Origin of the sequence: Dyadobacter beijingensis DSM 21582, from assembly GCF_000382205.1 — a bacterium.
Classification (GTDB): Bacteria; Bacteroidota; Bacteroidia; order Cytophagales; family Spirosomataceae; genus Dyadobacter; species Dyadobacter beijingensis.
Genome location: NZ_KB907787.1, coordinates 633,204 through 690,874, shown reverse-complemented (window position 1 = coordinate 690,874; position 57,671 = coordinate 633,204). Strand labels below are relative to the sequence as shown.

General features: G+C 51.8%; 48 protein-coding genes (2 of these 48 cut by a window edge). 21 read left to right on the top strand and 27 right to left on the bottom strand.

Annotated elements, in window-relative coordinates:
• Both H144_RS0110135 and H144_RS0110130 read left to right on the top strand, forming a co-directional pair.
• Positions 1-1,382: the 3' portion of an IlvD/Edd family dehydratase gene (locus H144_RS0110135; RefSeq protein ID WP_019941946.1), read on the top strand. It extends 337 nt beyond the left edge of the window; the window shows 1,382 of its 1,719 coding nt (coding positions 338-1,719); its start codon lies beyond the left edge, outside the window; its stop codon occupies positions 1,380-1,382.
• A 57-nt stretch (positions 1,383-1,439) separates the two neighbouring features.
• Positions 1,440-2,237: an SDR family NAD(P)-dependent oxidoreductase gene (locus tag H144_RS0110130; protein WP_033402563.1), complete on the top strand. Its 798-nt coding sequence runs from the start codon at positions 1,440-1,442 to the stop codon at positions 2,235-2,237.
• A gap of 2 nt (positions 2,238-2,239) precedes the next feature.
• On the opposite strand, the gene H144_RS0110125 is transcribed toward H144_RS0110130, so the two are convergent.
• From H144_RS0110125 to H144_RS0110110, 4 genes are all read right to left on the bottom strand, one after another.
• A complete protein-coding gene (locus tag H144_RS0110125) occupies positions 2,240-2,947 on the bottom strand; it encodes a hypothetical protein (RefSeq protein WP_019941944.1) in 708 nt (235 codons plus the stop codon).
• 75 nt (positions 2,948-3,022) lie between these two features.
• Complete coding sequence (gene gldD / locus H144_RS0110120; RefSeq protein WP_019941943.1) at positions 3,023-3,613, bottom strand: gliding motility lipoprotein GldD; 591 nt, start codon at positions 3,611-3,613, stop codon at positions 3,023-3,025.
• Between the two features lie 129 nt (positions 3,614-3,742).
• Positions 3,743-5,584 carry a glutamine--fructose-6-phosphate transaminase (isomerizing) gene (gene glmS, locus H144_RS0110115; protein WP_019941942.1) on the bottom strand — a complete coding sequence of 614 codons (1,842 nt, stop codon included), beginning with the start codon at positions 5,582-5,584 and terminating at the stop codon, positions 3,743-3,745.
• A gap of 208 nt (positions 5,585-5,792) precedes the next feature.
• On the bottom strand, positions 5,793-6,599 hold the full coding sequence (locus H144_RS0110110) for a glycogen/starch synthase (protein ID WP_019941941.1): 807 nt from the start codon (positions 6,597-6,599) through the stop codon (positions 5,793-5,795).
• A 206-nt stretch (positions 6,600-6,805) separates the two neighbouring features.
• On the opposite strand from H144_RS0110110, the gene panC reads away from it, so the two are divergent.
• A complete protein-coding gene (panC, locus tag H144_RS0110105) occupies positions 6,806-7,648 on the top strand; it encodes a pantoate--beta-alanine ligase (RefSeq protein WP_019941940.1) in 843 nt (280 codons plus the stop codon).
• 73 nt (positions 7,649-7,721) lie between these two features.
• Here panC and H144_RS0110100 read toward each other — a convergent pair whose 3' ends face one another.
• The gene (locus H144_RS0110100) at positions 7,722-9,200 is read right to left on the bottom strand and encodes a Gfo/Idh/MocA family protein (protein WP_019941939.1); all 1,479 of its coding nucleotides are present in this window, start codon (positions 9,198-9,200) and stop codon (positions 7,722-7,724) included.
• Between the two features lie 238 nt (positions 9,201-9,438).
• Between H144_RS0110100 and panD the strand changes: the two genes are divergently transcribed.
• The 4 genes from panD to H144_RS0110080 all read left to right on the top strand — a co-directional run bounded on the left by panD (position 9,439) and on the right by H144_RS0110080 (position 12,119).
• The gene (gene panD / locus H144_RS0110095) at positions 9,439-9,789 is read left to right on the top strand and encodes an aspartate 1-decarboxylase (RefSeq protein WP_019941938.1); all 351 of its coding nucleotides are present in this window, start codon (positions 9,439-9,441) and stop codon (positions 9,787-9,789) included.
• Between the two features lie 37 nt (positions 9,790-9,826).
• Entirely contained in the window at positions 9,827-10,864 is a 1,038-nt protein-coding gene (locus tag H144_RS0110090) for a lysylphosphatidylglycerol synthase transmembrane domain-containing protein (protein WP_019941937.1), read from the top strand.
• Positions 10,865-10,943: 79 nt separating this feature from the next.
• Complete coding sequence (rfaE2, locus tag H144_RS0110085) at positions 10,944-11,432, top strand: D-glycero-beta-D-manno-heptose 1-phosphate adenylyltransferase (protein WP_019941936.1); 489 nt, start codon at positions 10,944-10,946, stop codon at positions 11,430-11,432.
• Between the two features lie 12 nt (positions 11,433-11,444).
• Positions 11,445-12,119: a zinc metallopeptidase gene (locus tag H144_RS0110080; RefSeq protein WP_026350570.1), complete on the top strand. Its 675-nt coding sequence runs from the start codon at positions 11,445-11,447 to the stop codon at positions 12,117-12,119.
• Positions 12,120-12,124: 5 nt separating this feature from the next.
• Here the strand turns inward: H144_RS0110080 and H144_RS0110075 are convergent, their stop codons facing one another.
• Positions 12,125-13,294, bottom strand: coding sequence for an FG-GAP repeat domain-containing protein (locus tag H144_RS0110075; RefSeq protein WP_026350569.1), 1,170 nt, complete (start codon positions 13,292-13,294; stop codon positions 12,125-12,127).
• 160 nt (positions 13,295-13,454) lie between these two features.
• Between H144_RS0110075 and gcvT the strand changes: the two genes are divergently transcribed.
• The 8 genes from gcvT (at position 13,455) to H144_RS0110040 (ending at position 22,861) form a co-directional block, all read left to right on the top strand.
• Positions 13,455-14,537, top strand: a complete 1,083-nt coding sequence (gene gcvT / locus H144_RS0110070) for a glycine cleavage system aminomethyltransferase GcvT (RefSeq protein ID WP_019941933.1) — start codon at positions 13,455-13,457, stop codon at positions 14,535-14,537.
• A 29-nt stretch (positions 14,538-14,566) separates the two neighbouring features.
• The gene (locus tag H144_RS0110065) at positions 14,567-15,277 is read left to right on the top strand and encodes a 2-phosphosulfolactate phosphatase (RefSeq protein ID WP_026350568.1); all 711 of its coding nucleotides are present in this window, start codon (positions 14,567-14,569) and stop codon (positions 15,275-15,277) included.
• A 21-nt stretch (positions 15,278-15,298) separates the two neighbouring features.
• A complete protein-coding gene (locus H144_RS0110060; protein WP_019941931.1) occupies positions 15,299-17,305 on the top strand; it encodes a hypothetical protein in 2,007 nt (668 codons plus the stop codon).
• A gap of 9 nt (positions 17,306-17,314) precedes the next feature.
• Complete coding sequence (locus H144_RS0110055) at positions 17,315-19,144, top strand: PorZ beta-propeller-like domain-containing protein (RefSeq protein ID WP_019941930.1); 1,830 nt, start codon at positions 17,315-17,317, stop codon at positions 19,142-19,144.
• A 49-nt stretch (positions 19,145-19,193) separates the two neighbouring features.
• The gene (locus H144_RS0110050) at positions 19,194-19,847 is read left to right on the top strand and encodes a uridine kinase family protein (RefSeq protein WP_019941929.1); all 654 of its coding nucleotides are present in this window, start codon (positions 19,194-19,196) and stop codon (positions 19,845-19,847) included.
• 24 nt (positions 19,848-19,871) lie between these two features.
• Positions 19,872-20,591: a hypothetical protein gene (locus tag H144_RS0110045; protein WP_019941928.1), complete on the top strand. Its 720-nt coding sequence runs from the start codon at positions 19,872-19,874 to the stop codon at positions 20,589-20,591.
• 135 nt (positions 20,592-20,726) lie between these two features.
• Entirely contained in the window at positions 20,727-20,882 is a 156-nt protein-coding gene (locus tag H144_RS35085) for a lasso RiPP family leader peptide-containing protein (RefSeq protein WP_157504607.1), read from the top strand.
• Positions 20,883-20,926: 44 nt separating this feature from the next.
• The gene (locus H144_RS0110040) at positions 20,927-22,861 is read left to right on the top strand and encodes an asparagine synthase-related protein (protein WP_019941927.1); all 1,935 of its coding nucleotides are present in this window, start codon (positions 20,927-20,929) and stop codon (positions 22,859-22,861) included.
• A gap of 22 nt (positions 22,862-22,883) precedes the next feature.
• Here H144_RS0110040 and porU2 (H144_RS0110035) read toward each other — a convergent pair whose 3' ends face one another.
• Both porU2 (H144_RS0110035) and porU2 (H144_RS0110030) read right to left on the bottom strand, forming a co-directional pair.
• A complete protein-coding gene (gene porU2 / locus H144_RS0110035) occupies positions 22,884-26,192 on the bottom strand; it encodes a putative type IX secretion system sortase PorU2 (protein WP_019941926.1) in 3,309 nt (1,102 codons plus the stop codon).
• 54 nt (positions 26,193-26,246) lie between these two features.
• Positions 26,247-29,198, bottom strand: a complete 2,952-nt coding sequence (gene porU2 / locus H144_RS0110030) for a putative type IX secretion system sortase PorU2 (protein WP_084599939.1) — start codon at positions 29,196-29,198, stop codon at positions 26,247-26,249.
• A gap of 95 nt (positions 29,199-29,293) precedes the next feature.
• Between porU2 (H144_RS0110030) and H144_RS34705 the strand changes: the two genes are divergently transcribed.
• Positions 29,294-30,085 carry a hypothetical protein gene (locus H144_RS34705; RefSeq protein ID WP_019941924.1) on the top strand — a complete coding sequence of 264 codons (792 nt, stop codon included), beginning with the start codon at positions 29,294-29,296 and terminating at the stop codon, positions 30,083-30,085.
• A 240-nt stretch (positions 30,086-30,325) separates the two neighbouring features.
• Positions 30,326-31,852, top strand: a complete 1,527-nt coding sequence (locus tag H144_RS0110020; protein ID WP_019941923.1) for a malate:quinone oxidoreductase — start codon at positions 30,326-30,328, stop codon at positions 31,850-31,852.
• Positions 31,853-31,910: 58 nt separating this feature from the next.
• Here the strand turns inward: H144_RS0110020 and H144_RS32985 are convergent, their stop codons facing one another.
• From H144_RS32985 to H144_RS0109965, 11 genes are all read right to left on the bottom strand, one after another.
• Positions 31,911-32,306 carry a Uma2 family endonuclease gene (locus tag H144_RS32985; RefSeq protein WP_019941922.1) on the bottom strand — a complete coding sequence of 132 codons (396 nt, stop codon included), beginning with the start codon at positions 32,304-32,306 and terminating at the stop codon, positions 31,911-31,913.
• 217 nt (positions 32,307-32,523) lie between these two features.
• The gene (locus H144_RS0110010) at positions 32,524-33,369 is read right to left on the bottom strand and encodes a sugar phosphate isomerase/epimerase family protein (protein ID WP_019941921.1); all 846 of its coding nucleotides are present in this window, start codon (positions 33,367-33,369) and stop codon (positions 32,524-32,526) included.
• 5 nt (positions 33,370-33,374) lie between these two features.
• A complete protein-coding gene (locus tag H144_RS0110005) occupies positions 33,375-34,583 on the bottom strand; it encodes an FG-GAP repeat domain-containing protein (protein ID WP_019941920.1) in 1,209 nt (402 codons plus the stop codon).
• A 32-nt stretch (positions 34,584-34,615) separates the two neighbouring features.
• A complete protein-coding gene (locus H144_RS0110000) occupies positions 34,616-37,717 on the bottom strand; it encodes a PVC-type heme-binding CxxCH protein (protein ID WP_019941919.1) in 3,102 nt (1,033 codons plus the stop codon).
• A gap of 144 nt (positions 37,718-37,861) precedes the next feature.
• The gene (locus tag H144_RS0109995; protein ID WP_033402490.1) at positions 37,862-38,857 is read right to left on the bottom strand and encodes a T9SS type A sorting domain-containing protein; all 996 of its coding nucleotides are present in this window, start codon (positions 38,855-38,857) and stop codon (positions 37,862-37,864) included.
• A gap of 31 nt (positions 38,858-38,888) precedes the next feature.
• Positions 38,889-39,974 (bottom strand): tail fiber domain-containing protein, encoded by a 1,086-nt coding sequence (locus H144_RS0109990; protein WP_169409384.1) that lies wholly within the window; start codon positions 39,972-39,974, stop codon positions 38,889-38,891.
• Positions 39,975-40,004: 30 nt separating this feature from the next.
• Positions 40,005-41,060, bottom strand: coding sequence for a tail fiber domain-containing protein (locus H144_RS31665; RefSeq protein WP_084599938.1), 1,056 nt, complete (start codon positions 41,058-41,060; stop codon positions 40,005-40,007).
• A 22-nt stretch (positions 41,061-41,082) separates the two neighbouring features.
• A complete protein-coding gene (locus H144_RS0109980) occupies positions 41,083-42,258 on the bottom strand; it encodes a tail fiber domain-containing protein (RefSeq protein WP_019941915.1) in 1,176 nt (391 codons plus the stop codon).
• A gap of 162 nt (positions 42,259-42,420) precedes the next feature.
• A complete protein-coding gene (locus tag H144_RS0109975) occupies positions 42,421-43,656 on the bottom strand; it encodes a DUF6786 family protein (protein ID WP_019941914.1) in 1,236 nt (411 codons plus the stop codon).
• A 2-nt stretch (positions 43,657-43,658) separates the two neighbouring features.
• Entirely contained in the window at positions 43,659-44,741 is a 1,083-nt protein-coding gene (gene rhaT, locus H144_RS0109970; RefSeq protein ID WP_019941913.1) for an L-rhamnose/proton symporter RhaT, read from the bottom strand.
• 85 nt (positions 44,742-44,826) lie between these two features.
• Positions 44,827-47,094: a T9SS type A sorting domain-containing protein gene (locus H144_RS0109965; RefSeq protein ID WP_019941912.1), complete on the bottom strand. Its 2,268-nt coding sequence runs from the start codon at positions 47,092-47,094 to the stop codon at positions 44,827-44,829.
• Between the two features lie 111 nt (positions 47,095-47,205).
• On the opposite strand from H144_RS0109965, the gene H144_RS0109960 reads away from it, so the two are divergent.
• The 3 genes from H144_RS0109960 (at position 47,206) to H144_RS0109950 (ending at position 49,981) form a co-directional block, all read left to right on the top strand.
• Positions 47,206-48,513, top strand: coding sequence for a UDP-N-acetylmuramoyl-tripeptide--D-alanyl-D-alanine ligase (locus tag H144_RS0109960; protein WP_019941911.1), 1,308 nt, complete (start codon positions 47,206-47,208; stop codon positions 48,511-48,513).
• Positions 48,514-48,729: 216 nt separating this feature from the next.
• Complete coding sequence (locus H144_RS0109955; RefSeq protein ID WP_019941910.1) at positions 48,730-49,281, top strand: peroxiredoxin; 552 nt, start codon at positions 48,730-48,732, stop codon at positions 49,279-49,281.
• A gap of 109 nt (positions 49,282-49,390) precedes the next feature.
• Positions 49,391-49,981 (top strand): carboxymuconolactone decarboxylase family protein, encoded by a 591-nt coding sequence (locus H144_RS0109950; RefSeq protein WP_019941909.1) that lies wholly within the window; start codon positions 49,391-49,393, stop codon positions 49,979-49,981.
• Between the two features lie 92 nt (positions 49,982-50,073).
• Here the strand turns inward: H144_RS0109950 and H144_RS0109945 are convergent, their stop codons facing one another.
• The 7 genes from H144_RS0109945 to H144_RS0109915 all read right to left on the bottom strand — a co-directional run bounded on the left by H144_RS0109945 (position 50,074) and on the right by H144_RS0109915 (position 55,599).
• Positions 50,074-50,805, bottom strand: coding sequence for a carboxypeptidase-like regulatory domain-containing protein (locus H144_RS0109945; RefSeq protein WP_019941908.1), 732 nt, complete (start codon positions 50,803-50,805; stop codon positions 50,074-50,076).
• The gene (locus H144_RS0109940; protein ID WP_019941907.1) at positions 50,805-51,632 is read right to left on the bottom strand and encodes a TapB family protein; all 828 of its coding nucleotides are present in this window, start codon (positions 51,630-51,632) and stop codon (positions 50,805-50,807) included. The genes H144_RS0109945 and H144_RS0109940 overlap by 1 nt, the downstream gene beginning before the upstream one ends.
• 53 nt (positions 51,633-51,685) lie before the next feature.
• Positions 51,686-52,216 (bottom strand): hypothetical protein, encoded by a 531-nt coding sequence (locus H144_RS0109935; RefSeq protein WP_169409383.1) that lies wholly within the window; start codon positions 52,214-52,216, stop codon positions 51,686-51,688.
• Positions 52,143-52,466, bottom strand: coding sequence for a hypothetical protein (locus H144_RS0109930; protein WP_019941905.1), 324 nt, complete (start codon positions 52,464-52,466; stop codon positions 52,143-52,145). Before H144_RS0109930 ends, H144_RS0109935 begins: the two co-directional genes overlap by 74 nt.
• Positions 52,467-52,473: 7 nt before the next feature.
• Positions 52,474-53,652 carry a right-handed parallel beta-helix repeat-containing protein gene (locus H144_RS0109925; protein ID WP_229207874.1) on the bottom strand — a complete coding sequence of 393 codons (1,179 nt, stop codon included), beginning with the start codon at positions 53,650-53,652 and terminating at the stop codon, positions 52,474-52,476.
• A gap of 181 nt (positions 53,653-53,833) precedes the next feature.
• Positions 53,834-54,559, bottom strand: coding sequence for a LytR/AlgR family response regulator transcription factor (locus tag H144_RS0109920; protein ID WP_019941903.1), 726 nt, complete (start codon positions 54,557-54,559; stop codon positions 53,834-53,836).
• A gap of 2 nt (positions 54,560-54,561) precedes the next feature.
• The gene (locus H144_RS0109915) at positions 54,562-55,599 is read right to left on the bottom strand and encodes a sensor histidine kinase (protein ID WP_019941902.1); all 1,038 of its coding nucleotides are present in this window, start codon (positions 55,597-55,599) and stop codon (positions 54,562-54,564) included.
• A 360-nt stretch (positions 55,600-55,959) separates the two neighbouring features.
• On the opposite strand from H144_RS0109915, the gene ahcY reads away from it, so the two are divergent.
• Positions 55,960-57,276 carry an adenosylhomocysteinase gene (gene ahcY, locus H144_RS0109910; RefSeq protein ID WP_019941901.1) on the top strand — a complete coding sequence of 439 codons (1,317 nt, stop codon included), beginning with the start codon at positions 55,960-55,962 and terminating at the stop codon, positions 57,274-57,276.
• 60 nt (positions 57,277-57,336) lie between these two features.
• On the opposite strand, the gene H144_RS0109905 is transcribed toward ahcY, so the two are convergent.
• Positions 57,337-57,671 carry the 3' end of a mechanosensitive ion channel family protein gene (locus H144_RS0109905; protein ID WP_019941900.1) on the bottom strand. 541 nt of this gene lie beyond the right edge of the window, so only the last 335 of its 876 coding nucleotides appear in the window; its start codon lies beyond the right edge, outside the window — the gene reads right to left on this strand; its stop codon occupies positions 57,337-57,339.

Below are 57,671 nucleotides of genomic sequence, written 5' to 3'. Positions count from 1 at the left end.
TCGACGGCGTGGTACTACTCTGCGGCTGCGACAAAACCACGCCGTCGCTCGTGATGGGCGCAGCGAGCGTGAACATCCCGACCATCGTCGTGTCCGGCGGGCCAATGCTCACCGGTCGCTACCGGGGCAAAACCATCGGCACCAGCGACGTCTGGCGTTTCAGCGAGCTTCACCGCAAGGGCGAGCTCACGCAGGAAGAGCTCTACACCGCCGAAGCCTGTATGTGCCGTTCCGACGGCCACTGCGCGGTCATGGGCACGGCATCTACGATGGCTTGTATGGTGGAATCGCTCGGATTGACATTGCCCGAGAATGCAGCCATCCCGGCGGCGGATTCGCGGCGGAAAGTCCTCGCGCATTTGTCGGGCCGGCGCATTGTGGATATGGTGAAGGAAGACCTGCGCCTGTCGCAAATCCTGACCCGCGAAGCATTCGAGAATGCGATCATGATCAATGCGGCCATTGGCGGCTCCACCAACTTTGTGATCCACCTGCTCGCGATCGCGGGCCGCATCGGCGTGGACCTCAACCTGGATGATTTCAATGATTTGTGTAAAAAAGTGCCGCTCCTGCTCAACCTGCAACCTTCTGGCGGGTATTTTATGGAAGATTTCTATTATGCGGGCGGCCTGCCGGTGGTGATCAAGGAACTGAGCGGAATGCTGCATCAGTCGGTAATCACGGCTAATGGCAAAACGATGGCCGAAAACTCCGAAAGCGCGGAATGCTTCAACCCGGAGGTGATCGGTACGATGGAAGAGCCAATCAAAGACCTGACGGGACTGGCCGTCGTGCGTGGGAACCTGTGCGAGAACGGCGCGGTGATCAAGCCATCTGCTTCGCTGAAACCGGAACTGATGCAGCACCGCGGCAAGGCGATCGTGTTCGAGGATATCGACGATTACAAGGCCCGTCTCGACGACCCTGAGCTCGATGTGGATGAAAACAGTATTTTAGTATTGAAAAATGTAGGGCCGAAAGGCTATCCGGGCATGCCGGAGGTGGGTAATATGTCGTTACCCAAGAAGCTGCTGGCACAGGGCGTGATCGACATGGTACGCATTTCCGACGGCCGCATGAGCGGTACCGGCTTCGGAACGGTAATTTTGCACGTGTCACCGGAAGCGGCGGTAGGCGGCAACCTTGCATTGGTGCAGGACGGCGACTATATCGAACTGGATGTAGAAAACAGAAAGCTGCACCTGGAAGTATCCGACGAAGAACTGGCGCGCCGCCGCCAGCATTGGAAGCCGCTCGAACTGGGCTATAACCGTGGTTACGTGCATTTGCACATCAACCACGTGACACAGGCGCATGAAGGCGCCGACCTCGATTTCCTCCGCGGAGGCTCCGGGGATCAGGTAACGAGAGATTCGCATTAAACAGGCCGGTAATGCGGCATGTACGACCGCATTACCGCCGACAAATTCAATATTGCAATGAGCAGCCAACTTTTTGACAACCACGTAGCGATCGTCACCGGTGCCGGGCAAGGCATCGGGTTTGAAATAGCCAAACAACTGGCCTGCCAGGGCGCAGGGGTTATCCTCAACGATACCGACAAGGCCCTCGCCGCCGAGGCCGCCAAGAAAATCCGCAACAAGGAGGGCGAATGCGTGGCCTTCGCTGGCGACGCTTCCCAGCCCGAAGTGATCGAAGCGATGGTAGACGAAGCTGTAAAATGCTTTGGCAAGCTGACATTGACCGTTTGCAACGCCGGCATTACCCTCTTTGGTGATTTCTTTGAATATCCGGTGGAAAATTTACGCAAGGTACTGGAAGTGAACCTGATGGGCTCCTTCCTGCTCACTCAGGCAGCGGCCAGGCAAATGCGGAAGCAGAAATCGGGCGGACGGATACTGCTCATGTCGTCCGTAGTCGGCCACCAGGCGCACCAGTTTCTCGGTGCTTATGCGATGACGAAGGCCGGGCTTGAAATGCTCGCGAAGAACCTCGTCATCGAACTTTCTCCGCACGGCATTACCATTAACACCGTAGCCCCCGGCGCCACTTTAACGGAACGGACATTGGCCGAGGACCCTACTTATCCCAAAACATGGTCGGCGATCACGCCGATGGGTCGGCCTGCCATTTGCGAAGACATCGCCCATGCGGCATTGTTCCTGCTGTCGCCGCATTCGGGGCACATTACAGGGCAAAGCCTGATCGTCGACGGCGGCTGGACGTCCGTAAGTCCCCTGCCCGATCTCAGCAATATGAACGTAAAGAAAAACTAGGTTTATTCGCCCGAAAATAGCTGCGCTTCCAGGTCATCGATGCTTCCGTCTTTCGAGAAGAAGAGTTCGCGTGGCTTGGCAGCGGTGCTGGGGTTGACGGTCATGAAGCTGCGATATTGCTCGTCGTTAATGATTTTCAATGCCAATGCACGTTTCAGTACCATTGGGAACGGCACTTTGAAGAAATTGGCGATATCCGACGCCAGGAAATCCGGGATTTTGGAAATATCGTTCCTGAAAAAGCTCTCTACTTCTTCAAACGGCAGCAATGCTTCAAAAATGAGCTGCTCGGAGCGGGCTGCCAGCGAAGTGGCGCTCGCGTAAATGGTGTGCAGGCCAAGGGAAACCGTCAGCAAATGAATGTGGTAATTGCGCTCGTTGATATCTGAAGCCGCATTCACAAATACCCATCCTTTCTGATGGTAAATGGCTGAAAAGCCTTTAAAATGCGGATCTACGTTGTGCAGCTGCGCGATTTTGATGCCTTCCGGGTACGGCAGCTTGTGCCCGATCTGATGCACGATGTCCTGTGCGTAGGAAATATCCGCTACCTCGCCTGCCGGTTCGATCATCCAGTCGCCATTCACCAAGCCTTCAAAAAGATGATCTGCGGCGCGACGGCTTTCGACTTGTCCCAAATGCAGGACAATGCGGTTACCGCGGACGGAATAATCTAAAAGGAGTTGATTTTTGGGCTGTTTGCGGGCCATATCGAGGTGTTGTTGAGGTGTTAACTTTCAAAGATACGTCCTTCCCATTTCCGCCGCAACAGCCGACAGGTAATATTATCGCCACTCCAAAGTATTGAGCAGTTGCAGCATATCGGCCTGCAAATAGTCAATTACCGGTGCCAGCGAATCATTCTTTGTAGCCGTTGGAAAATAAATAGCCCCCCGTAGAAAATGCCCGGTACTGTCGGTGGTGTAAAACTGGTAAGGGCTCGGCACATCGCCTTCGATCTTGAAAAGCATGGCCGTACGCCCCGATTTTCCCAGAACGCGCTGCTCCTGAATGGACGACGCGCGGATCTGGTGCTTGCTGGCGAGCTTGTAGCTGTCGTCGATGAATGCTTTCAGCAAGGTGGGATTGTTATTCAATGCCTTGTAAGTAATTTGAATATTGGCCTTGAACTGCGGATAGTTGATAAAAATCCAGTCTTTTCCTGCCAGTTTAAAGGTATCCGGCTCCACCACCGCATATTTCGAAACCTGGAAAGAGTAGGGATGCTTTTCAGTAAGCTGCTTGTAGGCGTGCCCCGGCAGGTCGATGCGGTTATAACCTTTGGGTTTGGGGATGTAGGTTTGGTCCTCCCCTTTTTTACAACCTGAAAACAGCAGTGAAAGGGGCAGGAAAATCGCGACAATGGTTTTGTACATATCAATAGGGCCCGTTGGCAAACTTGCGCAAAACTAACGAAAACAGTTTTACATTCATTTTATCCCAAACCCTGAAAAGAAAAAAGCGAAACCGTCATAGACAGTCTCGCTCTCCGGCATCCTCCTCCGTTACTCTACGGTAACCGATTTGGCAAGATTTCTTGGTTGGTCCACATTCCGGCCCCGCATGACTGCAATGTAGTACGAGAGCAGTTGCAGCGGGATCACGGAAACAAGCGGCGTCAGAATTTCGTGGGTATCAGGCACTTCGATCACAAAATCGACCATGCCGGGGATCAATGTATCACCCTCCGTCACGATCGCGATTACGCGGCCTTTACGGGCTTTCACTTCCTGGATGTTCGACACGATTTTTTCGTACGAGCTGTCTTTCGTGGCCAGGAATACCACCGGCATATCCTCGTCGATCAATGCGATAGGGCCGTGCTTCATTTCGGCGGCCGGATAACCTTCTGCGTGGATGTAGGAAATTTCTTTGAGCTTTAATGCACCTTCCAATGCCACGGGAAAATTGAAACCGCGCCCGAGGTAAATGAAGTTGCGGGCATAAGTGAATATGAATGCGATCTCCTTGATTTTGGCTGCATTTTCAAACACCTTTTCCACCTTCGCCGGGATCGTCTCGAGCTCGATCAGCAGTTGGCGATAAGTTTCCTCCGAAATGGTGCCTTTGCGCTTCGCTAGGGCAATGGCCATCAGCGTGAGCACAGTCACCTGGGCGGTAAACGCCTTGGTACTGGCCACACCGATCTCCGGGCCCGCGTGTGTATAGGCGCCTGCGTGCGTGGCGCGGGCGATGGACGAGCCCACGACGTTGCAAACTCCGAAAATCGTAGCCCCTTTGGACTTGGCGAGTTCAATCGCCGCCAGGGTATCCGCCGTTTCACCCGATTGTGAAATGGCTATGACAATGTCGTTCTCTTTAATGACCGGGTTCCGGTAGCGGAACTCCGACGCATATTCCACCTCGACATTGATCCGCGCCAGCTCCTCGAACAGGTATTCGGCCACCAGCCCGGCGTGCCAGGAAGTACCGCAGCCGACGATTACCACCCGGTCGGATTGGGCCAGCTTGTCGAGGTAATCGTTCAAACCGCCGAGTTGCAGGTGCGCGTCGTCCGCACGGAGGCGTCCGCGCATCGAGTCCGCGATGGAGCGGGGCTGCTCGAAAATTTCCTTGATCATGAAATGGTCGTAACCGCCTTTTTCGATGGTTTCGAGCTCCATTTCGAGTTTTTGAATGTAGGGAATGGTCTCGGTGGTGCTTTCCAGGTGCTGGATGCTCAGCTTGCCCTCGCTGATAACGGCCACTTCGTAATCGTCGAGGTATACCACGTCTTTGGTATATTCCACGATCGGCGTGGCGTCGGAGGCCAGGAAATACTCGTTTTCGCCTACGCCTATTACGAGTGGGCTGCCTTTGCGGGCCGCAATGAGCTGGCCGGGATGGTCCACCGACATCACCACGATAGCATAGGCACCGACCACTTCCTTCAATGCCAGCCGCACAGCTGCTTCGAGCGACGCCCCGGTTTCTTTCTGCACGTCTTCAATAAAATGGATCAGCACCTCGGTATCCGTATCGCTGAGGAATTGGTGGCCTTTGCCGATCAGGTTCTGTTTGATCGCCGCGTAGTTCTCGATAATCCCGTTGTGGATGATCGATAATCTGCGGTTGTTGGAATAGTGCGGGTGGGCATTCACGTCGTTGGGTTCCCCATGGGTGGCCCAGCGTGTGTGGCCAATGCCGATCGTTGCGGGAAGCTTCTTTTCTTTCAGCTCGGATTCGAGGTCCGTTACCTTTCCCTTCTTCTTGTAAATATTCAATTTACCATTTTCGAGTAAAGCAATCCCCGAGCTGTCGTAACCACGATATTCGAGTCGCTTCAATCCTTTTAAAATTAAAGGATATGCCTCTCTGCTTCCAACATAAGCCACAATTCCGCACATATTCTTAAAATATTTTAAATTTTGTGTATGTGATTGATGGGAGCAAATAAATGGCAAAGCGGGATCGTTAGCAAGCTAAATTTCAATTAAATACTAAAAAATATCCAATTTATCAACAGTGCTCGAACACACGAAACATTCCGGGAAAACACAAAAAAGCCGGCGACTGTGAAAATCGCCGGCTTTTCTGCCCTGTGAAATGTATCTGCTAGCTTACCAGATCGTTGTAGAGGTTGTAGTACGACTCGGAGAAATTCTCATCCTGCTCGTCGAGCTGAACGCGTTTGGGCGCGTTGTTGAAAATTTCGTTGAGGCTCGCGCTGCAATGCTCTTCGGCTTTGAGAACGGCATCCGCATAAGCACATCCGATTTTGACAAAACCTTCGAAATCGGCGGAATGCAAATGTGCCAGTGCTTCATCGCTCACGTCCATGGCTTTGGCCTTGCTCTGCAAATCCGCGTCGAATTTGTAGTCGAAAGCATTATTATGTACGGTAAACACACTTTTCGTATCCTTAAACATCGGATCATTACGGTAAGTGGTTTTCAGGTACAATGGAATCAGAGCCGTCATCCAGTCATTACAGTGCACCACATCCGGGGCCCATCCCAGTTTCTTAACTGTTTCCAAAACACCCTTGCAAAAGAAGATCGCGCGTTCGTCGTTGTCATCGAAAAAGTTATTTTCCTTATCGAAGAAAACGGATTTGCGATGGAAGTAATCGTCGTTATCTATAAAATAGACCTGCAACTTCGCATTGGGAATCGAAGCTACTTTAATGATTAGCGGCTTTTCTTCATCTCCTACGGTAATATTGATTCCTGACAGTCGAACTACTTCATGAAGCCTGTTTTTGCGTTCGTTGATCAACCCGAAACGCGGAACGAGTATCCTGATTTCTGCCCCTTTTTCCTGCATTGCCTGAGGGAGTTTTCTCACGTAGTCGGCAACATCGGTTGTTTGGAGGAAGGGATTGATTTCACTGGCTACATACAAAATTCGTAGTTTCTCCATAGATCTTTTAGCAGTTTGTGAAAAAAAGTTTTGCAAAATTATACAAAAAAAATGGCAATTTCAAAAGATATTCCAAACTAATTGTCATATTGCGGCCAGTTTGGGAATTCCCTATCCTGATGTTTCCATAATCTGCTTTACGTAAGGCGCTATATTGAAAAAGCAATCGTAGCTCGCAGGTTACTCCCTCAGTTTTCAGAATTTACATGGAAGTATTCACTTCGGTCAAAAGCCTCCGCCAGTACCTCGACCAGCAACTTTTACAACAAAAAACCATCGGGCTCGTGCCTACCATGGGTGCCCTGCACGAAGGCCACATTTCGCTGATCGAAGCGGCCAAAAATGGGACCGATATCGTCGTTTGCAGCATATTCGTGAACCCCACGCAGTTCAACAACCCCGAGGACCTGGCCAAATATCCGCGTACGTTCGAAGAGGACCGTGCGATGCTCGAAAAAGCGGGCTGCTCGGCCGTGTTCGCGCCGGCGGTGGAGGAAATGTACCCCGAACAGCCGGTACTGAAAATTAACTTCGGCGAGCTGGAAACGGTGATGGAAGGTGCTTCGCGGCCGGGTCATTTCAATGGTGTCGGCATTGTCGTGTCGAAGCTGTTCAATATCGTGAGGCCGCATCGTGCCTATTTCGGGCAGAAGGATTTGCAGCAGGTATCGGTCGTGAGCCAGCTCGTGCGCGACCTTGCATTCGGCCTGGAACTCGTCATATGCCCTACCGTGCGCGAAAACGACGGGTTAGCGATGTCGTCCCGTAACCGGCGGCTGAGCGACGCCGAGCGTGCCATCGCGCCGCAGATTTACAAGATCCTTGCAGGCGCATGCGACGCTTTGCTCGCGGGCGAGGCAGTAAATGCAGTGACCACCGAGGCGGAAGCGCTTTTCAAAGCTGCGCCCGGGTTTACGCTGGACTATTTCGAAGTGATTAATATCAAAACCTTGCGGCCTGTGGACCAAATCGGCCCGGAAGGCGGCAATGCGATCTGCGTCGCGGCATTCCTCGGTCCCGTGCGGTTGATCGACAATGTGATATTCTGATATTGGTCTAAAAACCTTGATAAAGCAGAAAGGCTCCTTATCGGAGCCTTTCTGCTTTTACCACTATCAACTGTTAAGCCAGTTTCCAGTCGCCGCGGTACTTGCGTTGTACGAACTGGTTCGCTTCGTCGAAGTTGGTGATTTTCATATTCTTGCCATCCCACAACAGTTTCTTGCGGCCAGGGTAGTCGAATCCTTTGCCGTCAGCCTTCGCGGTGCGGAGGTTGTAGCTGCGGATACCGAGGTTACCCATAATCACAGTTTCTGTCAAAGGACCCGCGTAATCGAACGATGATGTCAACGCTTTGTGCTCTTTGCTGTTGAAACCGGCTTTGCAGGCGTCGCTCCAAGACACGTGGTGGCCAAATTCCGGCATCGGCGTGTATTTATTACCGAAATCTCCCTGCTTGTATTCGAGCTTGGTACCGTCTTTAAGGTACACCTTCGGCGCAATACCGTAAGTTCCGCAGGTCATAACACCTTTTTCACCGATCAAAAGTACGCCATTGCTGCTGTCAGGTTCGCCCAGCGGATCGTTCGCAGGGATCAGGTCCGGGTGGAACGGACGGAGACCGCCGTCGTGCCAGGTCAAAGTCACTTCCGACTTATTCACTTTGTTCGCGGGGAATTTCAATTGTACGCGTGATGACGGCGGGCAGCCTTCCGGAATGTATTCGGCCGTCCAGTCTTTGATGAACACCTGTCCTACCGAGCATTCAACTTCCGTAGGATAACCGAGGCCGAGCGTACGGAACGCCGGGTCGATCAGGTGACAACCCATGTCGCCCAATGCGCCGGTACCAAAGTTCCACCAGCCTCTCCATTTGAACGGGTGCCAGGCCGGGTTGTAATCCACCCAGTCGGCGCAGCCTACCCACAGTTCCCAGTCGATGTCCGCAGGCACTTCGTGCTTGCCGGTCGGAACGGGAATGCCTTGCGGCCATACGGGACGGTTGGTCCAAACGTGCGCCTCGTGGACGTTCCCGATGAGGCCTTTGTTGAACCACTCCTTCATTTGCGTCTGAGCCGGGTTGGAAGCGCCCTGGTTACCCATTTGGGTTACCACTTTATATTTGCGCGCCGCCTCGGTGAGCATACGTGCCTCGTAAATATCGTGGGTAAGGGGTTTTTGCACATATACGTGCTTTCCGCGCTGCATAGCGGCCATGGCGATGATCGCGTGCATGTGGTCCGCCGTAGAAACGGTTACGGCATCAATGCTCTTGTCCATTTCGTCGAACATCTTGCGGAAGTCCTTGTATTTCTTGGCATCCGGGTGCAGTTCGAAGTTCTTTTTCACCTGCGCCTGCGACCAGTCCACGTCGCAAAGTGCCACCAGGTTCTCAGCGCCCTTGTTCCAGGCATTGTTGGTATCAGAAAAACCTTTGCCACCCACACCGACACCGGCGATATTCAGCTTGTCGCTGGGGGCTTTATATCCTTTCCCCAGCACGTGGCGGGGTACTATGAAGAAACTTCCAATGGCCGCCGCGGAGGACTTCTGGATAAAGTCCCGGCGATTAACGTCTTTCGGTTTGTTTTCTGTACTCATCGGTTTTGGTAATGAAAAAATAAAGTAGATTAATATAGATGTAAGGAATAAGTTTCTATTGAGGCCCAAATACTATTAAATCCCGCTTAAATATAATAATGTATTTACGAAACATCATGTAGAACGCGATTTCAAATATTCTGGAACCGTCCCACCGGAGAGTATGTTTTGATGGCTGGGTATTATTCCTGTAACTTTGCGGGGTAATGCATTTCAATTAGACCAATACCACCGGGTAATGCAAATCACAGTAATGAAATCGAAGATTCACCGGGTGAAGGTGACTCAGGCGGAATTGAACTACGTTGGCAGCATCACGATCGACGAGGATCTGATGGACGCCGCGGGACTAATAGAGAATGAACAGGTTCACATTGTGAACAATAACAATGGCGAACGTTTTATCACATATGTCATTAAAGGTGAGCGCGGTACCGGCATGATCTGCCTCAATGGCGCGGCGGCGCGAAGGGTGCAGATCGGCGACATCATCATCATCATCGCGTACGGCAGCATGAGCCAGGAAGAGGCGAAGACATTCAAACCGATGATCGTTTTCCCCGACCATAACAACCACCTGGTAAGCTAGCCTTCCGGGACCCTGCACTATACATTATTAGCAAAGCATGAAAAATATACTGCGTTACACGATATCGCTTGTCCTGGCAGGCGGTCTGCTCTGGTTTGTGTTTAAAGATATTAACCTGGGCGAAATGCTTGACCGTTTTGCCAAATCCGACTGGCGGTGGATCGCCGTATCATGCTTTTGCCTCCTGCTCGCGCACATCATGCGGGCATGGCGCTGGGGAATGCTCATCGAGCCGCTGGACCATAAGCCGGGCATTGTGAACAGCACAATGTCGGTCCTTACCGGCTATTTTGCCAACTACATCGTGCCCCGCATGGGCGAAGTGACGCGTTGCGGTACACTTTATCGCCTGGAACGTATTCCGGTAAGTTTGAGCTTCGGTACGGTAGTGGCGGAGCGGATTTTCGATGTGATTATCCTGGTATTGATGATCGGGCTGAATTTCATCCTCGAATTCGAGCGGCTCAGCACTTTTTTTACTGATTTTTTTCAAAGTAAAATAGGCGGCAGCCAGGGCGGCGGTTCGGGTAGCGGTATGTTGCTCAGTATTCTGATCGTCGGGTTGTTGGCTGTCGGCGTGGCGGCTACTGTTATTTTCAAAAATGCCGCATTGCGTAACAAATTGCAGCAGAATGCGCTCATTGCCAAAATCATCGGCTTCGCGCAAGGCATGTTGGAAGGCCTTCTGAGCGTGCGCAAGCTGCGGAATCCGGGCCTTTTCATTTTCAGCACCGTAATGATCTGGGTATTGTATTACCTTGTTTCCTATGTGCTTTTCTTCTGCATTCCCGAAACTTCCGACCTCGGTCCGCTTGCCGGGCTGACATTGCTCGTTGTCGGCGCGATCGGTATGACGGCGCCTACGCAGGGCGGGATCGGTGCGTACCATTTGCTGGTGGGCAATGTGATGGTCCTTTACGGGCTTTCGCAGAACGACGGCATCACATTGGCGACATTCATCCACGGTGCGCAAATGCTCTTTATGCTCGCCATCGGCGCGTTGGCATTTCTGTATGTGCTGATTGTGAATAAAAACGCCGCCGCCGAGCCGGAGCAAGTGTCCGCGGCAAACTAATTGCTACCTTAATAGTCTCGAAAAATGGAAATGGAGTATGTTAGGTTATCCATTTCTTAAATCCATATTGTCTTTACAAATGAATTTGACCGAAAGCAAAATCCTGAGATTAGAAGAAGCGGTGCCGACCGTGGAAGCATGGCAAAGAGCCGGACAAAAAGTTGTATTCACCAACGGATGTTTCGATATTGTACACCTCGGGCACATCGATTACCTCGAAAAAGCCCGCGCATTGGGCGACAGAATGGTACTCGGCCTGAACACCGACGCTTCGGTAAGCCGCCTGAAAGGTCCGCTCCGACCGGTCGTCAATGAGTATGCAAGGGCCAGGCTGATGGCAGCACTCTCGTTCATCGATGCTGTCATTTTGTTCGACGAACCGACGCCTAGTCAGCTCATCGAGGCCGTAAAACCTGACATTTTGGTCAAAGGTGACGATTATACGATCGAAAACATTGCTGGCGCGGATTTTGTTTTGAGTAGAGGAGGTGAGGTCAAAACGATTGCTTTGGTACAAGGCTACTCAACGACTGCACTGATCGAGAAAATAAAACAAGGATATAAATAAATAGCAATAACTATGGGACTTTTGATTGCTTTGATCGTAATGGGCGTGAGCTTTTACGTGCAATGGCGTTTGAAGAGTAAGTTTGAAGAATATTCACAAGTGGGATTGAGCAACGGCATGAGCGGTAAGGAAATCGCCGAAACGATGCTCCGGGAAAGCGGCATTTACGACGTAAGAGTGGTGTCCGTGGAAGGCCGTCTGACCGACCACTATAATCCGCAGGATAAGACAGTCAACCTGAGCCCCGATGTATATTACGGACGAAGCGTAGCGGCCGCGGCTGTGGCTTCCCACGAATGCGGGCACGCCGTGCAACACGCGACTGCTTACAGCTGGCTACAATTCCGTTCGCAAATGGTACCGTTCCTGAGCGTCGCGTCACAATATATGCAGTGGATCATTTTCATCGGTGTGCTGCTGATCAATACGTCGATTATCCCATTGACAATCGGTGTCGCATTATTCGCGGTGACGACATTGTTCAGCTTCATTACACTACCGGTTGAATACGATGCAAGTAATCGTGCATTGGCATGGATCCAGAAAAACCGCATTGTGAACGAACGCGAGTACGTGATGTCTGCCGATGCATTGAAATGGGCAGCCCGTACTTACCTCGTAGCGGCAATCGGTTCATTGGCTACCCTGCTCTATTATGTGAGCTTGCTGATGGGGCGCCGCGATTAATAAACTCATTTCTTCCGCTGATTCCAGTACACGACCAGATTATGCGTCGCGCGGCCGGCGGCTATAACATCCAGGTCCCCATCGCCGTCCAGATCGGCCGGTATGAGGTCTTCGCAGGCGATTTTGATCTTTTCATCCAAAGTATACTCCGTCCATTTCTTGCCTTCGGCGTCCGTTCCCACATAAATGCGGACGCCGGTTTCGCCGGTCACGTTCGGGTTGCGCCAGCCCATGACCACCTGGTCGCGGCCCTGCCCGAAGAAATCGGCGCAGGCTAATGCGTGGCCTTCCTTGATGCGGTCGGTAAGTACGGTACGACCCTCTTTAGTGTAAACGACCAGTTCGGTACCGTGCATCGGCTCAATGGTGGCGGTAAACAATTGCTTTTTACCCAGGCTTCCCGTGCGGATCTCTCCTACCCCGCGCTCCGGCACCATCCAGTTTCCCGACGGTGCCCAGCCATCAGCCCCATCCAGGAACACCTGCACGCCTTCCTTGCCTGCAATGGACATTCCGGCCATTCTGCCGGGGATTTCCATCGGCTGGAAATTGTGCGTCATATGCATATTGGTTTCGATCAGGTTATAGGGCCAGATGCCCTTCCTGTTCTCTGGCACATCGAAAACGATCAATTTCACGCCTGCGCCGTTTCCGCCCGTATTTCCCTCGCCGTGTAACGGCAGTACCGCCAGCTGGAACGGCCCATCGGCCGTTTTGACCCAATGCATACGGTGGATCGTCACCTCGTGGTGCAGCCGCACGGGCGTCCACGGCTGTGTACGGTCGTCCGGCGATACCAGGTAGAAAACGGCGCCCGATGTTTTCAGATTTTTGGTTTCTGAGGGGTTCCAGCCGGCTCCTACGGCTACTTCGACTTTGCCGTCGCCGTCGATATCGCGGGCGGCAATGCACACATTGTCCTGTTCGGTGAGGTCTTTCGCGATCACGTAGCGCGTCCAGGCGCCGGTACCTTTCCCGGGATTTTTATACCAGACGATTTCCTTCTTATCCGCCAGCAGAATATCCGTTTTACCATCGCCGTCCACGTCACCCGACGCCAGGCCGTAGCCGATGCTCACCTTATCGTCGATAGTCTGCCCGCTGAAAGTAGCCGTTTGTGCGAAGGCATTGCCCGCCATCAGAAGGGCCATCGGGAGCAATAGTCGTTTAGTCATATTTATGAAAACCGGCACCGGCCGGAGAATAAATGTTTTAACCTATTTTTTAACAATATACTTCAAAAAGCGCTCAGCGGACATTGAAAAAACAGTTTTTTGTGTCGCTTTCACTGCCATTGCCTACTTTTGTAAATTAATGTGAAACCAAATATCGTTCATGAAAACAGTCCCTTTACATCAGCTCCATATCCGTTTGGGCGCAAAAATGGTCCCGTTCGCAGGTTTTGAAATGCCTGTCCGTTACTCCTCGGATCTGGATGAACACCACACCGTAAGAAATGCCGTGGGTGTGTTTGATGTATCCCACATGGGCGAATTCAGCGTAAAAGGGCCTGGTGCGCTCGCATTGATCCAGAAAGTATCCGCGAATGACGCTACGGCGCTGTATGACGGAAAAGTGCAATACAGCTACCTGCCCAATGCGACCGGCGGCGTGGTGGACGACCTGCTCGTGTACCGCATTGCCGAGGACGATTATTTCCTCGTTGTGAATGCCTCGAACATCGAAAAGGACTGGAACTGGATCCAGGGCCAGAATACCGAAGGGGTGGCGATGGAAAACCTGTCGGATGCGCTTTGCCTGCTGGCCGTTCAAGGCCCGAAAGCGACTGCTGCATTGCAGAAACTGACCGACGTAGACCTCGCTTCGATGGAGTACTATACTTTCAAAATCGGGGAAATGGCGGGAATCAAGGATGTTATTATCTCGGCAACGGGCTATACCGGCGCGGGAGGTTTTGAAATATATGTAAAAAATGCCGATGCCGAAAAGATGTGGGAAGCCATTTTCGAAGCAGGTGCGGAGTTCGGCATCAAGCCTGTGGGCCTCGGCGCACGCGATACACTGCGACTGGAAAAAGCATTCTGCCTGTATGGCAACGATATCGATGATGTAACGTCGCCATTGGAAGCCGGCCTGGGCTGGGTGACCAAATTCACGAAAGATTTTATCAATTCCAAAGCATTAAAAGCGCAGAAAGAAGCCGGTTTGACGCAAAAACTGGTCGGTTTCGAGATGATCGACCGGGGTATCCCGCGCGGGCATTACGAACTGTGCGACGCGGAGGGCAACAAACTCGGCGAAGTGACTTCCGGAACGCAATCGCCGACTTTGCAAAAAGGCATCGGGCTGGGTTACGTTCCCGCGGCATTCAGTAAGGCAGGTACGGAGATTTTTGTCAAAGTCCGCGACCGGTTGTTGAAAGCACAGGTTGTAAAAACGCCATTTGTAAAAAATTAACCCTCCTATTAAAGTCCGATTGCACATTTATGAAACAACTTGACGTTTGTCTGACTCCGGATTTACTTCATCTGCACAAACTGGATAACTCGATCGTGGTCGTAGCCGACATTTTCCGCGCAACTTCCTGCATGGTAACCGGCCTCGCTTACGGTGTGAAAAGCATTACGCCCGTGGCGAGTGTGGAAGAATGCAAGTTTTTGCAAGACAAAGGATTTATAGCCGCCGCCGAGCGCGATGCGCGCAAGGTAGAAGGTTTCGACCTCGATAACTCACCATTCAGCTACATGCACGAAAGCCTCATCGGAGCGCAGGTAGCGATGACCACTACCAATGGAACGCTTTCGATCGCGAAGGCGAAATCGTCGGCGGTGAAAGTGATGATCGGCTCGTTCCTGAACCTGGGCGCATTGGCCGCCCATCTGAAAACGGAGCCTTACGATGTGCTGGTACTGTGCGCAGGCTGGAAAGGCCGCCCGAACCTGGAAGATACCTTGTTCGCAGGGGCGTTGGCCGAAGCACTGAAGGATCAATTTATGCTCCTGGAAGACGGAACGCTGATGGCGCAACGTTTATACCAGCAAAGCCGCGACAACCTGCTCGCCAGCGTTTCCAACTCGTCGCACGTGCGTCGATTACAGCGCCTGGGCATTCAGAAGGACATTTCGTACTGCCTGCAAACCGATCTTTACGATGTGGTTCCGGTGCTCCGGGGTAGTACGCTGGTTTCCATGAACTAATATTTACTCAATCCAAACTGCATGTTCCGATTCGTATTCGTTATTTTTCTAGGATTGCTGCTGTTCGCAGGTCAGGCAGAAGCGCAAAGAAAGTCCGGCACGCCCAGAAGAACGTTGATCACGCCTAAAAGCAAAGCCCCTGCTCCCGCCAGACCGTCGGCCGTAAAGACCGACACCCTGAAAAAAGCGTCGGCTGTTACTACGCCGGGCGTGTCCACGCCGGGCGTCTCCACGCCGGGCGTCGCGACGCCTGCAACGGATACCACCGCAGCGGACACGACGATGCCGAGCGGGGTTTCAGCCAATGGCGACACGCTGACGGAAGCGGCCAATGAAGCCAAACTTCCCGTGGAAAAGGCGGACAGCATTCACTCCTACAAAATTACGATCGAGGACATTTCATACCTTTCCGTTTGTCCGGGCACGAATGTGACCATTCCATTCAAAGTGGAAGGGCCGTTTGACGAAGACAACACCTTTATCGCACATATTATCGACGCGACCGGCAAATCGGTGCCTATCTCGCTGCCCGTGAAGAAGAGTCCGGTGAAGGCCGTGATACCTTCCTATAAGGTGGGTGGGGAAGTGTACCGCATTCAGATCGTAGCGTCCATTCCGGTCGTGAAAAGCCAGGAAGTGCCTTTACGACTGCTCCAAGCGCCCGCCGCGAAGATCGACCTGATCGACGGCACGCAGACCGTGCGCATTATGCCGGGCCAGGAAGCGCATTTGCGTGTGAACCTGACGGGAGCGGCACCGTGGTCGTTCCGCCTTTCGGACAGCACCACTGTGCTGCAAACGCTTTCGAACCCACATTATATTACGGTAAAACCTACCGATGTGAAGGCCTACCGGGTAACGGGCGTTTCCAATGCCTGCGGAAGCGGCACTACCTCCGGTGAGGCGATTGTGAATGTAAACAACAATCCCGAGCCCAAGCTGGAACTGAAAGAGATCGAAAAAATCGCCAAGCTGTGTGCGGGCGTGCCTTTCCAGGTGCCATTTAATGCAACCGGGAAATATAAGGAAGGCAACAAGTTCATCGTGCAGATCGCCGAGCGCAGCGGTGCATTCAAGAACATCTCGACACCAGATTCCACCGGATTCATCACAACGCAAATCCCGGATACCTACAAACCGGGCGAATACCGCCTCCGCGTGACGTCCACAGCTCCGTACCTTGTGAGCCAGACCGCCAATATCTCCATTGTGTCGCCTACCGTGGCTACTTTGCAGAAGGATTCATTGCGGCTGGGCGAAAACGAATCGGGTATGCTCACCGTCAAATTCACGGGCGGAGGCCCGTGGTTCGTGCTGCTTTCGGATGGTACCTATGAGAATAACATCCAGGAATCGCCGCACAAAATGAAGGTAAAGCCTTTCTATGACACCAATTACCAGATTACTTCGGCAGGTGGTTTGTGTGGTGTAGGTAAATTCTCGGGTTCCGCGAAGGTGACGGTGAAAAGTCCTCCCGCGAGCATTACCCTCGACAAACTGCCGCAAAATATGGTCTGCGCAGGTTCTACCATTGATATACCTTATAAAACCGAAGGGCGCTACAACCCGGGCAACAAGTTCACGGTGCAAATGACCGACAAATCGGGACGTTTCGTCAACCTGCCGACTACCGTCACCGCGACGGCCATGCAGGTAAAAATCGCGGCCGCATCGCCGGGTGATACGACCAAATTGCAGAAAATCCGTATCGTTTCCTCCTCGCCGGCAGTTTCGAGTGCGATTGAGGAACTGGAAGTAGTGGCGCCGGACAAGGCCGTTGGCGAAGTTTCGGGACGCGGTACCATTTCAGCGGGGCGCACGACGCGTATCCAGTTAAGATTTAAAAACGGCCTTCCGCCGTGGTCGTTCACGCTGTCGGACGGCACGGCGATTAATGGTACATTCCTTAATCCGTACCTGATTTCCGTTTCGCCAGCCTCGACGACCGAATATACCATCAGTTCGCTTAAAAGCGGTTGCGGCACGGGCAGCGGACGCGGCTCGGCTGTCGTGACGGTCGAAAACTAGCATTCAGACATGCGCAAAGCGGGGATACTGTTGCTATTTCTGGCCGTTGCATTCGGCCCTTCGCGCATCCTGGGACAGGTTTTGCCGATCGGTCAATGGCAAAGTCATTTCAATTACCGCTCGGCACAGCAGGTCGTTCATGCTGGCCCGCTGGTTTATTGCGCTTCCTATAATGGACTTTTTACCGTCAACACGACGAATGGCGACACCCGCGCGCTGTCGAAAGCCGATGGCCTGAGCAACACGGGCATCAGCGCGATGGGCTATTCACCGGATTCAAAGCTGCTGCTGCTCGCCTACCGCAACGGTGTGATTGATTTTGTATTCTTAAACGAACAGTCGGAGCCGGACCAGATCGAAACCTGGGACCTTTTGAACAACACCCAGGGACTACCGGCAAACAAAGCGATCCGGCGCATCGTCTTCAGGGATGAACTGGCCTATATCGCTTCGAGCTTCGGCGTGCTGGTGCTGGATTCCCGGCTCAAACAGGTCGAAGAAACCTACCGCTACATCGGTACCAACGGCGCACAGATAGCAGTAAGCGATCTCGCATTCGGCGGTGATTCCCTTTTTGTAACAACATCACAAGGCAATGTGCTGGCCACATCCATGCGCGCAGACGTGAACCGGCAGTATTTTGCCAATTGGAAAAGCATTCCTGCGCCTGGCAATGTGACCAGTATAGCGGCATTTGGCAATGCGATTTATGCTGCTGTTTCCGGAAAAGGTATTTACCTATATGAAAAAGGAAGCTGGAAACTGGTCTATGCAAATGTAAGCACCGCATTGCGGCTCCTCGATAGCGGAGACGTGCTAACCGCCACGACCGGTACCGCCATTGTGAACATTGGCCAGGGTAACACGACGACGACCTTGACCAATCCACTTTTCACGGGCATTCGCGCGGGGCTGCGCGCCGATGGGAATGCATGGTGGGTCGCCGATCCTCAAAATGGGCTGGTCACGAATCAGTTCGGGGCTTTCAAACCAATTTCCCCTGCCCAAACCGATACGACTATCTCGCCCCGCCCCGATTCGGTCATTACTGATCTCGCCGGCCTCTCGTGGACACGCCTGCCCGAGGCATTGGGCGGCGGTATCATTGTGAGCAATGCAGACGGCTCCCGCAAAAAGGTGCTATCGACCTCCATTGGTAATGGCAGCTTGCCGGCTTCGAAAATTAACAGTCTTGCGCTCGACACGGACGGGTACGTCTGGTTCGCAAGCGCGAAAGGCGCGGGCTACTTCATTCCCGACGGCGTACTCGAAGCGAGCCGGGTAGATGCATTGTTGCCCATTTACGGCCAGCGCCGGTTGTTCAACAATGAAGAATGTACGGCCATTGCCGTGGAACCTGGCAACCGCAAATGGATCGGTACGCGTACGGGCCTGTACCAATTCAGCGCGGACGGCACCGAACTGGTTCGGAAATTTACGGCGGCAGACAGCCCGCTTCCCTCCGACATGATCACAGCACTGCGTTTCGAAGGGGAAACGGGGCTGCTTTTTATAGATACGCCCGCCGGCATGGTGTCCTACCAAACCGACTCTAAAACGGCGGCGGAACGCCTGGCAGACATCCGCATATTTCCGAACCCCGTCAGACCGGGTTATTCGGGCAATGTAGGCATCAGCGGGCTCACCGCACAGTCGACCGTGAAGATCACCGACCTGGCGGGCAGGCTCGTTTTCGAAACCCGTTCGGAAGGTGGTATGGCGTCCTGGAATCTGAACGATTACACGGGACGGCGCGCACGCGGAGGCATCTATATGGTGTTTGTCGTGGGAGCCGACGGCAATGAACGTCAGGCGGGTAAATTGGCAATTATTAATTAAAATCCTAAATTGATCCAGGCGTTCCGATGAACGGGCGCCGCATGACCATATGATGGCGAACCAGGAAAGACCGCCCTATATCGTAGGAATCACGGGCGGCAGCGCTTCGGGGAAGACCTATTTCATGAAAAACCTCATCGACGCATTCAGCCAGGAGGAGGTTACCCGCATTTCTCAGGACAACTATTACAGGCCCATTCACGAGATCCCGCGGGACGAGAACGGCGTGGAGAACTTCGATCTTCCCGAAACGATCGACCACCACCTTTTCGCGGAGCATATTGCCGTCCTGCGGGCGGGGCGTTCGGTGCACCAGAAGGAATACACGTTCAACAACCCGCTGATCAAGCCTGAAATACTGGTGTTCGAGCCGCGACCGATTATTATTGTGGAAGGCATTTTCGTTTTCTATTTTCCTGAAATAGCCCGGCTGATCGATCTGAAAATTTTTGTCGATGCGAAGGAGCATGTTAAAATAAAACGCCGCATTATTCGTGATAATAATGAACGTGGGTACGATCTCGACGACGTATTGTATCGGTGGGAACATCACGTGGCGCCAACTTATGACAAATTCATACTTCCCTTGCGCGCCGAAGCCGATATGATCATTAACAATAATTCGCGGTTCGATACGGGCCTTCAAGTGCTGATCGGCTTTTTGAAAGGGAAATTGCAGGAAGAGTACAAACGTTCATCATAATCATTTCAAAATTTAACCGGGTTAATGAAGAATTCTTTACAAACGATTTTCAGACCGTTTCTTAGACACATCACTATTCTTGCAGTAGCGTCGGTTATTCTGTTTGCCTGCGATGGCGACGACACCGGCCCTTCCGATCCTTACGGCTACTACCCTACCGCTGTGGGTCATTACATTGTTTACCAGGTAGACCAGGAAGTGTATTCCACCGGCCAGACGCAGCCAGCGGTGAGCAAATGGCAGGAAAAGGACGAGATCGACCGCATTGCCTCGGATTCGGCGGGCATTGTGACGTACATTGTCGCGAGATCCACACGCAGCTCATCCTCAGATTATTGGCAGAAAGTAAAGGAATACACCATTCAAAAGTATCCCGACAAGCTCCTGACCAACATCGACAACCTGCCTTTCCTGTCGCTCACTTTCCCGATCGACTCCCGGACTACCTGGAACGGCAACAGCTACAACAGTCTGGACAAGCAGCAATGTTTTTATGAATCGGTGAACAAACCTGCGCAGGTCAACGACCAGTCATTCGCCGACGTGCTTACCGTGGTGGAACGCTTCGATACTTCGATCATCAACCGCTATGTGACGGTTAAACAATACGGACGCGGCGTGGGCCTCATTTCTGACGACCAGACTGCCTTTGAATTTTGCCAAAATGACGAATGTATTGGTTCGAAAAAAATAGAATCGGGCAGTCACAAATCGCGCAAAATCCTGGAATTTGGCAGCCGTTAATTAATTGCCCGGGCGATTTACTTTGCTCAAAGACTTGTTTTTTTCATATTCCTTTGGAATAATATTTGTAATTTCAATTTATCTGTCTATTTTTACGACGGATACTGGTATTAATCATTCATTAACCGATAAACAATGAGAACATTGACATCGCACTCTACACAGACAAAAAAGTCTTACCGGAAGCCGGTGCTCGTTCAACACGGGAGTGTTAACAAGCTGACCAAAGGAAAACTCGGCAGCCAGCCTGATGATGAAGGAACTGAGCCGAACTACGCACCAGATGCTTGATTCTTGAAAAGAATTAGGTTTCTAATTTCGTAGTTACGTACAGAATGCTGATACAAGGGTTTGTTTCTTATCATTCGAACAACTGGTCAAGTCAATCTGGCGAACAACACTCAATCTCCTGGGAAGGCGGCTTTCTGAACTTTTCGGAGCCAGGCAAGTCAAAAACAGCTAACGATGCATTCGTAGTTGGATTTCAGGGGAAAAACAAAAGCGATGTTAAGCTCTGGGGCGTTAGTCCCGTTGTCTTAACATCGCTTTCTGATTTTCAGGCATTGATCCCGAAATTGGGGGATAAGCTTGCTGCCGGGATCTGGATAGAAGAGTCGAATGGCCAGGTACATCTCGCGCGGCACATCTTTGGCCTGCATACCCTTTACTATACACATATTCCCGGCGAGTTCTTCGCATTCTCGTCCAATCTCCACGGACTGCTCTCCCTGCTGAAAGACAAGCAACTTGCAACGCTCAATGAGGCGAGGCTCAAATCCTTCCTCACCTTTTCCGGCGACATGCAGCTCGACTATAACGGAGAAACGTTTTACGAGCATGTCAAATGCGTTTTCCCGGGCCACGTATTAACGGCCGGCGCCGAAAGTGTGACAGCCCGTCCCTTCACTAAATTCGAGATCCCGCCACTGGCAGACTCACTACCTGACTTCGCCGCACGGTTCAAAACCTTGCTTACAGACGCTGTTACAGGCAAATTACCGGCTGACGGGACCATCATGGGATCGCATTTGAGCGGCGGCCTCGATTCCTCGTCGGTGAGCACACTCGCGCGTCTCTACGCGCCTGAAAATCCTTTGCACACCTTTTATTACAACACACAGGGCGAGGCGTCGGATGACAAGGATTTTGCGCACGAAGTCGCGAGAAACATTCATTCATCGCATCACGAGATTCTGCTCTCTGAAAAGCATTTAGAAGCTATTCAGCAACATACGGCTATCCTGGGTTATCCACAGCCCACGTTCGTATCCCCATCGTTTCAAAAAGGGGTGTATGAGCTTGCTTCACAGCTCGGTTGCGAGGTATTGTTCAATGGAAATGGCGGCGACTCAGTCGTTGGGAGCGGGTTTGAATATCCTGCGCTGCTGTACCAGCAAAAAGATTGGGCATTATTAAAAGATCTCCTGACCAAACGAACGCAATTCTTTTCCAAAGCAGGCGATTTCCCCAACTGGGATAAATTGACTTTCGAAGAACAGACGCAAATTGTGGAGCAGAATTTCCTGTACCGGCAAATTTCCCGTTCGCTGCGAATCATGGGCCCTGCGCAGTTGCCGGGCTTATACCGTGAGCTCACGGCGCATTTTAAGTTGTCACCCCAGTATTTCGGCAAACGCGGGTTGTCTGCTGTTTGGAAGAAGTTGAAAGGAAAATCAATACAGCCCATCACATTGTTGCGCGACGACTTTCTGGAATCGGCATTCAAAAAACGTCCGAAATTATCCGGATTGTCAACGCTGTTGCGCGGTGATGTGCCGGCCACATTTCAGGCTTCTTTTGAGGAAATTTATAACCATCACACCATATTTCACAACGAAAACCGGAGCATTCTGGCCGCGGACTATGGACTCGAAAGCCGTTCGCCATTTTTCGACAAGGAACTATTTGAGCTTTGCATGGCTGTTCCCGAGGTTACCAAGTATGGCAATGGGCTGGGCAGAATGCATTTCCGGGAGGCGATGAAGGGCATACTTCCCGAAAAGGTGCGGCTACGTTCGCAGAAAACACATATCGGCCCGCGCGGGCGCCTGTCGACGCTCGCATTGTACGATCAGTCGCAAGAGCTGTTGAATGATACTTCGGAAATCTGGCAGTACGTCGACCGGAGGAAATTTGAGGGGACGGTCAAATTTTTGAAAACGGAGAATATTGCGATGGACGAGTATACCCGGAGCCTTTTCCACGTGACGCGAACGATTTCCGTTGCGGCGTGGCTTGAATGGTTAAAATCAGAGAATTACCGACCTTAACCATTCAATACCGTTTCCACTATTATTTAATGATATTTACCCTTCCTGTAAAGGTTTGTTCTGAGCCATCGGTCTTGGTTACCACAGCCTTGTAAATGTAGGTTCCGGCGCTGGCGTTGGGTGTCCAGTACCAGTCAGAAATAGATGACGCGGGCTTGACACTCTGATCCACCCGCAGAATACCTTTCAAATCATAAATCACATACCGCACCTGCTGTACCGCATCCGGCTTGATGCCTTTCACCCGGAACCTCACGTAGTCCGTTGCGGGATTCGGCGAGCAGACCAGCTCAATACCCTCTACCCCTTCACCAATCGCAAAACGGATCTGGTACGGGCCGACCGAGGCATTACCTGAATTGTCCTGCGTGTTGACGAGGATTTCATAAATGCCCGCCGCAGCCAATGTAGTTTTCAATTCAATCTGCACGGCCTTGTCGGAAATCTGTTTGATCGTCAAATCCTTGTAGGGAACAAGCTGGAAATCGCAGTTGTTATCCGCACACGGTTTTATAAAAATATCCATCAAGCTTGTGTCGGCCGACATCAGGCGGTCGTCGGTCAGGGTAAATTTAATGGTCGGTTGCGCACCTACTTCCTCGCCATCCTGAATCACCCGCCCGTTGAACGTTACATCCAAAACAGGTGCGATCACGTCTTTCACCCTTTCGGCCGGATATACTTCCTGGTTTTTAGCGATCTCCCAGTCTACGACCAGTTCGGCCACGTTATTCGACTCATTCAATTCTACGATCGTATTTGCAGGGTCCAGTCTTACCTGCACGAGCTTCAACGCTCCTTTGTTAGGGAATGCAATTTGAATTGTATCCTCGTAAGGCATTGCCGCCACGGTTTGCGTTTTGGTCTCGCTGGTACCGTCCTTGAAAACGTAGGTCAGCTGAACCGGCAGCTTTTCGTCAGTATTGTATTTACCCTGGTTCTTGATCACGATCGACGCACGCAGGTTGGCAGACTTCTCGATGCTCTTTCCGGGCGCTTCCGAATAAATGGTAATGCTCTCGTCGGCATCCACAGAGTAATCCGGTGATGCTACGTAAATCATTTTAAGGGCCGGATCTCCTTGCAGAAGCGCCTGGTGTACATTGGCGATATCGTAGGAATTGTAGCCATTGGCAAAAATCCGTCTGGCTGTTTCCACCTGAATTTTCCCGATCGACTGTTTCGATGTATTCGCATCGAGGAAAAGCGTCGTATATAGTTTATCGAGATAGTTGCTGGTTGAAGAAACGTAGGTATCAAATGTATTGGCAATGAGCGCTACGGTACCTCGTTTGGGTGCAATGATCCAGTCGAGCGAAAGGGCGATCCGGTCGGAAGAAGACGGACTGGTATTAAAGCGCGCACTGAAGACATTACCTACGCCGCATCCATTGAAATACAACATCGGGTATTTGCCTTGATTGTTATACGCACGTGCCGCGTCGGTAATATAGCCGATATCGAGGTCGGTAACGGTCGTCGAGCCGTGACCGAAATAGGTCAGAAGCCCTACGCCGGCATTTATTTCAGGCGTAATGTTCACCGGTTCTACTTCGCCGACGCCCTGCTGCTTTACAAATGGGGTCACTTTTGCCCCGATGTAGCCTTTTTCGGCCAGTGGCGCCAATCCCGCGAGAATGTTTTTAAGCTGCGTAATTTCTGAAGACGACTTGCCTCCATTCAGGTGAAGGATGTTTTTCTTCCAGCTTACATCCTGGCTGCCTGCATGCTCATATTCCTTTACTTTGGCCAGATAATCGTATACATTCTGATTCGTGATAGCTGAAAGACGCCCGACTGGGATCGCCGACACCTCCCTGGGCGCACCCGCCAATCCTTCTACCAGCACGATATCCGATCCGGGAAAACCGACCGTCGGCACTTCGTCGGGGAGTTCACGCACCATCCGTTCATTGAATGTGATGGATTTGCCCATCAGGAAAAGGTACTTATCCAGATTTTTGTCGGATAGCATATAATCCACGAACCTGCGGATTCCTACCGGGTTCGGCTCGCCGAAGTTGAACTGATCGTAAACATCCGTTATTTTCATCACCAGCGGCACGAACGAGCCCCCTTCTGCCGACGCGCGATAAGTGGCGTATGCTTTGGCGCCGTCTTCCAACGTCTGGTTGGTAATGATCAGGTAATTGTATTTCTTCACATCGGGCTTGACAAGCGTAACGGATGAGATTTTGGCAGCCGCAATCGAGAGCGTTTCGTTGGTCAGAAGCACCGTCAGGTTCTTGTCCTTCACGCGAGGTACAACCAGCTCGGCGCCGTTACCAGGCAGAAGCCGCGGCACATCGGCATTTGAAATATCATATACTTTACTGCCCGCCGAGGCTCCGGCAATTTTTACGTGTGTGCTAGCGTCTGTTGTTTTGGGGAAATTGAATTCCAGGCTTTTTTCCGAGCCTATGCTCGTAGCCTGGTTATAAGTAATGGTGTAGTATGCCAGGGAAAACCGGTCGCGGGTATCCGATGCGATGGATTTCAGAAGCAATATGCCGCTGCCGTCGGCCGCGAGATCGGCCTCTTCCAGTTCAAATGAATAAATCGACGCGGTAAAGTTGGCATTCGCTATGGCCGAAACTTTCCGGGCCGATGCTTCTGTCTTACCAACATACACTTCGATTGACCGGGTGTTGTTGCTGCGTCCGTGCACCATTAGTTTAACTAGCGGCTTGCCGCCGGCTGCACGTTTCGTCAATTGAAAATTGTAAGTAACCGACTTGCCCGGCAACACTGTGACGCCGGTTTTGCTGGCTCCATTTTCGAAAAAGCTGTTGAAAAAACTGGCCCGTATAGAGCTCAGCGTGCTCAATGAGTATTCATTGGCAAATGCCGTTACGTCCGTCCGCACGTGTGAGGTTGCTACTGTTCCTGCGCCGGTGGTGGAGCCCACAGCTTCGGCACGCAGGCCGTTGGTTTTTCCAACGGTGAGGAAGTATGAGCTTTCGTCGGAGTAAAGACTTGTGTAGGGGTTCATCCGGCTGCTCATCGGCCGGTACAGAAGCGAGTCTATCGAACCGTCGTTGGGCACGCCGTAAAAAAGGATCTCGTTGTTTACGGCGCTCAGAATTGCTACCTGCGTACCCCGATGCCACAGTTGCAGTTTTTCGGGCTGGTTAACAGGAAAACCTGCGGGCAATGCCGAGAATGGTACTTTATAAATTCCCTTTTGAGAAACTTTCAGCTTAACGTAGGGCTGATCGTACGCAATCCATTCATTGGTATAAGGTGCTCCCCATTGCGCAAAAACGCTCCGGGAAAACCCGATTCCCAACAACAGAATTAACTGTAAATGCCGTAAAACTTTCAGTGACATAGCTTAAATAAAAAAGTAAGGGCATGGAAATGACTCCATGCCCTGCAAAAACAATTACAGTTTGATTACCTTCTTGGTGTATTTATCACCATTGACAGTGGTAACCTCCACAATGTATTCTCCTGGTGAAAGATTCGTCAGATTCACGCGGCTTCCCGTTCCGTTGTCTTTGATCAAACGGCCATTCACATCTACCAGCTTCCATTTGCTGATCTGAGTCGGCACTTCCAGTTTGATCTCGAAATATTCCGAAGACGGGTTGGGAGAAACCGACATAGCGGCAGTTTTGTCTACTTCAACTGAAACGATTCTCGACAGCGTTTCCTCACCTTTCTGGATGCTTCCATTCACTACGGCGTCAAGGTCAACTTGCTTCAAGCGATAGTAGCTTCTTCCGCTGAACGGCTTGGAATCCACGAACGAATAGGTTACTTCTGAATTGGAATCGCCTTTTCCTTCTACGCGGCCAACTTCTTCGAAATTACGAGCATTGTAGCTTCTTTCGATAATGAAGTGGCTGTTGTTGCGTTCCGAAGCAGTCTTCCAGGTCAGTTCCACTTTTTCGCCAATGGTTTTGGCGTTGAAATAGATCAGGTCGACCGGCAGCGGTGCTTCGTTGATCAGGATTTTCAGCGCCGGGTCACCTTGAAGCAATACCTGGTGGATATTCGCGCGGTCGGCGTCATAGTACGCAGCCACGCGGCTGTTTTGTCCGGGATTGTAGGTATAACCCTTCGCCAGCTTGGTTTGCAATGCAACATCCTGCAAGATTTGGCCGATGGTGCCACGATCTTTGTCCGTTTTCGAGAAGATCACGGGATACAGGCGATCCAGATATTCGTTGGAAGTACTCGCATATGCATCCCAGGTATTTCCGAACACCACGATAGCACCCTTACCTGGCGCGAGCAGCCAGTCGAGCGACAACGGGCGTGAAGAGCTGGTATTGACCGTAGTAGCAAAAAGACCACTGAAAACATTATTGACACCGCAGCCATTGTAGAACAACACAGGGAATTTGGTATTGTTGTAACCTTTTCCTGGATCAGTCACGTAGCCAGGGTTCAAATCTGTCCGGTAGGTAGAGCCGTGACCAAAATAGCTGATCATCCCCATCCCGGTATTGTTGATTTCGTTGGCAATGTTCAATTCTTCGATCACATCGGCCGCCTGGGTTTTCAATTTTGCGGTAACACTACCATTGAACGGAGAGCTCGCTACGGTTGTACCGATCGTGCTCAGATATCCTCCGAACTGGTTGATCTCGCCCAGATCTTTACCACCGCTGATGTGCAATACATTTCTTCTCCATGCGACGGTCTTCTCAGCCTCATACGCCTGGATCTTCGCCAGGTATGCATTTACTTCTGCATCGGTTTGCGCGGAAATACGGCCAACCGGGATCGCAGGAACGTCGTCCGGAGTACCGCGCAGACCGTCTACCAGCAAAAGGTCGGAGCCAGGGAAGCCCACTGTTGGCACTTCATCCGGCAATTCCTTTACTACTTTGTCTGGTCTGGTGATCGATTTGCCGAGCAGCAACAGGAATTTCGATTTGTTGCCATCCGAAATCATGTAGTCCACAAATCTTTTAATCGCAACCGGGCTTGGTTCGCCATAGTTGAATTCATTGTACAGGTCCTTCACCTTCACGACAACGGGATCGTATTTCACACCTGGCGAGCCACTCTGACGGTAGGTTGCAAATGCCTGCGCAGAAGCAGCGAGGTTATCCGCAGCGATAATCAGGTAGTTGTAGCTCGCAGGACTGATTTCCTGGAATGTTACGGTAGAAATTTTACCGGCAGCTACGTTGATGTTCTGAGCGGCATTGGTAACGAGCAGGTTCAACGCCGCACCGTTACGTGTTACCATCAGGTTGGATGCAGCTCCCTGGATAATGCGGGGGCTATCGATATTTGAAATATCGTAAAACAGCGGGTTCGCAGGCGGATTAGCGATCGGCACCCTTGATTTGGAGCCGTCAGGCGCAGCCGGCAGGTTGAACTGATATGTGTTCAAACCTTGCGCATCGATCGTCTGGTCGTAAGATACTGTAAAGTAGCTAACAGAGAACCACGACGAAGGAACGACGTTTTGAAATCCGAATGTACCACCGTTGGCATCATAATCCACCGACGGATCAAGGTCGAAATTGATTTCCTGGGGTCCGAAGTCAAATGTGTTGACGGTCGTCACCGATCTGAGGGCTGCACTCGTCTTACCCACCTTAACCTGCACCTGGGCAGCATTACCTCTTCCGCTCAAAAGCAATTTCACCTTCGGAATAGAACCTCCGAATATGTTTTTTGCAGCAAAATTGAAGTTACTCGCTACTGACCCGGGCTGCGACGCGGACGCAGGGTTGGTCACATATACCGGGCTTGCCGCGCCGGTTGTGAGCGGGAGTCGTGAGCCTGTACCGGTTTTACCATCTTCAAAATAGCTGTTGAAAGTAGACGGCCGTGTTGAATAATAGGTAAAATGGGTATACTCGGTCTGATAGGTTTTCAGCTCAACCTGATTGTGAAATTCAGTTGCACCGACACCATTATCAACTGCCGTATTTTCCACTGCCGCACGCGAACCATTCTCAGCGCCAATTGTCAGAAAGTAAGCGCTTTCATTGGAGAAAGTACTGAAATAAGGGTTCTTCCGGGAAGTGGGAAGGCGATATAACAATTCATCCGACGCACCATCATTAGGCACCCCGAAAAAAAGAATTTCAGTATCGTCGGCTTTCAGGATCGCGACCTGATTGCCACGGTGCCACAACTGCAGCTTGGCTTTGTCAGCCGATTGAAATGCCGCTGGCAACGACGAAATTGCTACCCTGTGAATGCCTTTTGCACCTACACCGATACGTACCCATTGCTGGCCATACTTGCCAGCGAGCCACTCATTACCATGAGCACCGCCCCATTTTTGAGAAAACGCATCGGGTATGCACAAGCACACTCCCAGAACCAGCATACTGACGAATGAAGTAAACCTTTTTAATCTCATAAGCTCAAATTTTATAGTGCATAACTTACACTGTTAGTGTATAATAAAAACGATAAACTCTTTAATGATTGCAACGCGGAAAGTGAAACGCTATTATGAATAAACAAAAATACAATAATTTCAAAACAGCGCAAGGTTACTTAATTGCGTTGCCTCGGGTTAAAGCATTAATACGACAAATAATAACAACATGTTGCCGCAGGCATGATTTTTTCAACCGCCAAATAATTTCATCCTTATATTTGTCCGCAAACAAGTACTCTAATACTCTAACCAAAACAACGATCAGTATGTTGAAACGATTAATTTTCTTTGCTTGGGTTGTACTAGTCGGCGTAGCACTGGCAAACTGCGATGGCGATAAAGGTGACGTCGGCCCTGCGGGTAAAGACGGAGCTACCGGCCCTGCTGGCCCCCAGGGACCCAAAGGTGACACAGGCGTTGCCGGAAAAGATGCCCTTGGTGCGAAAATCATCACCACCGGACCGCTTAAAACAGAATCTGACGGCGGTTACTCGTTCGGTATCAGCAACATGACTCCCGCCGACACTGCAATGCTGGTGAATGCTGGTATTTTCGTTTACATCAAAAGCAAAGACTACTGGTGGTCAATTCCTGGCCCTGTTGGATTTGCCAGCGGTGACACCACGTCGTTCAGCTTCCGCTATGCATTGCGTAACGGCAGAACGTTTTTTGTGTTGATCAAACCGACCAGCTGGACTGACGACACCCCTACCGCACCGGCAAGAGACCTGGATGCTGTGAGAGTGATCATCGTACCAACAGAAAAGTTCAGACGTGCTGCGGCAATCGACTGGAAGGATTACAACGCGGTCGTGAAAGCCTTAAATCTTAAAGATTCAGATGCGGTAAGCGCCGATCTGTAACGGTGTCCCGATTGCACAGGAAAAAGCTGCTCCCAAGGGCAGCTTTTTCTTTTTAACCCTTCCGCTTTTGCAACATAGGAAGTTTTAATTGCCCCCTGCCAAGAACTTACATTTGCCCTTAACTTTTATTTTTGAAATTATACTATTTTCGAAACAAATATTGTTAGAACGATTGTTATCTAACAGCAATTTGTACTTTTCCGGGCTTAGGCCTTCTTACCATATTTCCTTTTTGTCGTGATGAATACCAAAAAGTCTTCAAAAACGAGCTCACCTGACGTGGTTTTGATAGGGGCAGGCATTATGAGCGCTACGCTCGGGGTTCTTCTCAAAAAACTTAATCCTTCCATTACCATTTCCGTTTTCGAACGTCTGGACCGCGTAACTGCCGAGAGCTCAGACCCATGGAACAATGCCGGTACCGGCCACTCCGCTTTTTGCGAGCTGAACTATACGCCGCAACTCGCCGACGGTTCCATCGAAACCAAAAAAGCCATCAAGATCGCCGAGTCGTTCGAGGTATCGAAGGAGTTTTGGTCGTATCTGGTAGAAAATGAGGTGATCGATTCACCTGATACATTTATCCACAACATTCCACACCTGAGCTTTGTTTGGGGTGAGGAAAACGTGGAGTATCTACGCAAACGTTACGAGGCTCTTACGAGCCACCACCTTTTCCAGGGTATGGAATATACCGAAGACAAGGATGTGATCGCCAACTGGGCTCCGCTGGTCATGGACGGCCGTAATGCCGACGAAAAAGTTGCCGCTACCCGCATGGAACTCGGTACCGACGTCAATTTCGGTGCATTGACCAAGGCGATGTTCGACTATCTCGAAAAACAGGACGGTGTGAATCTCTACCTCAACTACGAGGTCGACGATCTGAAACGCAGAAAGGACAACACCTGGCAGATCGACGTGAAAGACCGCGCAACGAAGAAAGAGAGCAAGATCCAGGCTAAATTCATTTTCATCGGCGCCGGCGGCGGTTCGCTGCCCCTGCTCGAAAAATCGAATATTCCGGAAGGAAAAGGTTTCGGAGGTTTCCCGGTAAGCGGCCAGTGGCTGGTTTGCAACAAGCCCGAAATCATTGAAAGACACCAGGCGAAAGTGTACGGAAAGGCTTCGGTAGGTTCGCCGCCGATGTCGGTCCCTCACCTCGATACCCGCATTATCGATGGCAAAAAAGCATTGCTATTTGGCCCATATGCCGGTTTTTCCACTAAATTTTTGAAAAACGGTTCATACCTCGACCTGCCGCTTTCGATCAAGCTGAACAATATCAAACCGATGATCGCGGCTGGTTTGCACAACATTCCGCTGACGAAATACCTCATCGACCAGGTAAGACAGTCGCCGGAAGACCGCCTGGAAGCGTTGAAAGACTATTTCCCCGAGGCACAACTGGAAGACTGGAGCCTGGAAACGGCCGGCCAGCGTGTGCAGGTGATCAAAAAGGATAAGAAGGCGGGCGGCGTGCTCGAATTCGGAACCGAGATGGTAACGGCAGCCGACGGCTCGCTCGCTGCATTGCTGGGCGCGTCCCCGGGTGCATCCACCGCCGTTTCGATCATGCTCGAATTGATCCACAAATGCTTCGCCGAAGCTAAAAGCCCTGAATGGCAGCGCGAATTCCAAAAGATCATCCCGTCATTCGGAAAATCCCTGTCAAAGGAGAAAGACCTTGCCGCCAAAACCCGCGCGTGGACTACCGAAGTGCTGCACCTGAGCGCTTCGCACCTGGAAGCCGAAGTTACCGCGTGATTTTTAGGTTAAAATGATATAGAAAAGCCCCGGAATGATCCGGGGCTTTTGGGTTTTATCACGCGAAGATGTCTGAGAGATTGACGCTGAGGTCGCGGAATATGAAAGAAGTCAGCACTTCGCCACTCGTTTTAGGCTCCTGCCCGACAAATTTTCCTGAATCATCGAGTAAGAATACCGCTACATGCTCATAATCAGGGTACACAACCCAGTATTCACGAACTCCGCTCTCCTCATAAATTTTGTATTTAGAGTTTAACTCCCGGGATGTATTACCCGGCGAAAGTACTTCCACAACCAGATCGGGCGCCCCAAGGCAACCATTGTCGTCAGGCAACCGGACATCGAATGGCGCACCATATGCCTCGCATGGATGTTCGTTGATATGGTTTCCGATGGCCTGAGAAAGCTTCCATACAACCGCCTGATGCCGCCGGGACAGTGCCGGTGACATTTTGTAGAATGCCCCTTAATCAGTTCCAGACGCTCCTTGAATTGCCATTTCAGGTAATCGGCGTAGGTGTATTGCTTCGTAAGGTCCAATTGGTCGAAACTTGTGATCATGAGCCCATTCGTTTTTACAATAATACCAAATCCGCATGCCTATTCCCACTATAACAGCTAAACAGCTGGTTTCAATTCCTGAAAGTACCGGCATTATAATCAACAGGTCAAAACGCCAGCGAGCGCAGAAATCGTAACCCATCCACGGCGATCGCCTCGCGGGAGGGCTCTACCTGGCGCCAGATGGAGGCGGCTTTGGCGATGACTTTGACGTCCGGCGTGAACGATTCGATGACGATGTCTCCGGGATAATGGATGGCATCCAGTGCGGCGAAAATGCGGTCCCAATTGATCTGATCGTTGCCGGGTGTGCCGCGGTCGCTGCCGGAGGCGTGCAGAAGTCCGAGCTTGCTCCCCGCTTTCCGTATCGCCAGCGCGGGATCTTTTTCCTCCAAATTCATATGGAATGTGTCGAGATGGACCTGCAATGCGTCGCTTCCCACATCGGCGATCATGCGTAATGCCTGCTCGCAGGTGTTGATAAAGTCGGTTTCGTAGCGATTTAACGGTTCAATAGCCAGTTTGACGCCCTGCTGGGCTGCATAATCGGCCAGAGCTTTGAGGTTGCCTGCTACGAGTTCCCATTGCTTCCGCTTTTGGTCGTCCGGTACCAGTTCCGCCCGGCCTACCGCCGAATAAATAGGACCAGCCACCAGCTTACTACCGAGCACGAGAGCAATACGTATCAATGCCTCCACGTATTCGATCGCCGTCACTTGGTCCTTCCGTGTGCCGCGCAGGTCGCGCCCGGCACCGGTGGCCGCGCATACCGACCTGCATTCCAGCCCGTTATCATCCAACGCCTTCCGCACGATCACGGGATCGATGTCCGCAGGGTTTTCCAATGCGATTTCCACAAAATCAAACCCCCACGCTTTGAACTGCGGGAAAAACGAGATGCTTTCGTTCGTGAATGGTGAAGAAAACAGGTAGGTATTGATACCAAATTTCATCGAGGCTATTTCCCTTTTTGCTGTGTAAAAATGCGGACGCCTTTTTTATTGCCGGTCACAATGTCGAGCAGTCCGTCGCCGTCTAGGTCTTCCACGGTCACGTGCAGTCCTACGCCCGAGTTGTCATCAATATCGTGCCTGATCCACGTCGGGACTTTGCCGGGCTTGTATTCAAACCACGAAACAAATGCCGGCTCGAACTCGCCCGGGTCATTGCCATTGTGCGCGAAATAGCGTTTGCCGGTAATGAAATCAGGATGACCGTCGCCGTTCAGGTCCTTCAATGCCAAACCGTGCGTTTGGGAAATAGTCTTGTCGATATCGTGGTGAATCCAAACGGTTTCCTTGCCCTCCTTCCGCTGCTCGTGCCACCAGATGCCGTAATTATGCGCCGACGCGCTGAGCACGTCGTTGAGGCCGTCGCCATTCAGGTCAAGCACATACATTTGTGAACAATCCTGTCCCAGATCCGCCGGATGGAACTTCCAATCCTTGTCTTTGGGGTATTTCGCAGGGCCGCCCGCAGGTCCTTCCCACCAGCCATTCCGCACGATCACATCTTTCCGGCCGTCGCCATTGATGTCGCCATACCCGATCCCGTGCGTGTACATATGCGTCGAGTTGTTAGGGTCGTTACTGACGACGTATTTTTCCCAATTCGTCTCGCCCTTTTTGGAGGGGCATTTAAGCCATATTACCTTTTTCTCCGTCGGGTCGTTGCATAGCAAGTCCAGCCGGCCGTCGCCATCGATATCGATCAGCTGCGGCGACTCGTTTCCTACCGAAGAATAAATGGTATGTACCGGCCAATGGCCCGGCTTGTTTTGCGGGTTCTCGTGCCACGCCGCCGCCTTACCCGGCCAGTCGATGCGGATGAGGTCTATCCAGCCATCCTGGTTGACGTCCATGGCGAAGTCCAGGAAGGAATCGCTGTAACTGCCGTTCACGATAAATTCCTGCGGTTTGGCCAGCTCGTGTTCTTTCCAATCGGGCGCCTCGAACCAATACGCCCCTGAGAGAATATCTTTTTTACCGTCCTTGTTCACATCCCCCATCGCAGCTCCTTCCGCGATGAACCGTTTGGTCAGTTCCGTCTTCTTAAAGTTAATGGTCGAACCGCTTTTTGCCTTCGTCTGCGCCGTCGCCGCCGTCCCGGTTAATGCTACTATATTGATCAGACAAAGCCATCTTAAAACTCTTCCGGTTAAAATCATCAGGTTTATGGGTTTGGATTAGTACTCAAATGTTATTTCACCCCCAGCAGGTAATCCAGCAATGCGTAAAAGTCCTTTTCGGGAATGATGTTCCGGAACTGGTCGGGCATTAACGTGTATTTCGACGCCCGGTATTCCTTCAAATCGCCTTTTACCACCGAAAACTCCTGCCCGGCCATGTCCGCGAACACCATCGTTTCGCCTTCGGTCCTTCGGTACAAGCCGGTGAGGGTCTTATCATTTTTCAATGTGATATTATAAGTACGAAACGCCTCAGTTATATTCCTGTTGGGGTCAAGGATTTTTTGGGTCAATGCCTTGTGTCCCCAGTTTCCGATGCCGTCGAGCTGCGGCCCCACCATCCCTCCCGAGCCCTGGATCTGGTGGCAGCCACTGCAATTTTGTACAAAAACCACCTTTCCCGCATCCGAAAACGCCGTGGCCGGCTTAAAATTGGCAATGCGGTCGTCGATCAGCTTCTGCCGTTCTTCGCGCTCTTTTGCACCTATGGCGAGCAGTGCGCGCATCTGCCCCTGCTGGGCCGCGTTCGCATGGGTGGTAAGCCGCTCCTGCACGGCCGTTTCAACAGCAATATCCGCCGCGAGGTCGTCGTCTTTGAAAGCATTGAGCAAATAACCGATTCCCTCGGAACTGTTGGAAAGCACCGTTGCGATCGCTATCTGCAGGTTCCGTGCACCGCTGGCAAGTTGCTTTTTCAAAGTTTCAAATACCGAAGGCGACGCCGCCTGACCCATCGCAATGGCCAGTTTCTCGCGTAACGCCGGTGTCTGGGACGGGTCATTGAATATGCCGGCAAGCACATTCACATTACCTCTCGGATCGATGTTCATCAATGCTCCCGCCGCCGCGCCGCGTATGACAGGGTCCACGGAGGAATTCTGCAAAATTGCCCGAAGCGCCGGTTCCAGAGATTTGAATCGATATTCCCCGGCAATTTCCGCCGCGGTAACACGCTGCTTCAATACCGCGGCCGACTCCTTATCCTTACCTGAAACATTTTCAAGAAATTTCCCCGCCAGCCCTTCGCCCCAGGCGATCATTTTGGCACTCGGCACAGTACCGCCTTGCCGGATACCCGTCTGGATCGTCCGGAAGAGCGAAAGCTGCGTTTCCGGTTCGTTGGCAAATCTCGTCGTGATCAGGTCAATGGCCTTCTCGATCTGGTAGGGCGCTGCCAGCCGGCCGATGTATTCGAGGTTGTTCAACAGTTCTTTCGGCGCAAGCTCGTGCGTGAGCGTGTAGTCGAGCAGGAAAGACGCCCCAGCCGACGACGGTACATCGAGCAACGCCCTATTGATCAACGCCAGCTGCCGGTCGTTCCAGTGCATTGCCGGCAATCGCCACATTACACCCGGATTTTTAAGGTTATCCCGAACACCCAGCAGTGCCGTGTACCGCAAATGCGTGTCCTCCTCCGGCGTTTTTTCGTACAAGGCCATTAGTAAGGCAAGGCTCTCCGCTTTGGTGAAATGGGTTAAAACCTCCGCAGCCGTCCGCCGAACGAACGGATCACCATTTGTCAATGCCTCGGTCGTTTTGACATAATGCGCATCAGAAATGGCGGGGCGCTCATTCAGGATACGCAACGCATGGATTCTAACCCCGGCGTCATGGTGTGCCAATGCATGATCCAGCGAGCCATCATCCAGCACCCCAAGCCGATGCAGGATCCATAGCGCATGTGCATGAGTTGCCGGATCGGTGTCCGCATTCAATAAGCCTCTCAAAGGCCCCACGGCTTTTTCTCTCCAGGTATCCACCAGCCGGTCCGCTACTTTCAGTCTCGTATTCAGCTGCGGGTGTCGCAGGCCTTGCAGTAATTGTCCGATCGTTGCTTTCGACCAATCGGTAACCGGCAGGTTTTCGTGCGGCTTGTTTCCCTTATAAGCCACTTTCCAGATGCGCCCGCTTACCCTGTCGCGTCCCGGGTGGTTCAATGCTACCTCGTAATGCCCGATAATGCGGTTGTAAAAATCGGCGATATACAATGCACCATCCGGCCCCACCTTGATATCCACGGGCCTGAACCACGGGTCTTTACTCACGAGAAACGGCTCCTCCTTTTTCGACGAGGGTGTCGAACCGATGAATGTAATGGTATTGCGGTCAATGCGGCAGGTCACCACATCGCCGGTAAAGAAGCTGTTGCGGTATTCGGCCGGAAATTGCCGGCCCGTGTAGTATACCAGGCCCGCCAATGCGGTCGAACCCAGGTCATACGTCATCATCGTGGGTGCAAAACCGAGGCCTACGGGTGCCTTTTTGCCGAAGTGCGGGTATTCTCCCCCGAAAATCAGCTGCGTAATCGGCTTCGTATGGCAATCCACCGAATACAGATAGCCCTTCTCGTCGTAGGCATACCCAAATGGATTCACGCGCCCGAAAGTCGTTTGCGCTACGTGGCTGCCATCCATTTTCACCCGAAAAGTATTCCCGGAAGTCATACGGATCGAGTCGCCGTCCGTTCCCGCCACGGTCGAAATGTTGGAAAAACCGTGACAAACGTGCAGCCAGCCGTCGTACCCGCGCATGAGATTGTTCACCATCCCGTGCGTGTCCTTATGCCCGAAGCCAGCCAGCAGAATCTCCCGGCTGTCGGCTTTACCATCGTTATCGAGGTCTTTGAAATGATATAAATTGGGAATGCTGTACGCGATAGCGCCATCGGCTACGGGCATAATGCCGATCGGGATATTGAGGTTATCGTCGAAATGTGTAAATATATCGGCCCGCCCGTCGCCATTCCTGTCTTCCAGGATCGTAATGCGGTCCTTACCGTCGCTCGTCCCCGCAGCCACCGGATACTCCGACGATTGTGTGACCCATAACCTGCCCCGGTCGTCGAATTCCATGTTCATGGGCTTGGTAATGTCGGGCTCGGAGGCAAAAAGCGTTACCTCGAAACCCTCTGGCAATACGAAGCTCAGGCGCTCTTCCTCCGGTGTTTTGAACCCCGTGGAACGGATATGTTCGGCGTAGATGTCTTTTGGCGACGCAGCGGTAACCTTCTGGCCGGGTTTGTTTTGGGGAGGTTTACAGCTCTGCGTTTGAAACAACGTGGACGCAGCCAGGATAGCCAGGCCGACTTTCACAGTGCATCGGAGGGTCACCATACGATCGAGAAGGAAGCAGGGTTGAGGATTTGTTGAAATCGTAATGTAATAAACCAGAAACCGCTGCACTTTTACTATAACAATGAGGATGTTAATCCCAAAAAAGGGCTGCGATCCTGTACCGCAGCCCCCGTGGTGTTACCATTAGTATTTAATAAAATGCGTTCTTTCGGAGGAGCCGTCGCGGTACTCCACGCGCAGGATGTAACTGCCTGCTGTAAGCCCCGAAACCGGCACATTTCTTTCGCGGGCATTCAAACCCGCGCCGCCATCCTTTACCATATGCCCGGCGGCATCCAGCACACTTACCTTCACTACTTTCGACCAGTCTTTCACGGTCACCTCGAGGCGGTCGGCGGCAGGATTGGGAAACACCGTGAGAGCATCTCCGTCCCAGGACACTTTCCTGATCTGGCTGAACGCGAATGTGCCATCGCGATCGGCCATTTTCAGGCGGTAGTAATTGTCGCCCGAGACCGGTGCGTGGTCTGTGAAATCATACATCGTTGCCTGCCGGCTCTCCCCTGCGGAAGCCACACGGTCCAGCGCCTGCCAGTCCTTGGCATTGGCACTTCGCTGAATTTCAAAGAAATCGCTATTGGCTTCAAATGACGTTTTCCAGCTCAGTTTTACGGCATTTTCCTGCCGGCTTGCACTAAAATCGACCAGCGTGACGGGCAATGCGCTCTGGCCATTTACAAGGGTTAGCATGCCGATATCCAGCCCGCTTACATCTTTGGAAACCAAATGCTTGGCCAAATCGCGCGTGCTGCCCGAGAGCGTCACGAAAGCCGTTTCGTCCGACATGGAATTGGCCAGTTCGAGCAGCGATTCCGTATTCCCGTTCAGTTGAACCGGATCATAAATCACCCCGAGATTCCCCTCAAAATTGACCGGATTATTGAAAACATATTTCTTTTTAATGCTTGCATTCGGGCTCCCCGGTACCGCCGTGTGCTCCACTTTCAGCGAATAGTTGTTCCCCAGGTTCAGGTCCTCGGTGGGAATGAAAACAAGGCTGTCGACCGAAAAGACCGTCCCGATTTTAACGTACAGGCTGTTGCCGGTGACGATCTGCGAATGGGCCTGCATTGCGCAAAGCATTAACAGCAAGCCGGTTAGTATTTTATATTTGTTCATAATATTGCTGTTTCAGTTAATGTAATGCCTATTATCGTCTCGAAAAAAGAAGCCTTTTCCGCTTGCGAACAGGCCCGTTACCTGCGAGTTCCGCCTTGATCTGCGCTACTTCGAGCCGCAATTCGTCATTTTTCTGCCGCAACTGCTGCGTTCTTTCTGCTAATGCCTGAATGGCAATAAAGTTCACCCCTTCCAGGTCAGCCTGATTGATCGTCGTGTCGTTCCCGATGGTCCCATAACTGTCATGGCCGAATGCTTCGAAGAAATCCTGCGCCATCGGGCCGTAATGCCGGAAATGCTTCGGATCCTGGCCTTTGTAGTTCCAGGAGGTCAACGGCATTTTTGAAATCTTTTCCAGAAATTTTTCACCGTCTACCGGACTGAAATTCTCCTTCTTGTTCCGGTCGGAAAGGACTTGCCAGGAATTCCCGCCGGCTGCGAGGCTCATGCCGGTAATCAGCTGACTGCTTGTGTAAAATTGATAACCGCCTGCGAAACGCATGGATATCTGGTTCTCGAAACTGCTTGCCAGCTGCATGTTTTTGCTGTTATCACCAAAAGCGAAGGCACCCTTCTTGCCGTTGGTAGACACCAGCGTGCCGAGGGCTACCGAATTGGAACCGCTGGCAATGGCCGATTCACCATGCGCGAAGGTACAGAACGCGGTGGCCGAAGAATTTTCACCGCTTGCAAATGAGGCAGTGCCGGAGGATAACGTTTTTAAACCTAGGGCTGTCGAACCCAATCCGGTGGCAAACACTTCGAACCCGGAAGCGAATGAATATTTACCCACTACGGCAGGATCGAGACCGCCATTACCTACGCGCTCGCCGATCGTCCGGAATGCACCCTTATCATGAAACCATTTCATTTTGAATTCCACCGGGTCGGGAAATGCGGGGTTGTAATACGGGTTATTGTCCGGCGCCAACTGCGACGTCCCGGAAAGGATCGAGCCGTCGTGGACATGCAGCATAGCCTGTGGCTGCTCGGTCCCGATCCCGACCTGTGCCGTCGATAGCCGGGGAGCAAGTATCATCATCAGTGCGGAACCCACGGGAATGCAACCGCGTAAAAACACCGATACCGGCTTAGCCAGTTGTTTTGTCAATTCCATCTTCATAGTGTGATTTTTGAGAGTAAAAACTTAATTTTTTCTTCGGGCCAGCAATGTGCGCCTGGCCGGATGCCGGAAATCCCTTCGACCTAAAAGCTGCGCGCGCAGTCTGACGAGTTCGGTTTCCAGATCATCATTCATTTTCTGCAAATCGTCTGTTTCTTTGACCAGTGCCTGAATGGCAATGAGCGTCACGCCGTCCAGATCGGCCTGGTTGATGGTCGTGTCCGCCCCGATGGTACCATAGGAATCCTTTCCAAATGCCTTAAAGAAATCCTGCGCCATCGGGCCGTAGTGACGCATATTTGCGGCGTTCTGCCCTTTGTAATTCCAGGAGGTAATAGGCATCTTTTTAATGCTTTGCAAAAATTCCTTCCCGTCTACGGGCGCGAAATTTTCCTTTTTGCGAACATCCGAAAGAATGCTCCATGAGCTGGCACCCGGGCCCATATATACGCCTGTCGTCAGGTCCGCGCTGGTAAAGAAGCGATAACCTCCTTGGAACAGCATCATTATCTGGTTGTTATCTGTATTTTGTAAATTCCCTTCGATATTCCCGAATATGAAGGTGCCTGTGAGATAATTATCCTCGAGATTCGTACCCAAAGTCACTGAATTAAGCCCATTTGCGGAAGACGATTCTCCGAATACAAATGCACGTTTACCGTTAGCGATCGCGCTCCAGCCAACAGCAAAAGCTGCTATATCCGTAGCACTTGCTCTCATGCCCATTGCCGATGTCGCTATCCCGGTTGCATAATTGTCGAAACCTGAGGTAAAGGAAAATTTACCCGCTGACGCCGTGTAGATGTTTTGATTAAAAGTCACCAAACCCAACGCCCGAAAAGCTCCTTTTTCGCTTATCCATTTGAAGGTATGCAGAACAGGATCAACATCGAAGAGATCAGGATTATAGAAAGGGCTGGTCTGTGGGTCTAATTGCGGCGTTTGCGAAAGAAAAGTGCCGTCATAAACGTGCAATTTCGCTTTTGGGTGGCTGATTCCTACACCCATTTGTGCGCTGGCAAAACTGCCGTTCAGCAAAGTTCCCACCACCAGCGAAACGGATATCATTACATGTTTCATGAATCTATTGGTTAAATGAGTGTTAGCGCCGGCTCACGAGCATCTTCCGTTTCTTCCGTGCCTGTCCCGATTGCGCTTCGGCCAGTTGTGCCTTGATGGAAGCGAGCTCGGCCAGCAAATCACTGTTCATCTGCTCCATCCGGCGGATCAGCGCCTGAATGGCGATCAAATTCACCCCGTCGAAATCCGCCTGATTAATCGTCGTGTCCGACCCTACCGTGCCATAGGCATCTTGCCCGAATGCTTTGTAAAAGTCCTGCGCCATCGGACCATAATGCCGGAATTGCTTAGGGTCCTGGCCTTTGTAGTTCCAGGAAGTAAGGTTCATCGCATTGATCTTGTTGAGAAAATCCTCGCCGTTGACGGGGGCGAAGTTTTCTTTTCTGCGAACGTCGGAGAGTACCGACCAGGAATTTTGGTTATGTTTAAGTTCAACCCCAATATTCGCGTTATCATTTGCATACAGCTTGTAACCGCCAGTGAAACGCATCATCATCTGATTGTTGGCGTCGTTCTTGGTACTGATATTGGTATAGTCGCCAAACACAAAAGAGCCAGATTTCCCATTAGTCCCAACCTGTTGCCCCATCGCAATAGATCCCGTTCCGTCCGCCGTAGAAAAGTTTCCTATTGCTATCGACTTGTCAGCCGTCGCCGAGCATAAATTTCCAATAGCCACAGCCCCTTCTGCCCCTGCGGTACAGAAACTTCCCAGAGCAACTGCCGAAATCCCGCTTGCGGTACAAGCATTACCCTGCGCAATCGAACGTAATCCGCTTGAAGTTGAGTTGAACCCAGCAGCAAACGAGTAATTTCCGCTGGCTACCGACCTCAGCCCCAATGCCGTTGACGAATTTCCGCTCGCAAATGTCTCAAATCCGGAAGCAAACGAAAACATGCCAATATTCGCAATATCAAACCCACCATTGCCTACTCGTTCGGTGATTACCCGGAAAGCACACTTATTATCATACCACCTCAGCCTGCTTTCGACCGGTTCCGGGTTACTGTCATCATAGAATGGATTAACATCCGGATTAAGATTGGCGGTATTAACCTGCAAGCCTCCTCCATGAACATGCAACTTAGCTTGCGGCGTCTCCGTCCCGATCCCTACCTGCGCCTGCGCCGCGTAGCCGACCAGGCTCAGGGCCATGACACCCCATGCCATTCGCCCTGCTTTTTGTAATTTTTTCATTGTGCGTGATTGTAATTGTTTAACATTCGGACATTTTGATGCCGAATGTCACCTAATTGAATTACAATCACACCGAAGGATATTCGAGTGGCAGATCCGGATTATTTGCCGGGATCAGGGATTCACGGGCTAGCGTATACGCAGGCGCGACGGAACCGGGACTTATTTGAATACCACGCCAATTTGATCAATATTTACCCCCAGCACCTTCTCCGCAATCACATTCAGCTCCGATTTGTCACCTTCGAAATGGAATGTGCTCTGCTTGTGGATAATGGCTTCGCCTTCCTGCAATGCCCGCACGGATGAGTTCGATTCGAGTTCGTAAAACGGGCCCATTTGCGTGCCGTCGGCCAGTTTGCCGTCGTTGTAGGCGTTCAATGCGTCGCCGTTGTAAGGGTCATTGTGGAGTTCCCAGGTAGATTTCAGGTATTTGCCCTGCGGGTCGAGGTCGTATTGGATGATCGTCAGAATGCCTTTTTCGGCGTCGTAGCTGCCGGCCACATTCCTGGCGGATCTGGGCGCGATACCGATCTTGCTGCGGTGCTTACCATCGGCTTTGAGATAAAGCTTACCGTCCCGGATCACCAGTCGTTCCGCAGGTATTTTACCAAAATAATCGTCGGTAATGAGCGGCTTTTCGGATAATGTCTGTGAAAAGGGCGCTACGATGGTCGTCTGTTCCGACGGCCGGAACATCCCCAGCAGCCAGATGCCCAGCATCCCCGTTTCGGGCTTCCAGGCATCGTCTTTATTGGTAATGGAATTAACGGACTGGTATGCGACCGCTTTCACATTACCTAATGCCTGCAAACGAAGCAGATTGGCTATGCTTTCCCGCGTCAGCATCTGAATTTTGCGGTCGATATCGATCACGAACATCTTCCCCGAATAGTTCTCGATCATTGCATTAATATGAAAATGCACCGAATGCGCATCCGATTCTACCACCGGATAGGCTACCGTATCGATCAATGCGGGCGTCTGCCAGTTGGCAAAATCAAACGCCTGCCCTTTTTTGAAATACACCGAAAACTGTCCGCCCTCCGGCGACAGCCAGAAGCGTTCTTCGCCGCCGAAACCATTCATATGCGGCTGGTACTGACCGCTTTCAATGAGCGGATAATTGATCCAGCCGTAGCTATTGCCAGCGTCGCCGCTGGCCGTGCTGGTCATCACCCGACCCTGGTAGGCAGGGATAACAATGGCCTGTGCGCCGGCATTATCGGGCGCGGTAAGGACTATCGTTTGCTTGTATTTGTTCAAAAATGCGAGGTCGTGGCCGAACGTACCGGCCGCCTGCGACTGCTGTGTTTCCAATTGATCGTTTTGGGTTTTCGACTGACAGCCCGCCATCGCCACCAGCGCTGCAAGGACGACCGGATAATGCGCTTTCATGGCTATTCTTTCAAATAATTGCCATAACCGACGATCAGTACCGACAGGATAATCACCAGGATACCGATGATGATCGAGGAAATGGTCTTTTTACTTACTCCTTTCCATTCCTTTAAGGCTAGTCCCCACGAGTTGGCCACGAGGATAATGAATGCCATGTGCAAAATCCATGAGCTCGGGCCGTTGCCTAATTTGCTTTCGCCCATACCGTAGAAGAAAAATTGCAGGAACCAGGTGGTACCGGCCAGCGCGGAAAAAATATAGTTGGATACGAGCGGCGTCGACGAATCGGTGTAGTTGCCGAAAGTCTTATTGCGTGCATTGAGGAGCATGCACCAAATGAAGTTGGTCGTCAGCCCGCCCCAGAGGATCACGACATAGGTGACATTATTTTGGAATAAAAATTCGCCCTGCCCCGGATTGGCCGCTTTCCACACCTCGTTCGCTTCCTGGGCCATAATCTTGCCGGCGTCGATACCGAATGCAAAACAGGCGCTGAGAATACCCGAAATAATCGAAACCGTGAGCCCTAGGCCGATTTTAAACTCGGTATTGTCCGCTGCGACGTGGCCGGATTTGCGCAGATCGGTGTCCTTCATGGCACCGGCTTTCCCGCAGATAATGATCCCGATCACGCAAACGAGCAGACCTAGCAGCACCATTTGCCCCCAGCTTTCACTGAAAAGCATTGAAATGGTGTCCTTGCCCGGCTGCGGGTTGAACTCGTAATAAATCGAAGGAATCAGCGCGCCGAAAACCGAACATAGCCCAAGGATGATCGAACTCCCGAGCGCGACGCCCAGGTAGCGCACGCCCAGCCCGTAAGTGAGGCCGCCTATGCCCCATAGCACGCCGAAAAAGTAAGTCAGGAACAATATGCCCCCGTTGGTATGGGCAATGATTTCGGTATAGTTGGGAATGGTGAGGTAAGCGGCGAGCGGCGGAACGATGAGCCAGGAAAACAGCCCCCCGACGATCCAGTACGATTCCCAGGCCCAGCCTTTGACCTGCTTATAAGGGATATAAAAGCTACCGGAAGCGAAGCCGCCGATAAAATGGAAGATAACACCCAGAAGAGCTTGCATGAATATTGTTCAAATTTTATCATGTAAGGGCATTCCCTGGGCTATCTACTTGATGCCGCGGTAAGTCTTTCCCGCACGACCACGGCTAATCGCCTACGACCACCTTCCTCACAACCCGGCTGTTACCCGTCTTCAGTTCCACCAGATACAGTCCCGCCGGCCATTGCGCCGTAGACACCTGCTGCGTTTCGTTGGCGCGGATGCGGCGGTTTTGCAGCATGCGCACGCCGCCGGTGGTGAACACGTCGAACGTGCCGTTTCGGGATGAATAAATCTTGAAAAACTCGACGGACGGGCTCGGAAACACCTTTACCTCCGCCGGATCGCCGGGCTCGACACCGGTTACCGATACGGGAAGGATGTTGGTCAGCAGCCGCACGCCGCCCGCATTTGTGCCGATGGCCAGGTCGGGTTTCTTGTCGCCGTTCAGGTCGGCGACGGCGAGCGAGAGGTAATTACCGAAGTACATATCGCCCGGCTTGCCATTGACGCTGACCAATGCGCTCTGCCGTTCGGTCCATTTGCCCCAGTCGGCGTTGTTGAAGACGCGGATCGTACCGGTGTGGTCCACGGTAGCGAGATCGGGCTTGCCGTCGAGATCGAAATCGGTGACGGCTACCTGCGAGAAACGGCCGGCGAAATTGATTCCTACTCCCGCGAACGAATCTGTTTCGAGCTTGAAAGTATATTGTTTGCTACCGCCGGTGTTGGTATAGTAATAAATATTGCCCTGCGTTTTCCCGATCAGCAAATCCAGGTCGCCATCGCCGTCGGCATCATAGAAATAGGGCGAGTCACCCGTTTGGAGCTCGGCCGGTAATGCGATCGTGACGGCCTCGGCGAGGTTCAGCCGGGCCGCACCGCCATTCGTGCCTTTGTTGGGAATATAGCGGTATTCGAGTTTCAGGCCCGAGGTGGAAGTGGCTGCGAAGCCGAGGTCGGGCACGCCGTCCCCATTGAAATCCGCCCATTGAGGTTTGATATTGTAAACAGAAAGTTTGGAAAGCAGTTCGAGATAATCCTGTGTTTCCACGCTGAAATCCGGTTCGGCAGCGGTGCCATTGTTTTTCAAAAACCATAAACTCCCTTTAAAACCGCCCGTTACGGGGTTGCCCCCCGTCCCGATGAACATATCCAGGTCGCCGTCGCCGTCGATATCGAAAAACGCGGGCGCGGCATTCTCGCCGACTTCGATCATCTGGTCTTGCAGGAAATTCTTACGCACGAGCTTGAATACCGGCTTGTCGCTCGTGCCTTCATTGTGGTAATACCATCCCGATGATTTGAAATCGGTCAGATTGGCGTCGTTCGCGGGGATGCTGGGCGCGATGAGCAGGTCTTTGACCCCGTCGAAATCCACATCTTCATAAAAACCGGCCGGAAAAATGTGTAATGTCACCGGGTCAACGGCCGGGTAAGTGTTCGAATAGCCCGTGAAATTGGCGATAATGCCTTTGGCGGAATTGGGCAGGAACGAAATATGGTCGTTGCTGACGTGCCCGGCGAGGAGATCTTTGGTACCGTCGCCGTTCAGGTCGTGCAGGAGAATGGAGTTGCCCGCGTGCAGGACGCGCGCCGGTACGGCTTCCCGTTTAGAAGGATCGGTAACCACGCCGCAGTCCGCACCTACGACGAAATCTTCGGCATTCCCCTTGTGAAAATTTCCCCAGCAATCGCCATTCCGCTGAAAAACGGGGCTCGCCTGCGTGCCGAGGCTATCGCGCACGCCAAACTTTTCAACGCTCAGGTTCTGGTGCAGTTCAATGTATGTCCCTGAAAAATCGAAGGTCAGCAGGTCGAGGTCGCCGTCGTCGTCCACGTCGGTAATGGCCGGAATGTCGGTACCGGACACCTGCATATTAATGTTTCCTGAAAAGCCTTTGGTATACAGCACGTCCCGCATTTTCTTCCACGACCACGCATTGCCTGTCTTAACCTGCTGGTACACGACAATGCCGAGCGAGGTGCTGGCGAAAAGATCTTTCAGGCCGTCGCCATTGTAATCGGCGAGGATCATCCAGTTATCGGCCTGGGGGAAAAGCGTCTCGTAATACGGTGCGTGGATAAACGTCTTTTTGCCCGCATTCAACGGATCGGGCGCGGCCACGAACGTGGTGATTTTGCTGTTGGTGCGGTCGTAAACCACCAGATCTTCGTCGGCGTCATTGTTCAAATGCATTTTCAGGTATTGCGACGCATTGAGCCCGCCTCCCCAGGGATTCAGCATTCTGACACCTGCCACGGACACGCGCGTGAGCGTATCGGGCCTGAACCACGCCTGCTGGGCGAGCGATGCCGGAGTGTTGTAAATGCCAATAAAGAAGAGGATGAAGGAGGTAAATTTGGTTCGCATCGTTGAGGAATAATCTATTAGTTTTGCAGGATTCCGAGGATTTCCTGAGGGCATGTTTGTCCTAAACCTAACGAAATAAGCCAGCATTACTTTATAACGACCCGACAATTCATGTTTACTTCCATAGAAACACTTTACGATATCTACCGCAAAGGTGCCAAAGTCTCCACCGACACCCGCCAGATCACCGACGGCTGTATTTTCTTCGCATTGAAGGGCGATAAATTCGATGGTAACCAATATGCGGCGGAGGCCCTGGAAAAAGGCGCAGCCTACGCCGTGGTGGACGACGCTCATGTGGCCAACAGCGACCGCTTCCTGCTTTTTGAAGATGGATTAACGGCCTTGCAGGACCTGGCGCGGCACCATCGCAAGACGCTGGAAATACCCGTGGTAGCATTGACCGGCTCGAATGGCAAAACCACTACCAAAGAGCTGATCGCGAAGGTGCTTTCGATGAAGTTCAACACGTACGCGACGCGCGGGAACCTGAATAACCACATCGGCGTGCCCCTCACGATCCTGAGCATCGACCCGGCCAAACATGAAATGGCGGTCGTCGAAATGGGCGCCAATCACCAGCAGGAAATAGCATTGCTGAGCAGCATCGCACAGCCTACCCACGGGCTCATAACCAACATCGGCAAGGCACACCTGGAAGGCTTCGGCGGTGTGGCCGGGATTATCAAGGGCAAAGGTGAGCTGTTCGACTACCTTTCCAAGAAAAAGGGTACCGTGTTCGCGAATTCGACGCAGGATGTCATCATGGACATGATCGCGAAGCGCCGCGCATTTGGTGAGATCGTATTCTATTGTTCTGAAAACAGCCCTGTGAACCCGACGCTGGTGGATGAGAATCCTTTTGTTGTATTTCAAAACGGTGGCCGGACTGTCACCACCCATTTACCCGGAAGATACAATTTCGACAACATTTGCGCCGCCCTGGCCGTGGGCAAGCATTTCGGGGTCGAAGATGCGGATGCCTATGAGGCGGTAGCGACGTACGAGCCGGACAACAACCGCTCGCAGATCGTGAAAAAAGGTACCAATACCGTTATCATGGACGCTTACAACGCCAATCCGTCGTCGATGGCGGCTGCGGTGGCCAATTTCGGCAGAATGGAGGCGGCCCGGAAGATATTGATCCTGGGCGATATGTTCGAGCTGGGCGATGCCGCGCCGGAGGAACATTTAGCTTTGGGAAAACAAATCGCCGGTGAGAAGTTCGACGTCGTAATACTTGCAGGTAAACTCATGCAGCACGCGCTGCCTGCACTGCCCAAGGCATACTATTTTCCCGATAAATTCTCGCTCCACAACTGGATTATGGACAATCCGCAGGAAAATACACATTTCCTCATCAAAGGGTCGCGCGGGATGTCGCTGGAAACGGTGCTTGGCGTCATGCCCGATAAATAATTTATAATTACAGTTATTATTAGTATAATTATATTGCAAAAATCAATGGTATTATAAATTTCATTGATAACAACTCCGTTCCTATAAATAAAACTAAATTCATTTGATTAAATCAACTCTTTCCTGGCATAGTACCAGGGCAGAGTTTGACCCATGTACTCATCGTTCGTAGTTTTGTAACACAAAAAAATACAATTTATAAACAAACGAGCAATCATGGCTAATAGACTGTTATCGGTGGGATCGGAGTTCCCTGAGTTCAAAAAGACATCCGTAGTTTCATTGGAAAAAGGAAATGAATTCTACGATATTACCTCAGAAGATCACAAAAACGCCGGTAAATGGATGGTAATGTTCTGGTGGCCAAAAGATTTCACTTTTGTATGCCCTACCGAGATTGCCGAGTTCAACAAGCACACTGGCGACTTCGCTGACCGTGACACGATCCTGATCGGTGCTTCTACCGACAGCGAATATGTGCACCTGGCATGGCGCAAAAACCACGACGACCTGCGCGACCTGCAATTCCCGATGCTGGCCGATACTTCGAAATCACTGGCGGAAGAGCTGGGTATCCTCGAAGCCAACGAGAAAATCGCTTACCGCGTGACTTACATCGTAGATCCGCAAGGAATCGTTCGCTGGGTATCCGTAAACGACCTTTCAGTAGGCCGTAATGTGCCGGAAGTACTCCGCGTACTCGACGCTCTGCAAACTGACGAGCTTTGCCCTTGCAACTGGCAAAAAGGCGAAGCGACTATCGCGTAATAGTCCCATACAAAGCAGTTCACAGCGGTCAGTCATTCGTACGCCGGTTCTGTGAACTGCTTTTTTTTCCACCCACGGGAAAACCTTCCCGCCCAAAATTCAAACCGACATGTATCCATTTGCAGCCACAGGGAACACGAAAGAGTCCCTGTATAAAGAGGTCAATTTGCCCGCGGAATTCGAAAGCGTGCTGATCAACAAGCTCGCGGCGATTGACCACCGTTACCTCAAAGACCTGAAAATCAATGTAGGTAATGTATTGAAATCACAGACATTGAACCGTAAGGAGGCGTTGCTGCTCGCATTGGCCGTAGCGGTGAACGAAAAGAACGCGGCGCTGATCGCGGCTTTGGAAGAACTTGCCACGCAGGAAGGAGCCGACGAGAAAGAACTCGCCGAGGTAACGGCCTGTGTGTCACTCATGAACGCGAACAACGTGTTTTACCGTTTCCGCCACTTCATGCACAAGGAATTTTACGATAATGCACCTGCGGGCATCAAAATGAGCATTATGGTGAACCCCGTGCTGGGCAAGGAATTCTTCGAATTGCTGAGCCTCGTCGTATCCGCATTGAACGGTTGCGAAATGTGTGTGACCTCGCACGAGCAATCGGTGCTGAACCACGGCGGTACCCAGGCGCGTATATTCGACGCGGTTAGGGTGGGCGCGATCTTCAAAAGCTTCGCCGTATTGGTATAAAACAAAACTAGCCAGGTCTCAAAGATCTGGCTAGTCCCAAATTATCCATCCTATTTCTCTATTGTTTTCTTCGTTAAGTGCTGCGCGTCACGCTACTCCGTGTAGCTGATGTAGAATGAATTGCGGCCCCAGATGGTACTGGGCTCGAAATCGATCACCAGCGTACTTTCATACGCATCGTCCGAAAAGTGATCGCGCAGTTTGAGGGGCATTTTGCCGGCCTCTCCGTTGTAGTAGGCGCTCATTTCGTAGCGCCCCAGCGGAATGTCCTCGATGTATCCCTGAGCCGGTTTCACTTTCAAAACCTTCCCCTTCGATCCGTCGATCAGGTTCCCCACGGGTGTGAGCGTGAATTCGATGTTTTCGTCATCGTAAATTGCGCTGTACAGTGCTTTGTTGATCCCGACCGTCGCGCCGAAATAGCCCTCCCCCTCCGGGCGCAGGCCTGTCAGCTTCCATTGAAAATTCCGGACGGCCCCATCGATACTGAACGGCTCGAAAACATCCGGATTAAGGTCCTGCTCGTAACGTCGCCCATTATATTCCTTCACAATCTGCGCCGACGCCATAAATGTACCGACGCTGGGCAGCTGGATTTCATAGTTGCCGTTGGCATCGGTCACACCGAGGGAATAAGAAGCGTGGAACATCGTATTGTCGATCACCACTTCCACGCCTTTCATCGGGTTGCCTGCCGTATCGGTTATTTTTCCGGTAGCGTAGCCTTTCTTTCCGCCCGCCACGCCAGGCTCGTCGTCGGTGGTGCAAGCCGCAACGAGCCCCAGCATCAGGGCCCCTTGCAGCATCATAACCCACTTTTTCATTATTCGACCTTACGCAGTTCGGTAGTGGAAGTACCGTCTTCCGATTTTTCGATCGTTTTCACGATACCTACGCCCGGTGCCGTCCACAATGTCACCTGGATCGTTTCCGTCGTGATTTCCGGCTCGGTGACCTCCGTTTCGAATTTCATATACACCTCATAGGAGTATTCCCATTTGGTGCAATTGAAATTGCCCGCCGGCGTAGTTACCGATTCCTCGGCTACCGCTTTTCCGTTCTTGTTCGTCATGCGCGCTTCGAGCTTGCCCAGTACCGAACCTTCGTCGCCAGCAGGGATTTCGAGCTCCATGATCACCTTGATCGGGTCGCCCTGGAATGTGAGCGCACTGTTGACCTTGCCATTGTTTTCCAGGAATTGGTATTGCGGGAACCCGGTCACATTGAATTTCGAAATGTAGGCGATGTCGTTGATCTGGTTTTGCAGCTCTTTCAGCGCAATCGGGTACGGCAGCACATTCGTGGTGGTGCCGCCTTTGGCATATGCTTTGGAAATGAATGTTCTTTCCTCTTCATTCTCCCGAACGAAGTTTTCGATTGTATGAACGACCAGTCCGGCTGAATCTTTGGTACTCGCGACTTTCGTAATGATATCGCCATCGGCGCCGTCGGAATCGGTGATTTTGTAGATATAGCGTTTGTCCTTGGAAGGAATGAATGCTTTTTCCGTGCCGCCGCCATCTCCGCCATCGGGGTTCGGGTTGTCGTCGTCCTTGCAAGCGGTGAAGGACATGGCCAGTACGGCCAGGGCCAATGCAGATTTCGCGAAACGGCTGATCAGCATCGAGGGTGATTGGATTTTCTTTTTCATGGCTGTTTCTAAAATATATATAAGATTGATTTTCAATACTTTGACAAAATGCGCTAGTAAACCAAATGCAGCAACAGGACGAGGAAGCCCGATATGGACAGGTTTCCGCGGATGAAAATGTACCTCATCCATTCGTCGCGTGCATTCACGTAACTTTGCCGGTTGTTCAGCAAATCGCTGTTGATCAGCTCGTTCACAGGTTCGCTGCGTTTCAGGGCAAGTATCAGGTCCGCAACGAGCAGCAATAAGGCGACCAGGACCGGCCCGTAGGAAAATAATCCGCCAGATCTAACCGAGAGGACCAGCCAGGTAAGCATGGTCGCCAATGCAGCCAGGTAGCACCGTTTCAGGTTTTTCCGCACCCGCGGGTCCACGGCCTTCCGCAGTTCGATGAATGCTTCCGGGGAAATGTCGAAGAGCGCTTTGCCGAAACCCATCCCGTAGAATGCCCCTTGTGCGGCGAGAAAAAAGTACAGCACCGTGCCGGTTGCCTGCACCACCGTGAGCATTTCAATGGATTTCATACAAACGGAGCGCTGCCCGGCCGGTCGTGTCTTTTTCCAGCTCCCTGCGAAGCTTCTCATTCAAATACCTTCTGACGGAAAGTTTTCTGACATCGAGCACCGCCGGTTCGGTCGTTTCCGACACCATGTAGTTGCTATGGGCATAGTATCGAACGATCGTCGATTTCTGATCGGGGGCCGTTTCGGCTACCCAGAAACCCTTTTCGGGGAAAGGCTGCCGGGCTGAGCGCGTGGCCTTGTGCACGGCGCGGCCCTGTATGCTTGCGGCCGTCAGCAGGCCCGCAAGCATACACCAGGTGATGATTCTCATGGCCCTACTACTCTTTCAGCAACTTCGCCTGCGCGTTGTCCTTGAAAGTATTGGCCGTTTCCACGTCGGCATTGATCGTCGCCTGGTAGTTGACGAAGATGCCGTAGCCGCCGCTGTTGGAGATCACCGATTTACGGATCGTCATGCGGGATTGTCCACCGTACACCGCGATATTGGCCTTCTTGCCCGACACGATCGCGATATTACCTCCGCCGGATATTTCCGCGTTCTCGATGACATTCTGGTCGCTGGTCGAGAAGCAGATCATTCCTTTCCAGTAAGCGGCCGTATTCTCGGCTCCGCGGATCACGATTTTGCTGGTTTCGGTGCCCACCGCATTGAAATAGCCGTCGTCGATGGTGATGGAGCCAGCGCGGCCCACTTCGATGATCACACCCGGCAGCAGTTTCCAGTTGGCATCGGAAGTAAGTCCTTCGAGCAGGCGGTAAGGGGTTTTATCCTTAAAACCTTTCCATACGACATCGCTTGTCGCATTTTTTGGAAGGGAAGAGGCAAAGATCTCCACCACATTACGGCCGTTGCCATCGGTGAATTTGGAATCCGTATCAAGCGTTTTCACATTCTCGGCACCCAGCAGGATGCCCGCTTCGGTATTGTCTTTGAAATTGTTCTTTTCAAATGACGCCAGCTTCACACCTTGCTGAATGTAAAGGCCATAGCCGGCATTTGCTTCGAACAAACAGTTTTTAATATTGACCTCCGCCTGACTTCCCAGAACAGCCATACCCGCTTTGGTAGTGCTGTACAATGGCTTGCTACCCGCATGCAACACCTGCACATATTCCAGTGTATTGGCGCTGCTCGACGAGCGGAACGTCACGCCCGACCAGAAACCTTTCGTCGTTTCTTTCCCGATAAAGCGGATCGGCTTTTCCGCGGTTCCTTTTGCGAGGAGAATTCCGCCGTTGTCATTGATTTCCAAACGGGTATCACGCGCAAATGCGATCACAACGCCGGGCTTGATTTCCAGCTCCGCATTCACCGTCACGTTCGCATTCACGATGTAATCCGGGATGGCAGGATTGTCGAAGCGGTCGTTCAAAGTGAGTTTGGCGCGGATGTTGGCATCGATCACAATGGGAGTCGTATCTACCGGATCGGGGTCCGGCGCGGGTTTTACATCTTCGTCCTCCTTGCAGCTACCCAGCAACAGGGTAAAGGACAAGGCTGCCCAAAGAATTCTTCTTGTTTTTAACATGGCTAATATTCCAAATGATTTGAATGAATTACATTCCATTTCTCAATGGTGGTGCAATTTTAAACCGATTTGGCGAGCCGGGGAAGCGCCGGAAAAGGCGTGTCGATCAACAGCGGGTTTTATCGACAAACGCCTTTTGCAGCGCCGCTTAAAAGGTGAGCTTGAAACGGCGCTGGCAGTCATTGCGGAAATTACGGCCGATGGGCAGCTCCTTCCCGTCGATTTCGAGCTTATGCGAATGGTAGCTCTCCACTTTGTCTACCGAAACAATGAAGGAGCGGTGAATGCGGATGAAGCCGTCCTCGGGCAGGAGTTCTTCCAAAAGGCTGATCTTTTGTTTGGAAATCAATGCCTTATCTTTCAAAACGACCTTGATATAGTCCCGCAGACTTTCGATCCAGTAAATGTCGTTGACGTTCACTTTCACCATTTTCCGGTCTACTTTTAAATACAAAAACACATCCTGGCTGGCCTGCCCGCTTTTCTGCGCAACCGAAACGGTCTGGTTCGTGATATTCAATCCGGTGAAAACCTTGTCCATCGCCCGCAGGAAGCGTTCGAACGGAATGGGTTTTAACAGGTAATCCACCGCATTAAGGTCGAAACCCTCCACGGCATAGTCCTGATAGGCGGTCGTAAAAACGACTTTTGGCGGGTTTTTGAGGCTTCTAAGCAGGTCGGTACCCTTGAGGCCCGGCATTTTCACGTCGAGGAACATCAGGTCTATCTTCTGTTGCTGCAACACCTGGAATGCCTGGATGGCGTCCTGGCAGCGCGCCGCGACTTCTATTTCCGTGAAATTGGCGAGGTAGTTGTCCAGCACTTCGATCGCGTGGGGTTCGTCGTCCACCAGAATGGCTTTCAGCTTCATCATGATCAGATATCCAGTCGTTTGTCAAGGTCTATTTCCAGGATCACGGCGAAAACGTCGTCCTCGTCCATGATTTTGAGGTGATGCGCCGAAGGGTACAAAATTTCCAGCCGCTTGCGCACATTCGCGAGACCGATGCTGACGTGATGCGGGCGGTCGTCGGGCGTGGCGGTTTCGGGTTTGCTGTTCGAGATTTTGAATTTCAATGCATTACCCTTTACCCGCAAATCCATATTGATCCACGCCTGGCCGATCTGCTCGCTCGCGCCGTGCTTGAACGCATTTTCCACCAGGGGCAATATCAGCAGCGGTGCAATGCGGTATTCGGGCGATAATCCGTTGACGCTGAAATGAATGTCCAGCCGCTCCTCGTACCGGATCTTTTCCAGTTCGATATAACTTTTGAGAATACTGATGTCCCTTTCCAGCTGCACGATCTCCGTATTGGCCTCGTAAAGCATGTACCGCAATATCTCCGCCAGGCCCATTACTACACCGGGCGACTGCGGCGACTGTTTCAGCGTGAGCGCATACAGGTTGTTTAATGTATTGAATAAAAAATGCGGGTGCAGCTGGCCTTTGAGAAAATTCAGCTCGGCCTCCATCGCCGCCTGCCGCCTGTCGAACCACATTTTGAAAAACTTCACCGACAATGCGATCCAGACGAAAATGTTCGTCTGCTCGAATGCGCTGATGAGGTATACCGGCTTCAAAAGCTGCTGTTTGAACGTCCCGTCGAGCTTGCGCCACACGAACGTCGGGTCGTTCTTTTTGACGGCGTGATAGATGACCGGGTCGGCCACGAGTATTTCCATCAGCCTGAATGCCAGCGTCGAACCGATGACTATCAGCAGGAACCAGACCACGAATAGCACATACTTCTTGCGGTCGAAATACCGGGGGATGATCACATAGGCGATCAGGTAAAAATAGCCAACGTGAATGGGCATGAACAGCGCCACAATGCCGATCGTGAGCCAGTAATCGGGCATGCCTGCACCGTAAATGATTGTCAGGATCGTCAGCACGGCGACCCAGAACAAAATGTGCAGTAAAATTCGTCTGTGTTTAATGTGATTCAGGACCGGGGTAACGGGACGCATGGTAACAAAGATAGCGAATTCGGGGGCCAATACCGGGTTTGAAAAGCATTGTCGACCAATGTCATTCTCTCGTCGACGAACGGCATCGGGCCGGTAAATCTTTGGGGCACAGACAAAATATCTCCGCTGACCGGCGAATCGCGGGGCCGTCACTTCATAATGCTGCCTGAGCGGGCCTTTCAAAGATAAAATATCCAAATTCGGGCGTCATTTTAGAATTTGTATCTGCAAATATTCCCTCCGGTGGTTTTTCTACTTAGTTTTGTGTTAAAATCAAGATATTAACTAAACTGTAAAATAATGGCAACGTCAACCGAAACGTACATTCCGTACAAGGTAAAAGACATCTCGCTGGCCGAATGGGGCCGTAAAGAAATCACATTGGCAGAAGCTGAAATGCCTGGTTTGATGGCGATCCGTGCTGAATACGGTCCATCGCAGCCTTTGGCAGGTGCACGTGTTGCAGGTTGCTTGCACATGACGATCCAGACAGCCGTTCTGATCGAAACCCTTACAGCTTTGGGTGCGGAAGTTACCTGGTCATCTTGTAACATCTTCTCTACGCAAGATCACGCAGCAGCGGCGATCGCAGCAGCGGGAATCCCTGTTTACGCCTGGAAAGGAATGAACGAAGAGGAATTTAACTGGTGTATCGAGCAGACTTTGTTCTTCGGCGAGGAGCGTAAGCCCCTCAACATGATCCTCGACGACGGCGGTGACCTGACCAACATGGTATTCGACGAATATCCCGAGCTGATCGACGGTATCAAAGGGCTTTCGGAAGAAACCACAACCGGTGTTCACCGCTTGTACGAGCGCTACAAGAACGGAACGCTTCATTTGCCGTCCATCAACGTAAACGACTCAGTTACAAAGTCTAAATTCGACAACAAATACGGCTGCCGCGAGTCATTGGTCGACTCGATCCGCCGCGCGACCGACCTGATGCTTGCTGGTAAAGTAGCGGTAGTAGCAGGTTACGGCGACGTAGGTAAAGGTTCTGCCGAATCACTCCGTGGTGCCGGCTGCCGCGTACTCGTGACCGAAATCGACCCGATCTGCGCATTGCAGGCTGCTATGGACGGTTTCGAGGTGGTAACGATGGACGAAGCTGCTGATCGTGCCAATATTTTCGTGACTGCAACCGGTAACTACAAAATCATCACCGAACGTCACTTCCTTAAAATGCGTGACAAAGCGGTTGTTTGTAACATCGGCCACTTCGATAACGAAATCGACATGGCTTGGTTGAACACCACTTATGGCCACACCAAATCGCAGATCAAACCACAGGTTGATATTTATTCCGTTGAAGGAAAAGACATCATCGTGCTGGCAGAAGGCCGCCTGGTGAACCTGGGCTGCGCGATGGGCCACCCGTCGTTCGTAATGTCATGCTCATTCTCGAACCAGACTTTGGCGCAGATCGAGCTTTGGACTAACACAGCTGCTTACGAGAAGAAAGTATACGTTCTTCCAAAAGCATTGGACGAAAAAGTAGCGGCATTGCACCTCGCACACGTAGGCGCGAACCTCGACAAACTGTCGGACGAGCAAGCTGCTTACATCGGCGTCACTGTCGAAGGTCCTTTCAAAGCGGAAACTTACCGTTATTGATAATAGGATTGATATGGAGAGACCCCGCTGCATTCGTGGCGGGGTCTTTTTTTGTGCCAGCTATGCCTCGGCTTTACCGGGCGCAGGCGGCAGCAAATCGGCCGGTCTCGCGGGTGTGGGGAATGAAATGTTATGGTCGTCGAAAACCTTCTTCACCAGCTTCATCACCGTACTTTTTGCCGGTCCGGGACCGATCTTATCCTGCCTGATCCAGAACAGTATTTCAAAATCAATGCTCTTCTCACTGAACCGGAGGAAGTTGAATTCGACGGGCTTCAGCGGGTCCAGGAAATCGAGCCCCTTTACGACACTTAATGCCAGGCTTTCCACAATGGCGAGGTCGTCCTTGTAGCCAATGCTTCCTTCCATTCGCACGCGCCTTTCGCCCGAATGCG

Bases quoted from the DNA above. Each gene is read 5' to 3' on its own strand.
- H144_RS0110130 (WP_033402563.1), top strand. From the start codon at position 1,440: ATGAGCAGCCAACTTTTTGACAACCACGTAGCGATCGTCACCGGTGCC.
- H144_RS0110125 (WP_019941944.1), bottom strand. From the start codon at position 2,947: ATGGCCCGCAAACAGCCCAAAAATCAACTCCTTTTAGATTATTCCGTC.
- gldD (WP_019941943.1), bottom strand. From the start codon at position 3,613: ATGTACAAAACCATTGTCGCGATTTTCCTGCCCCTTTCACTGCTGTTT.
- glmS (WP_019941942.1), bottom strand. From the start codon at position 5,584: ATGTGCGGAATTGTGGCTTATGTTGGAAGCAGAGAGGCATATCCTTTA.
- H144_RS0110110 (WP_019941941.1), bottom strand. From the start codon at position 6,599: ATGGAGAAACTACGAATTTTGTATGTAGCCAGTGAAATCAATCCCTTC.
- panC (WP_019941940.1), top strand. From the start codon at position 6,806: ATGGAAGTATTCACTTCGGTCAAAAGCCTCCGCCAGTACCTCGACCAG.
- H144_RS0110100 (WP_019941939.1), bottom strand. From the start codon at position 9,200: ATGAGTACAGAAAACAAACCGAAAGACGTTAATCGCCGGGACTTTATC.
- panD (WP_019941938.1), top strand. From the start codon at position 9,439: ATGCAAATCACAGTAATGAAATCGAAGATTCACCGGGTGAAGGTGACT.
- H144_RS0110090 (WP_019941937.1), top strand. From the start codon at position 9,827: ATGAAAAATATACTGCGTTACACGATATCGCTTGTCCTGGCAGGCGGT.
- rfaE2 (WP_019941936.1), top strand. From the start codon at position 10,944: ATGAATTTGACCGAAAGCAAAATCCTGAGATTAGAAGAAGCGGTGCCG.
- H144_RS0110080 (WP_026350570.1), top strand. From the start codon at position 11,445: ATGGGACTTTTGATTGCTTTGATCGTAATGGGCGTGAGCTTTTACGTG.
- H144_RS0110075 (WP_026350569.1), bottom strand. From the start codon at position 13,294: ATGACTAAACGACTATTGCTCCCGATGGCCCTTCTGATGGCGGGCAAT.
- gcvT (WP_019941933.1), top strand. From the start codon at position 13,455: ATGAAAACAGTCCCTTTACATCAGCTCCATATCCGTTTGGGCGCAAAA.
- H144_RS0110065 (WP_026350568.1), top strand. From the start codon at position 14,567: ATGAAACAACTTGACGTTTGTCTGACTCCGGATTTACTTCATCTGCAC.
- H144_RS0110060 (WP_019941931.1), top strand. From the start codon at position 15,299: ATGTTCCGATTCGTATTCGTTATTTTTCTAGGATTGCTGCTGTTCGCA.
- H144_RS0110055 (WP_019941930.1), top strand. From the start codon at position 17,315: ATGCGCAAAGCGGGGATACTGTTGCTATTTCTGGCCGTTGCATTCGGC.
- H144_RS0110050 (WP_019941929.1), top strand. From the start codon at position 19,194: ATGATGGCGAACCAGGAAAGACCGCCCTATATCGTAGGAATCACGGGC.
- H144_RS0110045 (WP_019941928.1), top strand. From the start codon at position 19,872: ATGAAGAATTCTTTACAAACGATTTTCAGACCGTTTCTTAGACACATC.
- H144_RS35085 (WP_157504607.1), top strand. From the start codon at position 20,727: ATGAGAACATTGACATCGCACTCTACACAGACAAAAAAGTCTTACCGG.
- H144_RS0110040 (WP_019941927.1), top strand. From the start codon at position 20,927: ATGCTGATACAAGGGTTTGTTTCTTATCATTCGAACAACTGGTCAAGT.
- porU2 (WP_019941926.1), bottom strand. From the start codon at position 26,192: ATGTCACTGAAAGTTTTACGGCATTTACAGTTAATTCTGTTGTTGGGA.
- porU2 (WP_084599939.1), bottom strand. From the start codon at position 29,198: ATGAGATTAAAAAGGTTTACTTCATTCGTCAGTATGCTGGTTCTGGGA.
- H144_RS34705 (WP_019941924.1), top strand. From the start codon at position 29,294: ATGAATAAACAAAAATACAATAATTTCAAAACAGCGCAAGGTTACTTA.
- H144_RS0110020 (WP_019941923.1), top strand. From the start codon at position 30,326: ATGAATACCAAAAAGTCTTCAAAAACGAGCTCACCTGACGTGGTTTTG.
- H144_RS32985 (WP_019941922.1), bottom strand. From the start codon at position 32,306: ATGTCACCGGCACTGTCCCGGCGGCATCAGGCGGTTGTATGGAAGCTT.
- H144_RS0110010 (WP_019941921.1), bottom strand. From the start codon at position 33,369: ATGAAATTTGGTATCAATACCTACCTGTTTTCTTCACCATTCACGAAC.
- H144_RS0110005 (WP_019941920.1), bottom strand. From the start codon at position 34,583: ATGATTTTAACCGGAAGAGTTTTAAGATGGCTTTGTCTGATCAATATA.
- H144_RS0110000 (WP_019941919.1), bottom strand. From the start codon at position 37,717: ATGGTGACCCTCCGATGCACTGTGAAAGTCGGCCTGGCTATCCTGGCT.
- H144_RS0109995 (WP_033402490.1), bottom strand. From the start codon at position 38,857: ATGAACAAATATAAAATACTAACCGGCTTGCTGTTAATGCTTTGCGCA.
- H144_RS0109990 (WP_169409384.1), bottom strand. From the start codon at position 39,974: ATGGAATTGACAAAACAACTGGCTAAGCCGGTATCGGTGTTTTTACGC.
- H144_RS31665 (WP_084599938.1), bottom strand. From the start codon at position 41,060: ATGAAACATGTAATGATATCCGTTTCGCTGGTGGTGGGAACTTTGCTG.
- H144_RS0109980 (WP_019941915.1), bottom strand. From the start codon at position 42,258: ATGAAAAAATTACAAAAAGCAGGGCGAATGGCATGGGGTGTCATGGCC.
- H144_RS0109975 (WP_019941914.1), bottom strand. From the start codon at position 43,656: ATGAAAGCGCATTATCCGGTCGTCCTTGCAGCGCTGGTGGCGATGGCG.
- rhaT (WP_019941913.1), bottom strand. From the start codon at position 44,741: ATGCAAGCTCTTCTGGGTGTTATCTTCCATTTTATCGGCGGCTTCGCT.
- H144_RS0109965 (WP_019941912.1), bottom strand. From the start codon at position 47,094: ATGCGAACCAAATTTACCTCCTTCATCCTCTTCTTTATTGGCATTTAC.
- H144_RS0109960 (WP_019941911.1), top strand. From the start codon at position 47,206: ATGTTTACTTCCATAGAAACACTTTACGATATCTACCGCAAAGGTGCC.
- H144_RS0109955 (WP_019941910.1), top strand. From the start codon at position 48,730: ATGGCTAATAGACTGTTATCGGTGGGATCGGAGTTCCCTGAGTTCAAA.
- H144_RS0109950 (WP_019941909.1), top strand. From the start codon at position 49,391: ATGTATCCATTTGCAGCCACAGGGAACACGAAAGAGTCCCTGTATAAA.
- H144_RS0109945 (WP_019941908.1), bottom strand. From the start codon at position 50,805: ATGAAAAAGTGGGTTATGATGCTGCAAGGGGCCCTGATGCTGGGGCTC.
- H144_RS0109940 (WP_019941907.1), bottom strand. From the start codon at position 51,632: ATGAAAAAGAAAATCCAATCACCCTCGATGCTGATCAGCCGTTTCGCG.
- H144_RS0109935 (WP_169409383.1), bottom strand. From the start codon at position 52,216: ATGAGAAGCTTCGCAGGGAGCTGGAAAAAGACACGACCGGCCGGGCAG.
- H144_RS0109930 (WP_019941905.1), bottom strand. From the start codon at position 52,466: ATGAGAATCATCACCTGGTGTATGCTTGCGGGCCTGCTGACGGCCGCA.
- H144_RS0109920 (WP_019941903.1), bottom strand. From the start codon at position 54,559: ATGATGAAGCTGAAAGCCATTCTGGTGGACGACGAACCCCACGCGATC.
- ahcY (WP_019941901.1), top strand. From the start codon at position 55,960: ATGGCAACGTCAACCGAAACGTACATTCCGTACAAGGTAAAAGACATC.